This is a genomic window from Mycolicibacterium chlorophenolicum (genome assembly GCF_001044235.1).
In the GTDB taxonomy this organism is placed as follows: Bacteria; Actinomycetota; Actinomycetes; order Mycobacteriales; family Mycobacteriaceae; genus Mycobacterium; species Mycobacterium chlorophenolicum.
In genome coordinates this window covers 222,851-279,331 of record NZ_JYNL01000064.1, presented here as the reverse complement: position 1 = coordinate 279,331, position 56,481 = coordinate 222,851, and the positions used below count along the sequence as shown (strand labels likewise).

General features: G+C 70.3%; 57 protein-coding genes (2 of these 57 only partly in view). 31 read left to right on the top strand and 26 right to left on the bottom strand.

All coding sequences use genetic code 11. The features are described 5' to 3' along the window. Positions 1-213 carry the start of an EspA/EspE family type VII secretion system effector gene (locus MCHLDSM_RS37845; protein WP_131722684.1) on the bottom strand. The gene continues 972 nt to the left of window position 1, outside the view, so the window shows 213 of its 1,185 coding nt (coding positions 1-213); it begins with the start codon at positions 211-213; the stop codon falls past the left edge of the window. 95 nt (positions 214-308) lie between these two features. Here MCHLDSM_RS37845 and MCHLDSM_RS23630 point away from each other — a divergent pair, with 95 nt between their 5' ends. Further along, a complete protein-coding gene (locus MCHLDSM_RS23630; protein WP_048472255.1) occupies positions 309-1,313 on the top strand; it encodes a PHP domain-containing protein in 1,005 nt (334 codons plus the stop codon). On the opposite strand, the gene dinB is transcribed toward MCHLDSM_RS23630, so the two are convergent. After that, positions 1,314-2,528 (bottom strand): DNA polymerase IV, encoded by a 1,215-nt coding sequence (gene dinB / locus MCHLDSM_RS23625; protein ID WP_048472254.1) that lies wholly within the window; start codon positions 2,526-2,528, stop codon positions 1,314-1,316. Positions 2,529-2,537: 9 nt separating this feature from the next. Further along, a complete protein-coding gene (locus MCHLDSM_RS23620) occupies positions 2,538-3,194 on the bottom strand; it encodes a TetR/AcrR family transcriptional regulator (protein WP_048472253.1) in 657 nt (218 codons plus the stop codon). Between the two features lie 76 nt (positions 3,195-3,270). Here MCHLDSM_RS23620 and MCHLDSM_RS23615 point away from each other — a divergent pair, with 76 nt between their 5' ends. After that, positions 3,271-4,746 (top strand): flavin-containing monooxygenase, encoded by a 1,476-nt coding sequence (locus tag MCHLDSM_RS23615; RefSeq protein WP_048472252.1) that lies wholly within the window; start codon positions 3,271-3,273, stop codon positions 4,744-4,746. Positions 4,747-4,755: 9 nt separating this feature from the next. Here the strand turns inward: MCHLDSM_RS23615 and rraA are convergent, their stop codons facing one another. The 6 genes from rraA to MCHLDSM_RS23585 form a co-directional block, all read right to left on the bottom strand. Further along, a complete protein-coding gene (rraA, locus tag MCHLDSM_RS23610) occupies positions 4,756-5,235 on the bottom strand; it encodes a ribonuclease E activity regulator RraA (RefSeq protein ID WP_048472251.1) in 480 nt (159 codons plus the stop codon). Between the two features lie 42 nt (positions 5,236-5,277). After that, entirely contained in the window at positions 5,278-5,733 is a 456-nt protein-coding gene (locus tag MCHLDSM_RS23605; protein WP_048472250.1) for an MMPL family transporter, read from the bottom strand. Positions 5,734-5,810: 77 nt separating this feature from the next. Next, on the bottom strand, positions 5,811-6,755 hold the full coding sequence (locus MCHLDSM_RS23600) for a CopD family protein (RefSeq protein WP_407661867.1): 945 nt from the start codon (positions 6,753-6,755) through the stop codon (positions 5,811-5,813). Beyond that, positions 6,731-7,264 (bottom strand): copper resistance CopC family protein, encoded by a 534-nt coding sequence (locus MCHLDSM_RS23595; RefSeq protein ID WP_234714171.1) that lies wholly within the window; start codon positions 7,262-7,264, stop codon positions 6,731-6,733. Before MCHLDSM_RS23595 ends, MCHLDSM_RS23600 begins: the two co-directional genes overlap by 25 nt. 70 nt (positions 7,265-7,334) lie before the next feature. Beyond that, a complete protein-coding gene (locus MCHLDSM_RS23590) occupies positions 7,335-7,859 on the bottom strand; it encodes a hypothetical protein (protein WP_234714170.1) in 525 nt (174 codons plus the stop codon). 4 nt (positions 7,860-7,863) lie between these two features. Next, on the bottom strand, positions 7,864-8,520 hold the full coding sequence (locus tag MCHLDSM_RS23585; RefSeq protein WP_048419477.1) for a DUF6474 family protein: 657 nt from the start codon (positions 8,518-8,520) through the stop codon (positions 7,864-7,866). A 207-nt stretch (positions 8,521-8,727) separates the two neighbouring features. Between MCHLDSM_RS23585 and MCHLDSM_RS37840 the strand changes: the two genes are divergently transcribed. The 3 genes from MCHLDSM_RS37840 (at position 8,728) to MCHLDSM_RS23570 (ending at position 11,406) form a co-directional block, all read left to right on the top strand. After that, on the top strand, positions 8,728-9,660 hold the full coding sequence (locus MCHLDSM_RS37840) for a hypothetical protein (protein ID WP_053083070.1): 933 nt from the start codon (positions 8,728-8,730) through the stop codon (positions 9,658-9,660). 91 nt (positions 9,661-9,751) lie between these two features. Then, a complete protein-coding gene (locus MCHLDSM_RS23575) occupies positions 9,752-10,243 on the top strand; it encodes an ImmA/IrrE family metallo-endopeptidase (RefSeq protein WP_048472248.1) in 492 nt (163 codons plus the stop codon). Then, positions 10,240-11,406, top strand: a complete 1,167-nt coding sequence (locus MCHLDSM_RS23570; protein ID WP_048472247.1) for a hypothetical protein — start codon at positions 10,240-10,242, stop codon at positions 11,404-11,406. The genes MCHLDSM_RS23575 and MCHLDSM_RS23570 overlap by 4 nt, the downstream gene beginning before the upstream one ends. Positions 11,407-11,412: 6 nt before the next feature. Here MCHLDSM_RS23570 and MCHLDSM_RS23565 read toward each other — a convergent pair whose 3' ends face one another. The 3 genes from MCHLDSM_RS23565 to sodN form a co-directional block, all read right to left on the bottom strand. Next, positions 11,413-11,811, bottom strand: a complete 399-nt coding sequence (locus tag MCHLDSM_RS23565; protein ID WP_043415751.1) for a helix-turn-helix domain-containing protein — start codon at positions 11,809-11,811, stop codon at positions 11,413-11,415. 455 nt (positions 11,812-12,266) lie between these two features. Beyond that, a complete protein-coding gene (locus tag MCHLDSM_RS23560) occupies positions 12,267-12,800 on the bottom strand; it encodes a hypothetical protein (protein ID WP_048420978.1) in 534 nt (177 codons plus the stop codon). A gap of 175 nt (positions 12,801-12,975) precedes the next feature. Then, positions 12,976-13,398, bottom strand: a complete 423-nt coding sequence (gene sodN, locus MCHLDSM_RS23555; RefSeq protein ID WP_043413591.1) for a superoxide dismutase, Ni — start codon at positions 13,396-13,398, stop codon at positions 12,976-12,978. Positions 13,399-13,421: 23 nt separating this feature from the next. Between sodN and MCHLDSM_RS23550 the strand changes: the two genes are divergently transcribed. Continuing rightward, the gene (locus MCHLDSM_RS23550) at positions 13,422-13,769 is read left to right on the top strand and encodes a S26 family signal peptidase (protein WP_268782041.1); all 348 of its coding nucleotides are present in this window, start codon (positions 13,422-13,424) and stop codon (positions 13,767-13,769) included. A gap of 10 nt (positions 13,770-13,779) precedes the next feature. On the opposite strand, the gene MCHLDSM_RS38585 is transcribed toward MCHLDSM_RS23550, so the two are convergent. Continuing rightward, on the bottom strand, positions 13,780-13,938 hold the full coding sequence (locus MCHLDSM_RS38585) for a hypothetical protein (protein WP_165762024.1): 159 nt from the start codon (positions 13,936-13,938) through the stop codon (positions 13,780-13,782). A 408-nt stretch (positions 13,939-14,346) separates the two neighbouring features. Here MCHLDSM_RS38585 and MCHLDSM_RS23545 point away from each other — a divergent pair, with 408 nt between their 5' ends. Genes MCHLDSM_RS23545 through MCHLDSM_RS23535 form a run of 3 tightly spaced genes read left to right on the top strand, consistent with a single transcriptional unit; the run spans position 14,347 to position 16,589 of the window. Further along, positions 14,347-14,697, top strand: a complete 351-nt coding sequence (locus tag MCHLDSM_RS23545; RefSeq protein WP_048472246.1) for a rhodanese-like domain-containing protein — start codon at positions 14,347-14,349, stop codon at positions 14,695-14,697. Positions 14,698-14,731: 34 nt separating this feature from the next. Beyond that, entirely contained in the window at positions 14,732-15,763 is a 1,032-nt protein-coding gene (locus MCHLDSM_RS23540) for a DUF4328 domain-containing protein (protein ID WP_048472245.1), read from the top strand. 4 nt (positions 15,764-15,767) lie between these two features. Continuing rightward, on the top strand, positions 15,768-16,589 hold the full coding sequence (locus MCHLDSM_RS23535; RefSeq protein ID WP_048420983.1) for a glycerophosphodiester phosphodiesterase: 822 nt from the start codon (positions 15,768-15,770) through the stop codon (positions 16,587-16,589). A gap of 5 nt (positions 16,590-16,594) precedes the next feature. Here the strand turns inward: MCHLDSM_RS23535 and MCHLDSM_RS23530 are convergent, their stop codons facing one another. Genes MCHLDSM_RS23530 through MCHLDSM_RS23520 form a run of 3 tightly spaced genes read right to left on the bottom strand, consistent with a single transcriptional unit; the run spans position 16,595 to position 19,416 of the window. Next, positions 16,595-17,848, bottom strand: coding sequence for an LCP family protein (locus MCHLDSM_RS23530; protein WP_174545702.1), 1,254 nt, complete (start codon positions 17,846-17,848; stop codon positions 16,595-16,597). 9 nt (positions 17,849-17,857) lie between these two features. Further along, positions 17,858-18,625: a CPBP family intramembrane glutamic endopeptidase gene (locus MCHLDSM_RS23525; RefSeq protein WP_048472244.1), complete on the bottom strand. Its 768-nt coding sequence runs from the start codon at positions 18,623-18,625 to the stop codon at positions 17,858-17,860. A 26-nt stretch (positions 18,626-18,651) separates the two neighbouring features. Beyond that, on the bottom strand, positions 18,652-19,416 hold the full coding sequence (locus MCHLDSM_RS23520) for a DUF2470 domain-containing protein (RefSeq protein ID WP_048472243.1): 765 nt from the start codon (positions 19,414-19,416) through the stop codon (positions 18,652-18,654). 112 nt (positions 19,417-19,528) lie between these two features. Between MCHLDSM_RS23520 and pheA the strand changes: the two genes are divergently transcribed. Together pheA and MCHLDSM_RS23510 are read left to right on the top strand one after the other, a co-directional pair. Continuing rightward, positions 19,529-20,449 carry a prephenate dehydratase gene (gene pheA, locus MCHLDSM_RS23515; protein WP_048472242.1) on the top strand — a complete coding sequence of 307 codons (921 nt, stop codon included), beginning with the start codon at positions 19,529-19,531 and terminating at the stop codon, positions 20,447-20,449. Beyond that, the gene (locus MCHLDSM_RS23510; protein WP_048472241.1) at positions 20,446-21,144 is read left to right on the top strand and encodes a histidine phosphatase family protein; all 699 of its coding nucleotides are present in this window, start codon (positions 20,446-20,448) and stop codon (positions 21,142-21,144) included. Before pheA ends, MCHLDSM_RS23510 begins: the two co-directional genes overlap by 4 nt. On the opposite strand, the gene MCHLDSM_RS23505 is transcribed toward MCHLDSM_RS23510, so the two are convergent. From MCHLDSM_RS23505 to MCHLDSM_RS23495, 3 genes are read right to left on the bottom strand one after another with little or no spacing between them, the layout of a single operon-like run. After that, positions 21,124-21,324, bottom strand: a complete 201-nt coding sequence (locus MCHLDSM_RS23505; RefSeq protein WP_048472240.1) for a hypothetical protein — start codon at positions 21,322-21,324, stop codon at positions 21,124-21,126. The two genes, MCHLDSM_RS23510 and MCHLDSM_RS23505, sit on opposite strands and share 21 nt — an antisense overlap. Positions 21,325-21,384: 60 nt before the next feature. Beyond that, positions 21,385-21,735, bottom strand: a complete 351-nt coding sequence (locus MCHLDSM_RS23500) for a metallopeptidase family protein (protein WP_048472239.1) — start codon at positions 21,733-21,735, stop codon at positions 21,385-21,387. Positions 21,736-21,739: 4 nt separating this feature from the next. After that, a complete protein-coding gene (locus tag MCHLDSM_RS23495; protein WP_048472238.1) occupies positions 21,740-23,128 on the bottom strand; it encodes a septum formation family protein in 1,389 nt (462 codons plus the stop codon). Between the two features lie 94 nt (positions 23,129-23,222). Here MCHLDSM_RS23495 and serS point away from each other — a divergent pair, with 94 nt between their 5' ends. Beyond that, complete coding sequence (gene serS / locus MCHLDSM_RS23490; RefSeq protein ID WP_048472237.1) at positions 23,223-24,479, top strand: serine--tRNA ligase; 1,257 nt, start codon at positions 23,223-23,225, stop codon at positions 24,477-24,479. Here serS and MCHLDSM_RS23485 read toward each other — a convergent pair. Genes MCHLDSM_RS23485 through MCHLDSM_RS23475 form a run of 3 tightly spaced genes read right to left on the bottom strand, consistent with a single transcriptional unit; the run spans position 24,476 to position 27,115 of the window. Then, positions 24,476-24,832, bottom strand: coding sequence for a hypothetical protein (locus MCHLDSM_RS23485; RefSeq protein WP_048472904.1), 357 nt, complete (start codon positions 24,830-24,832; stop codon positions 24,476-24,478). The genes serS and MCHLDSM_RS23485 overlap by 4 nt on opposite strands. Continuing rightward, on the bottom strand, positions 24,832-26,382 hold the full coding sequence (locus tag MCHLDSM_RS23480; RefSeq protein WP_048472236.1) for a Rieske 2Fe-2S domain-containing protein: 1,551 nt from the start codon (positions 26,380-26,382) through the stop codon (positions 24,832-24,834). Before MCHLDSM_RS23480 ends, MCHLDSM_RS23485 begins: the two co-directional genes overlap by 1 nt. 37 nt (positions 26,383-26,419) lie before the next feature. Beyond that, positions 26,420-27,115, bottom strand: coding sequence for an aminoglycoside 3'-phosphotransferase (locus MCHLDSM_RS23475; protein WP_048472903.1), 696 nt, complete (start codon positions 27,113-27,115; stop codon positions 26,420-26,422). A gap of 37 nt (positions 27,116-27,152) precedes the next feature. Here MCHLDSM_RS23475 and MCHLDSM_RS23470 point away from each other — a divergent pair, with 37 nt between their 5' ends. The 3 genes from MCHLDSM_RS23470 to MCHLDSM_RS23460 are packed head-to-tail and all read left to right on the top strand — an operon-like array spanning position 27,153 to position 29,479. Next, positions 27,153-27,923 (top strand): lysophospholipid acyltransferase family protein, encoded by a 771-nt coding sequence (locus MCHLDSM_RS23470; protein ID WP_048472235.1) that lies wholly within the window; start codon positions 27,153-27,155, stop codon positions 27,921-27,923. A gap of 3 nt (positions 27,924-27,926) precedes the next feature. Continuing rightward, a complete protein-coding gene (locus MCHLDSM_RS23465; protein WP_048472234.1) occupies positions 27,927-28,670 on the top strand; it encodes a lysophospholipid acyltransferase family protein in 744 nt (247 codons plus the stop codon). Beyond that, positions 28,667-29,479, top strand: a complete 813-nt coding sequence (locus tag MCHLDSM_RS23460; protein WP_048472233.1) for a Cof-type HAD-IIB family hydrolase — start codon at positions 28,667-28,669, stop codon at positions 29,477-29,479. Before MCHLDSM_RS23465 ends, MCHLDSM_RS23460 begins: the two co-directional genes overlap by 4 nt. A gap of 6 nt (positions 29,480-29,485) precedes the next feature. On the opposite strand, the gene MCHLDSM_RS23455 is transcribed toward MCHLDSM_RS23460, so the two are convergent. Then, complete coding sequence (locus tag MCHLDSM_RS23455) at positions 29,486-31,111, bottom strand: N-acetylmuramoyl-L-alanine amidase (RefSeq protein ID WP_048472232.1); 1,626 nt, start codon at positions 31,109-31,111, stop codon at positions 29,486-29,488. 116 nt (positions 31,112-31,227) lie between these two features. Next, the gene (locus tag MCHLDSM_RS23450) at positions 31,228-32,193 is read right to left on the bottom strand and encodes an exported repetitive protein Erp (RefSeq protein WP_048472231.1); all 966 of its coding nucleotides are present in this window, start codon (positions 32,191-32,193) and stop codon (positions 31,228-31,230) included. Between the two features lie 179 nt (positions 32,194-32,372). On the opposite strand from MCHLDSM_RS23450, the gene glf reads away from it, so the two are divergent. The 16 genes from glf to MCHLDSM_RS23370 all read left to right on the top strand — a co-directional run bounded on the left by glf (position 32,373) and on the right by MCHLDSM_RS23370 (position 54,986). Then, complete coding sequence (gene glf, locus MCHLDSM_RS23445) at positions 32,373-33,596, top strand: UDP-galactopyranose mutase (protein ID WP_048472230.1); 1,224 nt, start codon at positions 32,373-32,375, stop codon at positions 33,594-33,596. A gap of 1 nt (position 33,597) precedes the next feature. Then, positions 33,598-35,529: a glycosyltransferase gene (locus MCHLDSM_RS23440; RefSeq protein WP_048472229.1), complete on the top strand. Its 1,932-nt coding sequence runs from the start codon at positions 33,598-33,600 to the stop codon at positions 35,527-35,529. Next, positions 35,522-36,049 (top strand): phosphatase PAP2 family protein, encoded by a 528-nt coding sequence (locus MCHLDSM_RS23435; RefSeq protein ID WP_048472228.1) that lies wholly within the window; start codon positions 35,522-35,524, stop codon positions 36,047-36,049. Before MCHLDSM_RS23440 ends, MCHLDSM_RS23435 begins: the two co-directional genes overlap by 8 nt. Further along, positions 36,046-36,984, top strand: a complete 939-nt coding sequence (locus MCHLDSM_RS23430; protein WP_048421601.1) for a decaprenyl-phosphate phosphoribosyltransferase — start codon at positions 36,046-36,048, stop codon at positions 36,982-36,984. Before MCHLDSM_RS23435 ends, MCHLDSM_RS23430 begins: the two co-directional genes overlap by 4 nt. Further along, entirely contained in the window at positions 36,962-38,968 is a 2,007-nt protein-coding gene (gene zomB / locus MCHLDSM_RS23425) for a terminal beta-(1->2)-arabinofuranosyltransferase (protein WP_082169048.1), read from the top strand. The genes MCHLDSM_RS23430 and zomB overlap by 23 nt, the downstream gene beginning before the upstream one ends. Before the next feature lie 219 nt (positions 38,969-39,187). Next, entirely contained in the window at positions 39,188-40,225 is a 1,038-nt protein-coding gene (locus MCHLDSM_RS23420) for an esterase family protein (protein ID WP_048472227.1), read from the top strand. Between the two features lie 134 nt (positions 40,226-40,359). Further along, positions 40,360-41,244, top strand: a complete 885-nt coding sequence (locus MCHLDSM_RS23415; RefSeq protein ID WP_048472226.1) for an esterase family protein — start codon at positions 40,360-40,362, stop codon at positions 41,242-41,244. Positions 41,245-41,326: 82 nt separating this feature from the next. Then, positions 41,327-41,764, top strand: a complete 438-nt coding sequence (locus MCHLDSM_RS23410; RefSeq protein WP_231507983.1) for a DUF732 domain-containing protein — start codon at positions 41,327-41,329, stop codon at positions 41,762-41,764. Between the two features lie 15 nt (positions 41,765-41,779). Continuing rightward, a complete protein-coding gene (culp6, locus tag MCHLDSM_RS23405) occupies positions 41,780-42,790 on the top strand; it encodes a carboxylesterase Culp6 (RefSeq protein WP_048472225.1) in 1,011 nt (336 codons plus the stop codon). Positions 42,791-42,938: 148 nt separating this feature from the next. Beyond that, complete coding sequence (gene fadD32 / locus MCHLDSM_RS23400) at positions 42,939-44,828, top strand: long-chain-fatty-acid--AMP ligase FadD32 (RefSeq protein WP_048472224.1); 1,890 nt, start codon at positions 42,939-42,941, stop codon at positions 44,826-44,828. A 66-nt stretch (positions 44,829-44,894) separates the two neighbouring features. Beyond that, positions 44,895-50,294 carry a polyketide synthase Pks13 gene (pks13, locus tag MCHLDSM_RS23395; RefSeq protein WP_048472223.1) on the top strand — a complete coding sequence of 1,800 codons (5,400 nt, stop codon included), beginning with the start codon at positions 44,895-44,897 and terminating at the stop codon, positions 50,292-50,294. Then, a complete protein-coding gene (locus MCHLDSM_RS23390) occupies positions 50,291-51,865 on the top strand; it encodes an acyl-CoA carboxylase subunit beta (RefSeq protein ID WP_048421596.1) in 1,575 nt (524 codons plus the stop codon). The genes pks13 and MCHLDSM_RS23390 overlap by 4 nt, the downstream gene beginning before the upstream one ends. A gap of 26 nt (positions 51,866-51,891) precedes the next feature. Beyond that, positions 51,892-52,794 (top strand): DUF4331 family protein, encoded by a 903-nt coding sequence (locus MCHLDSM_RS23385; RefSeq protein WP_048472900.1) that lies wholly within the window; start codon positions 51,892-51,894, stop codon positions 52,792-52,794. A 75-nt stretch (positions 52,795-52,869) separates the two neighbouring features. After that, positions 52,870-53,232 (top strand): hypothetical protein, encoded by a 363-nt coding sequence (locus MCHLDSM_RS23380; protein WP_053083098.1) that lies wholly within the window; start codon positions 52,870-52,872, stop codon positions 53,230-53,232. Then, entirely contained in the window at positions 53,216-53,647 is a 432-nt protein-coding gene (locus MCHLDSM_RS23375; RefSeq protein ID WP_048472221.1) for an RDD family protein, read from the top strand. Before MCHLDSM_RS23380 ends, MCHLDSM_RS23375 begins: the two co-directional genes overlap by 17 nt. Positions 53,648-53,672: 25 nt before the next feature. Then, positions 53,673-54,986 carry a serine/threonine-protein kinase gene (locus tag MCHLDSM_RS23370; RefSeq protein ID WP_048472220.1) on the top strand — a complete coding sequence of 438 codons (1,314 nt, stop codon included), beginning with the start codon at positions 53,673-53,675 and terminating at the stop codon, positions 54,984-54,986. Here MCHLDSM_RS23370 and MCHLDSM_RS23365 read toward each other — a convergent pair. Beyond that, positions 54,983-55,861, bottom strand: a complete 879-nt coding sequence (locus tag MCHLDSM_RS23365; protein ID WP_048472899.1) for an MBL fold metallo-hydrolase — start codon at positions 55,859-55,861, stop codon at positions 54,983-54,985. The genes MCHLDSM_RS23370 and MCHLDSM_RS23365 overlap by 4 nt on opposite strands. Next, positions 55,858-56,481 carry the 3' portion of an arabinosyltransferase domain-containing protein gene (locus MCHLDSM_RS23360; protein ID WP_048472898.1) on the bottom strand. It continues 2,529 nt past the right edge of the window, so 624 of the gene's 3,153 nt are visible here — the last part of the coding sequence; the start codon falls outside the window, past its right edge; it ends in the stop codon at positions 55,858-55,860. Before MCHLDSM_RS23360 ends, MCHLDSM_RS23365 begins: the two co-directional genes overlap by 4 nt.

The window sequence follows — 56,481 nt, the reverse complement described above, 5'->3', positions numbered from 1 at the left end:
GCTCTCGGCGAATCGTCGGGGAACCTGACCCAGACTCGCGCCGAGACCCTCCAGTCCCTGAAGGACGTCGTTGACGTCGCCGATGACTTGCGACCCGTTGGTCACGGCGCCGTGGACGTCCCCGGTCAACACATCGCCGAGGAAACCAGCGGTGTCGGCGACCGTGCTCGCTCCGCCATGGACGACATCGAAAGCGTCGTCGAGGAAACCCACCAGCCCCCCGCCTTTCTTGACTCGAAAAGCCTAACAACCCCGCGAGAGGGGTCTTGACACGAATGTGTGCACCGTTCTAGGGGCACACTGGAGGCATGGATCCGGTCACCGCACTGCGCCAGATCGCCTACTACAAGGACCGCGCCCGGGAGGACCCCCGGCGAGTGATGGCCTACCGCAACGCCGCTGACGTCGTCGAAGCACTCACCGATGCCCAGCGCGAGAAGCACGGCGCCGCCAACAGCTGGCAGTCGCTGCCCAGGGTCGGACCCAAGACCGCCACGGTGATCGCCCAGGCCTGGGCGGGCCGGGAGCCCGACGTCCTGGTCGAGTTACGCGAGTCAGCGCAGGATCTCGGTGGTGGCGAGATCCGCGCGGCCCTGCGCGGCGACCTGCATGTGCACTCCAACTGGTCCGACGGCTCGGCCCCCATCGAGGAGATGATGCTGGCCGCCCGCGACCTCGGCCACGAGTACTGCGCGCTGACCGATCACTCGCCGCGGCTGAGGATCGCCAACGGACTGTCACCCGACCGTCTGCGCGAGCAGCTCGACGTCATCGACGAGATCCGCGAAACGGTCGCTCCCATGCGGGTTCTCACCGGGATCGAGGTCGACATCCTCGAGGACGGCTCACTCGACCAGGAGCCCGAGCTCCTCGACCGTCTCGACGTCGTGGTCGCCAGCGTGCACTCCAAGCTCGCGATGGACGCGCCGGCGATGACACGGCGCATGATCAAGGCCGTCGAGAACCCGCACACCGACATCCTCGGCCACTGCACCGGCCGCCTGGTCACCGGCGGACGGGGCATGCGCCCGGAGTCCCGCTTCGACGCTGAAGCCGTCTTCACCGCGTGCCGCGACGCCGGCACCGCCGTCGAGATCAACTCTCGGCCCGAACGCCGTGATCCGCCGACCCGGCTGCTGACCCTCGCGATGGACATCGGCTGTGTGTTCTCGATCGACACCGACTCGCACGCACCGGGGCAGCTGGACTTCCTCGGCTACGGCGCTCAGCGGGCGCTCGACGCCGGGCTCGCCGCCGAGCGCATCGTCAACACCTGGGACGCCGACACACTGCTCGAGTGGACCCGGTCCTGATCAGTCCGGCAGCATCGGCATCTCCCATCCCGGGTCACGGCCGACCAGCACGCCCCGCATGACCGCCGCGTTGCCGTAGCGTCCACGTACCCGGTCGACGGCCGAGTCGATGCTCGTGGTGTCGGCCGTCAGCGCGGAATGGGTGAACGGCAGCTCCATCTGCTGGGCCCCGTCACGGTCGATGTTGCAGACCGCGAACCCGATCAACGTCAGACCGCGCTCGGCGATCAACGGACCCGCCGCCGCGACCAGAGCCCGCGCCGCCCCGAGGATCACGTCGGTCGACGCGGTGGCCCTCGGCAGCGTGTGGGACCGGGTCACCCGGGCGAAGTCGTCGAACCGCAGGCGCAGCACCACGGTGCGACCCGTTCGCTCGGCCGCACGCATCCGCCGCGTGATCCGATCGACCAGATTGACCACGACCGCGTCGATCTCCGAACCCGACATCGTGTTGCCGGCCCGGCCCAGCGCGCGCTGGGCGCCGACCGAGCGGCGGCGCTGCCCGGTGACCACGCGCCGACGATCGATGTTGTGGGCCAACGCGAACAACTGCCGACCCATCGCCCCGCCCACCATCGAGCTCAGGGTCGCCTCGTTGAGCTCGGCCACGTCGGCGACCGTGTCGATGCCGTGCTCGCGGAGCTTGCCCGCAGTCTTCGCGCCGACACCCCACAGCCGCCGCACCGGCAGCGGGTGCAGGAACGCGAGTTCGCGGTCCGGCGGCACCAGCAGGAGTCCGTCGGGCTTGGCCTCCTGGCTGGCGACCTTGGCGAGGAATTTGGTGCGGGCGATCCCCACGGTGATCGGCAACCCGACGTCGTCGCGGACCCGTTCGCGCAGGCGTGCGCCGATCTGGACAGGGGTGCCCGACACCCGGCGCAGGCCCGAGACGTCGAGGAACGCCTCGTCGACCGAGAGCGGCTCCACGAGCGGTGTGGTGTCCCGGAACACCTCGAACACGGCCTCGCTGGCCTTCGAGTACGCCGACATACGGGGCGGCACGACGACGGCCTGCGGGCACAGCGCGCGGGCCTGCCGACCGCCCATCGCGGTGCGCACGCCGAATGCCTTGGCCTCGTAGCTGGCCGCCAGCACCACACCGGCGCCGACGATCACCGGCTGGCCGCGCAGCGCCGGGTTGTCCCGCTGCTCCACCGATGCGTAGAACGAATCGAGATCAGCGTGGAGGATGCTCGCTTCCCCGGACACGAACATATGTTCGCATCAGGGGCCGACATCCCCCGTCGGATCGCCGTAGATGGCCGATGTCCAGATGTGCACGAGGTTGTCCAGCACGCGGTGATCGGGGATCGAGGGCTGGTGACCGATGAAGGCCGCCGCCATCACCGACTCGTTCATCAGGTTCAGGGCGGTCGACAACTCGAGGGCGGGAACCGTCACCGGCGCGGCGCCGTCGGCACGTTCGGCCTCGATGACAGCGGCGATGTGCTCGATCCAGCGCTGCATCGACCGGGCCCACAGCTCACGGGCCTCCGAGTGCGTGTTCCGCACCCCGACCGTCGCCGCGCACACCGCGCGGTGGGCGCCGAAGGTGCTGACGAAGACGTCGATGCCCCGGCGCCAGATCGCCCGCCGATCCGCGGGCCGGTTGGCGATCAGGTCCTCCAGCGCGGCGTCCGCCTCGGCGATGACGCGCTCCAGCAGCGTCAACAGCACCGCGTCCTTCGACGGGAAGTAGAAGTAGAACGTGGGCCGGGAGATCCCGGCGCCCTTGGCCAGATCGTCGACGGAGATCTCGGCCAGCGGGCGGTCTTCCAGCAGCCGTTCTGCGGTCTCGAGGATCGCGATCTCCCGATCGTCGCCGGACGGACGCGTCGCGCGCCTACTCCGGGTCGATCGGGGGTGGCCGGTGGTCGTCACTTCCCCGACTTTACACCCTGTCGATATTTTCGACGCACTGTTGACTGCGTCGACGCGCCGTTGATAGCGTGGCGCGATGACCGAGTTCGTCGACGTCGTCATCGTGGGAGCCGGCATCTCCGGCATCAGCGCCGCCTGGCATCTGCAGGACCGCTGCCCGGGCAAGAGCTACGTCATCCTGGAACGCCGCGCCAACCTCGGTGGCACGTGGGACCTGTTCCAGTACCCCGGTATCCGCTCCGACTCCGACATGTTCACGCTCGGATTCCGCTTCAAGCCGTGGACGTCGAACAAAGCCATCGCCGACGGGCCCGCGATCATGGCCTATCTCAAGGAGACCGTCGCCGAATCCGGCATCGACAAGCACATCCGTTACGGGCAGAACGTCACCCATGCCGACTGGTCCGACGCGGAGAGCCGCTGGACGGTGACCGTCGAACGCGAGGGCGAGCAGGTCGAGATCTCCGCGCGTTACCTGATGGCGTGCAGCGGCTACTACAACTACGACCAGGGCTACTCCCCGGAATTCCCCGGAGCGCAGGACTTCACCGGCCCGATCGTTCATCCCCAGCACTGGCCCGCGGACCTCGACTACGCCGGCAAGCGAATCGTCGTCATCGGCAGCGGCGCCACCGCCGTCACTCTCATTCCGGCGCTTGCCAATTCGGGAGCGGGCCACCTGACCATGCTGCAGCGCTCCCCGACCTTTATCGCGGCGCTGCCCGACGTCGATCCGTTCACCGTCGCGACCAACAAGCGGCTGCCCGCCAAGGCCGCCTACGTGCTGAACCGGTGGAAGAGCATCCTGGCCCAATCCGCGCAGTACCAGATCGCGCGCCGGTTCCCGGACTTCTTCCGCAAGCAACTGCTGACCATGGCCAAGCACCGGCTGCCCGAGGGCTACGACGTCGAGAAGCACTTCAACCCGCGCTACAACCCGTGGGACGAGCGAGTGTGCCTGGCTCCCAACGGCGATCTGTTCAAGACGATCCGCGCCGGCAAGGCCGACGTCGTCACCGACACGATCGAGCGGTTCACCGCGACCGGCATCCAGCTGGCCTCCGGCCAGCACCTGGACGCCGACATCATCGTCACCGCAACGGGTTTGAATCTGCAGCTGTTCGGCGGTGCATCGATCTCCCGCAACGGCGAGCCGCTGGTGCTCAACGACTCGATGGCCTACAAGGGCATGATGCTGACGAACATGCCGAACATGGCGTTCACGATCGGCTACACCAACGCCAGCTGGACCCTGAAGGCCGACCTGGTGTCCGAGTTCTTCTGCCGCGTCATCAATCACATGGACGCCGGCGGATTCGACGCCGTCGAGCCGCAGCACCCCGGCACCACCGTGGACGAGCGGCCGATGATGGACTTCACCCCGGGCTACGTGCTGCGCGCGCTGGACTACCTGCCCAAGGCGGGCTCGCGGACTCCGTGGCGTCTCAAGCAGAACTACCTGCTCGACCTCCAACTGATCCGGCGCGGCAAGGTCGACGACGCGGCACTGAGGTTCACCAGACACCCAGCGCCGGTGCGGACTTCGGCCTAGAGGGTCCCGTCAGCCCTCGACGACCACGATCCCGTCGTCGTCGCTGTAGGCGATGTCGCCGGGGCTGAACACCACACCGCCGAACTCGACGGCGGCGTCGCGCACGCCCTCACCGGTCTTGGTGCTCTTGCGCGGATTCGTGCCCAGCGCCTTGATGCCGATGTCGAGGGTCCGTAACGTCGAGGCGTCCCGCACCGCCCCGTTGATGATCAGTCCCGACCAGCCGTTGGACCGGCCGAGCTCGGCGATGACGTCGCCCACCAACGCGGTGTGCACCGAGCCGTCGCCGTCGATCACCAATACGCCGCCATCACCCGGCTCGGAGAGCACCGACTTCAGCAGCGCATTGTCCTCGAAGCAGCGCACCGTGGTGATCGGGCCGGCGAACTCGGCGCGCCCGCCGAACTGGCGCATCTGCAGATCACAACTGCGGACGTCTGGTCCGATCTCGTCGACCAGGTCAGCGGTGGGGCGAGGGGTGAAGGTCACCGCGCCATTATGCCGCGACGACGAAACCCGTTGGCGCGACGGTCAGTCGTCGTGGTTGCGCCGCGCAGCGAGCAGCACCACGATGACCGCCAGCACACCGGTGATCACCGCGGCGGCGACGGGCAGGCGCGACGACGCCGGCGTGTCACGCGGCACCGGGGGCGGGCCGGTGACAGCGGTGCTCGCGGTGGCGACAGTGGACTTCGCCTGCGCCGCAGCCTCTTTGGCGGCGGTCGCCAGTGCATCGGCGTCCTTCGGCGGTGCCACCGGGGTGGCCGGGGCCTTCGTCGGCGGCGCCTTCTTGGCCGGGGCCTTCTTCGCAGGCGCAGCAGCCTTCTTCGCGGGTGCCTTCTTGGCCGGAGCCTTCTTCGCAGGCGCGGCCTTCTTCGCCGGAGCTTTCTTGGCGGGTGCCTTCTTCGCGGGGGCCTTGTTCACCGGATCGGGCTCCGGGCGTGCGGGATCGTGCCCGTCCTCGGGCCGATCCGACTGCTCCGCCATGTCGCTGCTCCTTCGACGTCTCTGCACCGGCAGGGTGCCCCAATCATGCCAGGTCACCCGTGACGGCTGTCTCGGTGTCAGCCCGTCACCGCGAGCGTCGCGGCGGCTGCCAGCGCCGCGGCCATCAGCGCCAGTTCGGTGTAGGCCCGCGCACGGGACACCTCGGCGCTGGAGCGGTGCGCCCGGGCCGCGGGCAGCCAGTGCGCGCGGTTGCGCCAGGCGAGCACCGTCAACGCGATCGTCAGGGCGATCTTGGCACTCAGCACCCGGCCCCAGCCTGTGCCGATGAGCTGGCCGGGCGCATCGAGCAGCGCCAGCCCGGCCACCACGCCGCCGCCGAGCAGCACCGCGACGCAGCCCAGCGACAGCTGCGAGAACCGCGGCAATACCCGCGCCCACTGACCGCGGTGGTCGACGGTAAGGACGAGGGCAGCCAGGACACCGCACCACACGGCCGCCGCCAGCGCATGCAATGCGATGGCCACCCCGGCTAACGGCTGATCGGCCAGATGCCCGGTGAGCGGGTGGCCCGCGACGCCGATGGCCGCCGCGCCGGCGGTCGCAGCGGCCACCGCAGGGGTCCGCGGCGCGAAACAGGCCGCGGCACACACTGCGGCCGCCGCCGCGACGGTCACCAGGCCGGCCCTGCCGGGCGCCGTGTGCACCGCGAAGTCCCAGACGGTGTGCGCCCCGACGCGGGCGACGCTGCTGCCCGCGGCCTCGGCGGCGGCCAGCACGAGACGCACCAGTTCGGCCGCCAGCCACACCGCCGACGCGGCGGCCAGCGGCGCGGCGGCCCGGCGCAGCAACTCGCCGCGATAGCGCGGACCGTCGAGCGCCGGCACGGCGGCCAGCCCCACGGCGACCACGGCGGCACAGTCGGCCAACCCCCTGACCAGCGCCACGGTCAGCGACGCACCGGGAAAGGCCAGCGCCCAGGCCAGTACGCCCGCCGCCCCGGCGACGAGCACACCGCCCGCCACCGCCCGGCGGTGCGTCACGACCTGCGCCGGACCGCCCACACCGCGCCCGCCGCCACCACGGCCACCGCCGCCACCGCGAACGGCCACGCCGGCAGCCCTCCGGAGGACGACGGCGCCGCCGCCGGTTCCGGAGCCGCGACAGGGGACGACACCGGCGCCGCCGACGCGGTGGCCGCCGTCGTCACGCGGTAGGACCAGGATCCGGTGACCACGTGACCGTCGGCCGACGTCGCGCGGTAGTTGACGGTGTACGTCCCGGCGGGCGCACCGCCGCGGACGCCGACGCTGATCACCGCTCCGTCGACGGTCGGGGTGCCCTGACCCCACTGCCCGCCGTCGGGACCGACCACCGTCATCGCCGCGAACTCGGGTTGCATCTCCTCGTTGAACGTCGCGCTGACCCGGGGTGGGGACTGCGCCAGTTCGGCGTTGTCGGCGGGATCGCCGGCGATCCGCGCGGCGTGGGCCCAGGCGGGCCCGGCGGAGGTCAGTGCCCCCAGGAACAGACCGCTCGCCAGTGCGGCGGCGGCGAGAACGTGGGTGAGCATGGCTGACCCACGATGAAGTGCCTTCATCGAATGTCGTCTTTCTGTGAGGTGTCCGTCAGTTGTCGCGGGGTCAGGCCGCGACAGGCGGACCCCGGTGCGACAACGAGGAGACGAGCACCAGCGCCGAGAACAGTGGTTGGTCGGCGTCACCGACGGCGGCGGCCGGCGCGGAAGACACCGGCGGCGGGAGGTGCACCAGGGTTCGCCGCACGACACGGCTGAGCGCCCGGCACAACCGATCGCCGGCGCAGATCAGGGCGGCGCCCACGAGCACTGCGGCCAGGTGCGCGCCGGCCATCGCCCACAGCGGCGCTGGGTCTGCGTGCGCGTGATGGGCTGCGGCGCTGAGTATTCCGTGGCCCGCGAGCTGCCCGCCGGCGAGCACCAATGTCATCAGCCGGACATCGCCGGTGCGGGGCAGCGCCGCTGCGGTGGCGCCGACCGTGGCGGCCACCAGCAGCAGCTGCACCATGGCGGGACCCGACGGGAGGCCGCCGCCGCCCAGAGCGTGCGCGGCGAGCGTGAGCGCCGTCGTCAGCAGGGCTGCCGCGCCTCCGCGCAGCAGCGCCCCCTGCCGAACCGACGGGCTGGACAACGGGTCAGGCCACGCCCAGGCGCGCCAGCAGATCGGCGTCGATGCCGTCGAGCTGCTGCGCGATCGCCGCGTGGGCGGGGCGGCGGCGGGCCGGCGGCATGTTCTCCGCGGCGGTGACCGCGGCGGCCAGGTCGGTGAGCCGCTCGCTGATCGCGGCGGCGAACTGCTTGGTCTCGGCGTCCTTGGGCTTCTTGTCGGTCAGCTGGCGCAGGGACTGCTCGGCGCCGGCGATGCGGGCCGACAGCTCGCCGCCATGGCCGGAGAACTGGCCCAGCTGGCTGACCGGGACGCCCAGCCTGTCGGCGCGGCGCTCGTCGATCAGCCCCCGCGCGGAGATCGACGCCCGGTACACCAGCGGCACCACCACCGGTGCCAGCAAACGAGAGACGGTCAGCGCCCTGCGAACCCGGGTGGGGGAGAACAACTTGCCTTCGCGCGCGGCCTTGAGTTGTGTTTCAGCAACTTTGAGCGCAGCCCGGTCGCTGTCTCGCTGGGCGCGCAGCTGCGCGCGCAGGGCGCGCTGGGCGGACTTCTGCTCGGCCTTGAAGCGACGCACCTCGTTCTTGGCCGAGAGCTTGGCTTCCAGCTTGGCTTTGGCTTTGATCGCGCGCGCTTCGGCCCTGCGGGTTGCGCGGGACTTGCGCCGTTTGAACAGACTCATCCCTGCGGCCTCTCCACTCATTCCACCGGCATGTCCCGCCGAAGATGCGGCGGTGACGCTGAACAACACTATCGTTCGGGGTGCGCAGCGGCCCGGGTGTGCCCCGGCATCGGCGGAATTACCGCGGTCAGCAAACTCCTTCCTGTGCAAGAATCGACGCACTCCCGAGCGTTCTCGATTCCAGACCCCTGGAGAGGTGGTGACGACGTGGGTTCGCGAGCGCGTACGACTGCGGCAGCCTGCCTCGTCGCCGGTGGGGTCTGGGCCGGGGCAACGGGGACGCCGACGGCGTACGCCGACCCGGCGGATTCCGGCGGCGCGACGGGTGCCGGCGCCACCGGGGGCGTCGACGGCAGGGCCGACGTGCCCGAGCGAGGCACCGGCGCGGGAGCACAGCCCGACGCCGAACCCGCGGCTCCGGCCGCCGAGGACCCGGACCACGAGGCGGCGCCGGCCCCCGACATCGCCGCCACCGACGAGGATCCGACGGTCAGCGACGCCAAGGTCCGGCGGCCCTGCCGGGACGGCGGCAAGGACTGCGGGCCCGGCTGGCCGTGGCCGTGGCCGTGGCCGGACGACGATCCGGATCCGCCCGGCGCGCCGAACCCGTCGAGCGCGGGCGGCGGCAGTGACCGCCCGGTGGGCGTGCCGCGGCCCGGCGGACCACCGCGCCTCGGCAGCGGGCCGGTCGGCACCCGGCCACCCGTCGAGGTCCCGTTCGACCCCGACGTGATCGACACGATCCCCGGCGTCGGGCTGCCGGCCGCCGGCACCGGCGCGCCGATCAGTGCGCCCCTCCTGACCGTTCCCGTCGCGGCAGGCACCGGCGGTGCAGCGACGCCGGCCGCCGTCGGCGGCGGGGCGCCCGCCGCGCCGCGCAGGGTCGTCGCCGAACCTCCACCCGCGCGGCAGCCGCCGCCGGCGCCCGAGGCGCCGCCCGGAGCGCCGGCGACCCCGTCGGGCCGCATCGGCTACGGCGAGGCGCTGCGCACCGCGGGTACGTCGCAACTCGCGGCGCTCGCGCTGCCCGGTGTCGTCGGAATCGTCGTGCTCACCGCCCTGGGCGGCCTCCTGGGGTACCGCCAGGCCAAGGCCGGCCAGGCGCTGCGGGCGCGCGGCACAGCACGATTCATGAACTGAGGGGTTTCGTTCACTCCGACGGGGTGAGCAGCGCATAGTGGAAACATCGGACTGGGTCCGAACGGGTCGAAAAGGGTTGGAAAGGGGAGCCATGCCTGCGAGCCGACGCGTCACCCGTGCGGTCAGCGAGGTGCTCGACCTGGCCCCGCGCCGGGGCGAAGTCTCGTTGCCCCGCCTGGTCGAGGCGGTCAGCGCCCACCGCGACCGGCCCATCGAGCTCACCTCCGGCGACCTGCCGCCGGGCGTGTGCGGGCAGTGGCGGCAGTACGCCGACCGCGACGTCTTCCTCATCCAGCAGGGCCTGCCCGCGTGGGACCGCACGCTGGCCCATGAACTGGGCCACCTGGTGCTCGGGCACGAGGGCATCCCTGTCACGCAGGCGGCCCGGGAGAACACCGAGGTGGCCAGCTCGGAACTCATCGGCTACATGCTCAACCAGCGCACCGGATGCATGGGACCCAGCGGAGAAGACGCCGAACAGGAAGCCGAGGACTTCGCCGCCCTGCTCATCTACCGGCTGGGCCGGCTGCCGTCGGACCGCTCCTCGATCGTTCAGGTGCGGCTCGGAGAGGCGTTTGGTTGATCGTCTGGGTGATCGCCGGCCTCCTCGGCCTGGCGACCGGACTTCGCATCGGATGGGCGCTGGTCAACAAGCAGTCTCTGGTCAGCACCGCGATGATCCTGGCTCTGGGCAGCCTCGGCGTGGTGGCGGCGCTGAACTGGCAGCCGCTGACGCTGCTGATCGACACGCTGCTGCGCTGGCCGAACATCTCGATGGGCCTCAGCCAGGTCGCGTTGATCGCCTGCGCGGCGGGCAGTTGCGTGATGATCACGACGGTCTCGTCGCTGCGCTCCCCGGCGGCGGCCCGAAAACTGGCGATGGTGCAGTACGGCGTGGCGGCCCTGATCGCGGTGGCGAGCCTGGCGGTGTTCTTCGCCGCGGGTCGGGAGCCGGAGATGGCGCCCGAGGAGTATCTGCGGCGCAGCCTGGGCTCTGACGGCACGTCGATCCCGTGGCTGCTGCCGCTGCTGTACGTCATGCTCGCGCTCAGCCTGGTGGCCTGGGCGGGCCTGCGACACAGCAATCGGACACGACGGGGCCGGGCGCTGTTCGTGTTCACCGTCGGCATCGTGCTGATCGTCGCGGCGCTGGCCTTCTTCCTGTTGCGCGCGGTGGGCACCAGCGGCCTGGTCGGGGTCGGCGCCGCGGCGACGCTGCTGGGCTGCGCGATGTTGATCGTGGCCGCGGGCTCGCTGCTGCCCAGCCTCGAGGACTGGTTCGGTGCGCGCCGCGAGCTGCGCACGATCCAACCGCTGCTGACCGAACTGGGCCGTCGGCACCCGGACGTCGGCATCGGGGTCCGCCCGCGCGGGCCGCTGGTCTTCCGTGTGGCGGAGCGCATGTCACTGATCTCGGATGCGCTGTTCCTGGAGGCGACCGCGGCGTCCGGCGCGCTGCAGCGGGTCGAGGCGAGCGGTGGTGGCGCGAAGGTGGGAGAGGTGGATACGGACGGCGAGGAGGATCTCGCAGACATCGCCGCACCACCCGACGTGGCCCCGGTCGAACAGGCGGCCGCCATCGCGGCGTGGATCGCGCTGGGGGAGGAATTCCCCGGCCTGCCCTGGTTACGGCAGCCGGCGAGCTACTCCGATCGGGAGTGGATTCTCGAAATCGCCCGTCAGTACCGCGCTCTCGACTCCGGCAGGTCGAGGGGCGATCTTCGCCGTCACGACCCGCCGGAGTGACGGAGGCTAATCCTCCAGGTTCTCCTTGCGGCGCAGCTCGTCGACCTTCTGCACGATGTCCTGCTTCGCCTCGGCGGACAGGCCCACCGTGCGTGCCGCGATGCGGCGAACGCCCTCGTCGCGCATTCCGGCGAGCAGCGTCAGCTCCTTGTCGAGCTTCTCGTAGTACTCGTCATCGGTGAAGTAGGCGGGCTTGATCCGGAAGAAGTTGGCAAGCGCGGCCATGGTCGCGACGGACGGGTTGGTGCGGTTGCCGGAACGCAGCTGTGACAGATAGGGAGCCGACATGGTCACCCCCTCGGCCTTGAGTGCCGCGATCACCTCGGCGGAGGTGTGGGGGCCGCGTCCTGGCGGGTAGACGGTGTCGAACAAGCGGTTGAGTCGAGCGGCAAACGTGTTGCTCATGGGATTGACCTCCACATACAGACGAGCGGGTTTTTGGGGCGGCGTATTTGCTGATCATCGTAGCGACAGATGTGTCCACAACCAAGTGCAAACCACAGAAAACTGCTCCCAGGCTCGCGTCGCGTTCCGCCGCTGCTCGTGTGAACGACGTCGACGTGGACACCTCCCACCCCCGCGGCAAGGTGCAGTTAGGCAAATAATAACGCCTCCGTAGCAAGCATACGCGCGGCTTTTCCAGAGGTGGCGGCTTTGGGGAAGCGCGATCCGTTGCCGGCAACCGCTCGCGAAACCCCGGACCCCCGGAGCAACGTTTGCTGGACGTGAGGTGTGTCACCGCGCACACGACGGCGTGACGCGTGCTCCATTCCTCGTCGCGCGCAAACGCCCGCCGCGATGGGGCGCGGCTCAGGCGGGAAAGTTGTCAGTAGCCAGTGGCAGACGACGGAATGGGTGGCTCAGGCGGCCAGAAGCATCGCGAGAATCGCCGTGTCGGGATGGCTGATCGGGTCGACACCGACGCGACTGACCATCGACGTCACGGTGCCGTCCGATTCCGCCTCCACCCACGCCGCGCGATGCTCGAGCCCGAGATGAGGCAGGCCGGGCAGCAGCACGCACCCTGACGCGGCACCGCTGCACTCCGGCAGCGACGGCGTGGTCTCCGACGGCGGATGCAGCATCAGCAGCGCGGGCGGCTGGCGCTCGGCGAAGTGCCCGGGCGCGACCGCGGAGTCGCCCACCACGGTTCCCTCGGCGAGGACGAGACCGACCGTGCCCGGTTCGGGTTCGTCAGGCAGTTCCTCGCGCGCACCGAAGATCGTCGTCGTGGAGAGCAGGCCGGGCAGCGAGGCCACCCGGACCGCGACCATCAACAGCTGCGCCCACTCCTTGGTCGAGTCGGGCCAGCGGCCGGACACCACGAACCCCTTCAGCGACCCGCGCGAATGAAACGGTGCGATCTCGATCGCCCGACCGGACCCGAAATCCATCTCGCCTCCCGGCATCGGTGAGCAAAAGCAGACACGTCTGTGGGTCGATTTGCTCAGGATGCGGCAGATTCCCGGTGACGCGCAAGTGGACACGAGGGCTACGGCCGGACGCGCCGACGAAAACCGGCCCGGTCGACGAACGACCGGGCCGGGTGACGTGGATGTGCGGAAGAGATCAGGCAGGCGGGTACACGCCCATCTGCTTGCCCTTGTCGGTCTGCCAGAAGATGTCGGAGATCTCGTCGATCGTCTTGAGCAGCTTCTCGGCCACGGCGGCGTCCAGCGACTTCTTCACGTCGCCGGCACCGTGCACGCCGTCCCAGAACAGCTGGTGCAGGTTCGGGAACTGCTCGAAGTGGTCCTTGGTGAAGAAGTCGGCCCACAGCACCATCAGGTGGTGCTTGACCTCTTCGGCCTGCCGCTCCTTGATGATGATCGCGCGGGTCTTGAAGTGCTCATCGTCCGAATCGTGGTACTTCTGAATCGTTTTCAGGCAGGACAGCGCCTCGATCTTGGCCTGCGCGGGATCGTAGACGCCGCAGTACAGATCGCAGTGGGCATGGGCAGGGGTGGCGTTGGCGAAAAGTCGATGCAGCATGGTCCTAACTTACCCTCAAGGTCATGAGGCGTAACCAGGGGCGGCGGCTCTTTCCGCACGGCTCACCGGTGCGGCGCTTCGTGGTCGTGGAGGACTCCATGCGCCCGACTCTGGTGCCCGGCGACGGACTGCTCGCAGTGCGGTGCGGCACCCCGAAGACGGGGCAGTTGCGGGTGTTCCCCGACCCGCGGATGTCGACGCGCTATCTGATCAAGCGGGTCGGGGGAGTGCGTCGCTCACCGGAGGGCACGACGTTCGAGGCCGTGTCCGACAACGCGGGCGCGCCGGGGGTGACTGATTCGCGGGTGTTCGGCTGGGTGCCGGCGGCGCAGTCCTACCGGGTGCTGTGGACGGTGCGGTCAGCCCGTTGAGGCGGGTGGGTCAGAACAGGACGAGCACGGCGAGCACACCGAGCAGGACCAGAGCGATCAGTCCCGCCCGCAGGAACGCCATCAACTGGCTGCGGGTGTAGACGCGCGAGGACGTCTGCCACTCCGACGGCGGGTAAGCGGATCCCGAACCCATCGACGACTGCGCCATCAGACGCTCCTCACCTGCACGCTTGATACCTCCCCCAAGTCTTCACCCCAGTGAGATCGGTCACATGTTCAACCCTGTGATCGCGATCATAACCTCATCTGTTCGCCGCGGAAAAATCGACCGGGGCGCTCGCCCGACGCAGATCAATTCGTTAGTCGTACGAGGCATTTCGCTCGGTTCGTTTCCTGTCCTGCCAGAGGGCTGTGAATCGCCGCGGCGTTTCGCGGCCCCGTTATCCACAACCGGAGGCGGTCCACGCGCCGATCGAGCGGCTCATCGCCGGATCGCCGCCGTTGCGGCCTGTGGATGAACCTGTGGAATCTGTGGATAGCGTGCGCCGCGGGGACGATATTGCTGCCGGAGCGGCAATGCTGGTGCCCTGCGTCCGGCGCATGTCAGCATGGCCACATGGACGACACCGGTGTGCCGCAGGCCGCGATCGAACAGGTGCCGTCGGCGTTCGACGACGCCGACGACGCGCGGGTGCTTCTCGACGTGCGCGAAGACGACGAGTGGCGCGCCGGGCACGCGCCCGGCGCCCGCCACATCCCGATGAGCGACGTCCCGGCCCGGATGGCGGAGATCCCGCCCGACGCCGAGCTGTTCGTCGTCTGTCACGCCGGGGGCCGCTCGCAGCGGGTCGCCCAGTATCTGGCGCGCAACGGCTACCGTCCCGTCAACGTCAGCGGGGGCATGCTCGCCTGGGCCGGTGCCGGCCGGCCGGTGGTCACCGACGACGGCGGGACGGGCGCGGTCTGAACCGGCTCCCAGACGCCGACATTAAGCTGGCCGGATGATCCAGGTCTGCTCCCAGTGCGGGACGCGGTGGAACGTGCGCGACCGGCAGCGGGTGTGGTGTCCGCGCTGCCGGGGGACGCTGCTCGCGCCCGGGAGCCCTGCCTCCTCGCCCGAGTGGAGCCGCGGCCAGGCCGGACCTGCGCAGCGCCGGCCCGGATCTGCTCTGCCGTCGGGCTTCCGCTGGGTCGCGGTCCGGCCGGGCACCCCGCCCCCGCCGCGGCGCCCCCGTCGCGCGCTCGGCCCGACACCGCGCTACGCCACGATCCCGCGCTGGGGCCTGGTCGAACACTTCGAGACACCCACCGAGGAGCGCCCGGTCCGCACCGGTCCGTCGCTGAACGCGGTCCGGATGACGCTGGTGACGACGGCAGCGGTGCTCGCGGCGGCCGCGTTCGTCCATCTGATCCGGTACGTGCTGCTCATCATCAACCGCACCGTGCTGCTCAACCCGTGGGTGGCCGGCATCGCCACCTGGGGTGGGGTCGCCATCAGCGTGGTGGCGATCTTCATGGTGGTGGCGAGCGCGCTGCTGCTGTCGAACTGGCTGGTGGCCCGCCGCGCTGCGGCCTACGCCCATCATCACCACGAGGACCCCCGGCCGTCGTGGGCGCTGCGGGCCGGGAGCCTGATTCCGCTGGTCAATCTGGCGTGGGCGCCGGTGTTCGTGCTCGAACTCGCCCACGTCGAGAACCGGCAGCGGTGGATGGGCCGGCCGATCGTGGTGTGGTGGGTGGTGTGGATCGCGAGCACCGCGGTGTCGCTGTTCTCGATCGCCACCAGTTTCACCACGGATCCGCAGGGCATCGCCGACAACACCGTGGTCACGATCGTGGCCTACCTGTTCGCCGCCGCGGCGGTGCTGCTGGTCCTGCAGGTGTTCCTGGGCTTCGAACGCCAGCCCGTGGAGCGGCCGTCCAAGCGCTGGGTGATGGTCGCCGCAGCCGGCCCGAAGGACACCGCCGAGGACACGAAAACCGACGATCCCGCGCGTGCGGTTGAGCCCGAAGGGCAGAACCCGGCAGCATAACGGTATGAGCTCCGGCGGGACGTCCGACGGCCACCCCTTCGTGGTGGCCCACCGCGGCGCCTCCGCCGACCGGCCCGAGCACACCCACGCCGCCTATGAGCGTGCCCTCGACGAGGGCGCCGACGCCGTCGAATGCGACGTCCGGCTGACCCGCGACGGCCATCTGGTGTGCGTGCACGACCGTCGGCTGGATCGGACGTCCACCGGTTCGGGTCTGGTCAGTGAGATGACACTGGCGCAGCTGCGCGAACTCGACTACGGCGCGTGGCACCCCAGTTGGCGCCCGGACGGCAGCCACGGCGACACGGGTCTGCTGACGCTGGACGACCTGGTGTCGCTGGTCCTCGACTGGAACCGGCCGGTGAAGATGTTCATCGAGACCAAGCACCCGGTGCGCTACGGCGCGCTGGTGGAGAGCAAGGTGCTGGCCCTGCTGCACCGGTACGGGATCGCGTCGCCGGCGTCCGCCGATCTGTCCCGTGCGGTGGTGATGTCGTTCTCCGCGGCCGCGGTGTGGCGGATCCGCCGCGCGGCACCGCTGCTGCCGACGGTGTTGCTCGGGGAGACTTCCCGCTATCTCGGCGGGGGCGCGGCGACCACGGTGGGCGCCACCGCGGTCGGTCCGTCGATCGCCACGCTGCGCGCGCATCCGGAATTGGTGGACCGGGCGGCGGCGCAGGGCCGCGCCCTGTACTGCTGGACCGTCGACCACTACGAGGACGTGCAGTACTGCCGCGACCTCGGGGTGGCGTGGATCGCGACGAATCACCCTGGCCGCACCAAGGATTGGCTGCAGAATGGGCTGACCGGCGCGGGCCGCGACTGACGCCGCTACGGGTTCGCGGCGTCGAGTACGTCCTGCGGGATCGGGGCGTCGGAGGCCAGGGCCGAGAACAGCTGCTGGGCGGCGTCGCTGTCCCACACGACGATCGAGCCCGAGCCGTTCTCGGTGAACTCCCCGATCGGCACCGTGATGTTCTGCATGTCGCCGCGCAGCGCCCAGCCCAGCCGGGCCAGGTCCCAGATGTGGTCGCCGTCGTCGACGGTGACGGTGTCGGCCGCGGCGCTCGCCATCGGGTACCACCGCAACGGGTTGAGCAGTACCGACGGGCTGGCGGCCCGGTGCACCAGCGTCGACATGAACGCGCGCTGGTTGGCCATCCGGTCGAGGTCTGCGCGCGGGGTGGCCCGGCTGCGGACGAAGCCGAGGGCCTGCTGCCCGTCGACGTGCTGACAGCCTGCGGGCAGGTCGATACCGGCCAGCGGGTCGCTGATCGGCTCGGTGGGGCAGACGGTGACGCCGCCGACCGCGTCGACGAGGCCGGCGAAGCCGCCGAAGCCGATCTCGGCGTAGTGGTCGATCCGCAGGCCGGTGGCCTCCTCGACCGTCTGGGTCAGCAGCGCGGGACCGCCGAGGGAGAACGCGGCGTTGATCTTGTCGCTGTCGTAGCCGGGGATCGGGACGTAGGAGTCGCGGGGGATCGAGACCATCGTGGCCGGGGTGCTCGATCCCAGGCCCGGCAGGTGCACCAGCAGGATCGTGTCGGTGCGGCTGTTTCCGAGGTCGCCGCCGGTGGCGAGCTCGGCCTGCTGTTCGGGGGTCAGGTCGGAGCGGCTGTCGGAGCCCACCAGCAGCCACGTCGTCCCGGCGCCCTGGGCGGGGCGCTCGGCGTAGTCGGTGAGCGCGGGGATGCGTCGCAGCGACGTGTCGATCCAGACGCCGACGCCCACCAGGGCCAGGCACACCACCAGCAGGACCACCGGCACCAGACGCAGCCACCGCCGGACGCGGCCGCGGGTGCGGCGCGGTGCGGGTGGGGCAGGAGGCGGCACTGGCCGGCGGGCGCGCGGCGGTGGCGGCGGCGGTGGGGGTGTGGGGGGCCGCGACGGCCGGGCCTGCGGGGGCGCCGGGGGCGGGGCGGCGGGCCTGCGCTGCGGCGTGGGCGGATTCGGCGGCCACACCGGTGGCGGGGGCCGGTAGCGCGGATCGCGCCGGAGCGACTGCGGCGGCTCACGCCGGGGCGGATGTCCCCGCGGCGGCGGCGGTGGAACCGGCCCCGGGACAGGCGGCCGCTTGTCGGTCACAGCAAGAACCTACTGCAACCAGCCCAGTCTGCCGGCGAGCAACGAGTATCCGACGAAGGCGACCGCGTCGATCAGCGTGTGCGCGATGATCAGCGGCCACAGTCGGCCGGTGCGCTGCCAGGCGTAGCCGAACACCAGCCCCATCGCGACGTTGCCCAGCCCGGCGCCGAAACCCTGGTACAGGTGGTAGGTCCCGCGCAGCAGGCTCGAGATCACCAGCGCGACCCAGGGATTGACCCGCAGCTGGCGCAACCGGGTGAGCAGGAAGCCCACCACGACGACCTCTTCGGCCCAACCGTTGCCGAACGACAGCAGCAGCAGCACCGGGATGCGCCACCAGGTGTCGTTGAGTTCGGCCGGTTCGACCGAGGCGTTCACCCCGAGCACGCGGGCGATCTGGTAGAGCGCCAGACCGGGAACGCCGATCATCAGCGCGAGCCCGACACCACCGAGAATGTCGGAGCGCCAACGGATTCGGGTCAGGCCGATGCGTGCGGGTCCGTCACCGCCGCGCCACAGCAGGTACAGCGCGAGCCCGCCCCAGGCCAACAGCTGGAACAGCCCGGCCAGGTTGAGGCCGAGGTCGATCAGGCTGAACGGCGAGCGGCGCGGGTTGAGCGCCACGGTCTGCCCGGACAGTCCGAGCAGGACGGCCTCGATCAGCCGCAGCAGCGCGGTGTAGGCGCTGAGCGCGAAGGTCACCGCCAGCACGACGGCGATCTCGATGCGCAGGGCGCGGCGCTGCGCATCGGTCAGCTGGTCGGCGGGCGAGCTCACCGCAGCTACGGTAGCGGTGCGTCCGCTCAGACGCGTCGGGCGCGCAGACCGTTGAGGAACGGGCACCCCATCAGCACCCGGATCGCCTGGCTGAGCCCGGTGACGTCGTCGACCGGCGCGGCGAACGGCAGCCGCACATCGTGGTCGCCCCCGTCGGATTCCACCCGCAGCGCGACCCCGTACCGGTCGAGGCCCAGCGGACGCACCCGTCCGCGCCGCAGAGCGCCGGGCAACCGGTTGGCGAGCCGGTCGACGACGTCGCGGTGGTCGGACTCCAGGTGCTGCAGCCAGCAGGACTCCATCTCGCAGAACGGATCCGGGCGGGCGGCCAGCAGGTCGCCGACGGCGACGGACTCGGCGCCGGTGGAGTCGGCGGCGACCACCGACTCGATCTCCAGTCGCATCAGCACGTACCGGCTCTCGTCGGAATGTACCTGCAGCAGAGCGGGATTCGGGTCCGAGGCGGCGATCAGGTCGAGTAGCTCGCTGACGTCGCGGTCGGCGACATCGCGCAACCGGCCCTGGACCCACACCAGCGAGCGCACCGGTTCGCGTAGTGCGATGGGCGCGTAGTCGGTCATCTCGAGCACCGCCTGCACGCCGGCCGCGCCGGCGGTGGCGACCGACGCGGCGAGCCTGCCCGCCGACGGCACCGTGACCGCGAACGAGCCGTCGCAGAGCAGGTGGTGCACCGGTGTGGCGGTGGGGTCGATGCCGTCGACGGCGATCATCGCGCCGCCGGCCCGTGCGCAGGCGCTGCGGATCCGCTCTGCGGTGGTCGGTGCAGTCATCGTGTCACCCTTTCGTTGGTAAGGTAACCCTAACTTAGGAGCGATCACGGGGATGCGCAAGGCTTTCCCGCAGCGGAACGGGATTACCACTGCGACCCGATAGGCTGTCGCCGTGTCCGGCATCGCCTATCTCGGTCCCGAAGGGACGTTCACCGAGGCGGCCCTGCGCGCGATCGAGTCGAACGGCCTGATCCCCGGCCTCTCCGAGCCGGTCACCCCGATCGCCACCGACAGCACGGCCGCCGCGCTGGCCGCGGTCCGCGCCGGTGAGGCCGCGTTCGCGTGTGTGCCGATCGAGAACTCGATCGAGGGCTCGGTGCTGCCGACACTGGACAGCCTCGCCGCCGGGTCGCCGCTGCAGATCTTCGCCGAACTGACCCTCGACGTGGCGTTCACCATCGCGGTGCGTCCCGGCACGTCCGCCGACGAGATCCGCACGGTCGCCGCGTTCCCGGTGGCGGCCGCCCAGGTGAAGCGCTGGCTGGCCGACCATCTGCCCAAAGCCGTTCTGGTGCCTGCTCATTCGAACGCCGCGGCCGCCACCGAGGTGGCCGACGGCAGGGCCGACGCCGGCGTCAGCACCGCGCTGGCCACTGCGCGTTACGGCCTCGAGGCGCTGGCCGCCGACGTCGTCGACGAGGCCAACGCCCGGACCCGGTTCGTCCTCGTCGGCGTGCCCGCGACACCGCCGAAGCGCACCGGCGCCGACCGCACGTCGGTGGTGCTGCGCCTGGAGAACCTGCCGGGCGCGCTGGTCGCGGCGATGTCGGAGTTGTCGATCCGCGACATCGACCTGACCCGCATCGAGTCGCGGCCCACCCGCGTCGAGCTGGGCACGTACATGTTCTTCCTCGACGTCGTCGGCCACATCGACGACGAACCGGTCGCCGAGGCCCTGCGCGCGCTGCACCGCCGTTGCGCCGACGTGCGCTACCTCGGATCGTGGCCCACCGGCGAGGCCGCGGGCACGCCGCCACCGGCGTTGGACGAGGCGTCGGCGTGGCTCGACGGGCTGCGGAAGGGCACGCCGTGAGCGGCCGGCTCGTCCTGGTCCGGCACGGGCAGTCGCACGGCAACGTCGCGCGCCGCCTGGACACCCGCCCGCCCGGGGCCGAACTGACCGACCTGGGCCGCGAACAGGCCCGTGGCTTCGCCGGCACGCTCGCCGAGCCGCCCGGCATGATCGCCCACTCGATCGCGACGCGGGCGGTGCAGACCGCGAGCGAAATCCATGGCGCGATCCGCAGCACCCCGGACGGTCCGCACGCGTTCGAGGGCCTGCACGAGGTGCAGGTCGGCGAGCTCGAGGACCGCGCCGACGAGGCCGCCCACGACGAGTTCAACGCGATCTACCGGCGCTGGCACGAAGGCGAGCTGAGCGTGGCGCTGCCCGGCGGCGAGAACGGGCACCAGGTGCTGGAGCGCTACGTCCCGGTGCTCGACCAGCTGCGGATGCGTTACCTCGACGACGACGCCTGGAGCGGCGACATCGTGGTGGTCAGCCACGGCGCGGCGATCAGGCTGGTCTCGGCCGTGCTGGCCGGTGTGGAGGCAGGCTTCGCGATCGACCACCACCTCACGAACGCCGAGGCGGTCATCCTCGCGCCGGTCACCGACGGCCGGTGGAGCTGTGTGCAGTGGGGCAGCCTGACCCCGCCGTTCGGGCCGGAAGCCTCGGTGACGACGGCAGGCGACTCGGCGGGCTCGTCAGCCGACCCGATGGGCTGACACCGCACCGACCTCGTCGCACACGCAGCCGACCGCGCTGCAGTCCAGGTGCATGTCGTGCGCCGCGGGCGGGGTGAGACACCCGTCCTCGGTGCATTCGTCCCGACGGTAGGCGTGGTGGATCACCGCACCGTGGCAGTGCTCGAGACCCGCCGCGCAGGCACGGCACTGATCAGTCATGACCCCATTCGTAGCACCGATGCCCGACGAGATCGTGGTGCCGCGCGAGGAAGGCGGCGCTCAGCCCCAGCCGAGTTCGTGCAGCCGGTCGTCGTCGATGCCGAAGTGGTGGGCGATCTCGTGGATGACCGTGATGGCCACCTCGTTGACCACCTCGTCGTCGTTGTGACAGATGTCCAGCAGGGCGTCCCGGTAGATCGTGATGGTGTCCGGCAGGGCGCCGGCGTACCAGGAGTCGCGTTCGGTCAGCGCCACGCCCTCGTAGAGCCCGAGCAGTTCCGGCTCGTCGGCGTTGCGGTCGGCGACGAGGATCACCACGTTGTCGATGGCCGCCGCCAGGTCGGGCGGGATGAGATCCAGCGCGTCGCCGACCAACTCGTCGAACCGTTGCGGACTCATCCGCACGGCCACCGGGTCAGGTCCCCGGCGGCGGTGGCAGCAGCGGTGCGGGCGGCGGCGGTTCGGCCGGCGCCGGCGCGGGCGGGGCAGGCACGTCCGCCGGGGGCGGCGGGCCGTCCAGGGGTGCGCCCGGCGGGGGTGGCGGCGGCCCGTTGAGGAACGTGTTGCCCTGCGGCGGCGCCTGGTCGGTGGCCGGGGCCTGTTCGGTGGGCGTCGGCGCGGCCGTCGTCGCCAGCTGCGGCATGTGCTGGGTCTGCTGCCCGCTGCCGGTGCTCTGGTCCGACGATGACGAAGACGATGACGACGAACCGCTGCTCGAGCTGCTGGACTGCGACGACGAGTCGGGCACCTGCGGCACGTCGATCGGGGGCAGGTTGAGGCGCTCCTCCGGGATGTCCGGCGGCGGCACGGGCGGCTGACCGTTGATCATCAGCGGGCCCTTGGCGCTGTTGAGCAGTGTCGACCACCCGCCGTTGCCGAGCGTGGCGCCGATGCTGCAGGACACCTGGCGGCTGCCCGCCGACCAGCTCGGCAGCGAGATCGTGCTGTAGATCAGCGTCAGCGTGGTGTTCCGCAGCTGGATCGGCGCCAGGTAGGCGTCGGTCATCTTGGTGCAGGTGTCCTTGATGAAGGAGTCCTGGTCGGCTTCGGCCGGCAGCCCGCCGGGGAACTTCTCGGCGAGGTTCACCGCTCCGGTGACCTCCATCGCGTGCGGCGCCGCGCAGTCGACGGGGATGTCGGTCGGCTGGTTGGTCGAGGGGTCGATGCCCAGGCACGTGCCCGCCGTCCACACCTTCGACTGGTCGATGTCGGCGACCTTGCCGGTGAAGGCCAGCTGCTGGTTGTTGGGGCCCGGCAGCTGCAGCCCGCACAGCATGCGGCGCTCACCCGACTGCTTCCAGGCCTTGTCGCCCGACCACAGCATGCTGATCGTGAACCGGCTGTTCGGATCGAACTTCGCGCCCAGGTAGCGCCGGACCGCGGCGGAGCACTGCTCCTGGCTGATCTGCTGGATGCGCGCCGCCGACGGCGGGGCGGCGTCGGGGCCGTACTCGCTGCCCGGGAACGTGCGCATGTCCACCGACTCGGCGACCTCGAAGCGGTGCTCGGTGGTGCAGTCGACGATCTGGGCGGCGTCGGGGGTGCGCTCCGGCCAGTTCAGGCAGTCCCCGCTCTTGGCGTGGTCGAACGTGTCGTTGCCGCGCGGGCCCAGCGAGATCGAGTTCGCCGTCAGCCCCCCGGCCGGATCGGCCTGCGGCAGCGCGGTGATGATGCCCGCGATCAACAGCCCGCCGAGTGCCGTCAGCAGCAGCGCCCGGCGGGTCGACTCAGCCTGCAGGCTGTGCCACCAGCGCGTCGGGCGGGCGGGCGGGTTCTCGGGTCCCGGTCGGGGTGTCGCGGACATCGCGATCCATTGTGACAGGCGTGTCAGGCCCTGTGACAAGTGATGCAGCTGTAACGTTATGCGGCTGACGCCGCGGCCCGTAGGGTTGCCCGATGTGATCGACCTGAAGGTGCTTCGAGAGGACCCCGACGCGGTGCGCGCGTCGCAGCGAGCCCGCGGCGAGGATCCCGCGCTCGTCGACTCCCTGCTGCAGGCCGACGCGGCGCGTCGGGCCGCGATCTCCGAGGGTGACACCCTGCGCGCCGAGCAGAAGACAGCCAGTAGGGCCGTCGGCAAGGCCTCGCCCGAGGAACGCCCCGCGCTGCTGGCCGCGGCCAAGGAACTCTCTGAACGGGTCCGGGCCGCCGAGGTGGCGCAGACCGACGCCGAGCGCGCCTTCACGGCAGCGCACATGGCGATCTCGAACGTCATCATCGACGGCGTGCCCGCCGGCGGGGAGGACGCGTTCGTCGTGCTCGACACCGTCGGCGAACCGCCCGTGATCGAGAACCCGAAGGACCACCTCGAGCTCGGCGAATCCCTCGGGCTGATCGACATGGACCGCGGCGCCAAGGTCTCGGGGTCGCGCTTCTACTTCCTCACCGGGTACGGCGCGCTGCTGCAGCTCGCGCTGTTCCAGCTCGCCGTGCGCACCGCCACCGAGAACGGCTTCACGCTGGTGGTCCCGCCGGTGCTGGTGCGCCCGGAGATCATGGCGGGCACCGGGTTCCTCGGCGCCCACGCCGACGAGGTCTATCACCTCGCCGAGGACGATCTGTACCTCGTCGGCACCTCGGAGGTGCCGCTGGCCGGGTTCCACTCCGACGAGATCCTCGACCTGTCCGGCGGCCCGCGCCGCTACGCCGGCTGGTCGTCGTGCTTCCGGCGCGAAGCAGGCAGCTACGGAAAGGACACCCGCGGCATCATCCGGGTGCACCAGTTCGACAAGGTCGAAGGCTTCGTCTACTGCCGGCCCGACGAGGCCGAGGCCGAGCACGAGCGGCTGCTCGGGTGGCAGCGCCAGATGCTCGCCCACATCGAGGTGCCCTACCGGGTGATCGACATCGCCGCCGGCGACCTGGGTTCCTCGGCGGCGCGCAAGTTCGACTGCGAGGCCTGGGTGCCGACCCAGCAGACCTACCGCGAGCTGACCTCGACGTCGAATTGCACGACGTTCCAGGCCCGCCGGCTGGCGGTCCGCTACCGCGACGAGAACGGCAAGCCGCAGACGGCCGCGACGCTGAACGGGACGCTGGCCACCACGCGCTGGCTGGTCGCGATCCTGGAGAACCATCAGCAGCCCGACGGCAGTGTGCGGGTGCCGCAGGCGCTGGTGCCCTATGTCGGGGTCGAGGTGCTGACGCCGAGCTAGCGGCGGTCCAGAAGCTGTTCGAGGACGTCGACGAACTCGCGGGGATGCACCGGGGTGCAGGCCGGGTCGGGGAAGGCGCCGCGGACGTCGAGGGTGACCAGGGTGGACTTCAGCGGCCGGTTCACGTCCAGCGGCAGCCAGCGCCGGAAGTCGGTGCCCCACAACCGGAACCGCGACAGGAACAGGCCCAGCGGGGCGACCTGGTAACCGCGGATGTCCCGCAGCGGGATGATCTTCGACGTGCCCGACGGGAAGTGGTAGCGACGCAACGTCAGCGCCTCCCGGTCGAGCTGGATCAGCCCGTCGTCGTAGTACAGGTTCGAGATGCCCACGGTCGGTTCCGGTTCTGCCATCACAGCTTCGCCGACCGCAACTCGTGGCCCCGGGTGGTCAGGCACCGGCCGTTCGTCAGATTCCACTGCCAGCCGTGCAGGTTGCAGGTGAGCGTCGAGCCCTCGATCACCCCGAACTTCGACAGGTCGGCCTTCAGGTGCGGGCAGCGGCGCTGGATCTCCCAGCCGTCCAGCGTGATCGAGGCACTGTCGTCGTGGGCCTCGGCGAACCAGCCGTCGGCGTAGGCGATGCGCTCGTCGGTCAGGCACTTGAAGAAGGTGTAGAGGTACTCGTTGTAGCCGCCCACCCGCCACGCCCGGAACCGGGTGGACAGGAAGATGGTGTTGACCCAGTCGGGTTCGCGGTCGCGGACCACCGTGCGGACCAGCTCGGGTGCGATCGCGAAGCCGTACCGGAATTTCTCCTCCGAGATCGGTTCGCGCACAGCGCGTTTCGGGAAGTCCAGCACCACCGTTTCGGGACCGAGGCGCAACTCCACCGGATAACCGATGCCGTCGCAGATCTGGTCGGAGGCCAGCATCACCGGCTCGAACAACTCCCGCAGCGGCTCGAGCAGCGGCTCCCCGCTCGCCGGCGCCCACGAGGCCTTCTCGGCGGCCAGCACGGGCGCCATCCGCTCGGCGTAGGCGGCGATGTAGTCGGCCTTGCCGGTGGTGAAGATCGCCCGCACCTCGTCGTCGGGGACCGGATGGGTCAGCGAATCCAGTTGCGCGCCGGTGAAATCGGCGGTCGAGCCGGGAATCATGAGCAGGCCGCCGTCGTGGCCGTGCGCGGCCATCTGGTCGAGGAACACCACCTGGTCGGGGAAGATGTTCGCCGGGTCGCCGTGGTCGTCGTTGAGGTCGCGCAGCTCCGGGTCCAGGAAGCAGGGCGGGCCCGCCGACGGGATCACCCAGGTGGCGCCGACCTGTGCGATGTACTGCCGGCACCGGTCCATCTGGCGCTGCCGCTTCTGGACGCCGAAGGCCTCCTTGGCGCGGGCGGGCATGTCGTAGACCATCGGGTACCAGATCGCGCCGGAGTACTGCAGCATGTGCACGTCGATCTGCCCGAAGTCGGCGGCGAGCACGTCGAGGTCGACCGGCCGTGCGTCGTTCATGTTGAACGCGACGGTCTCACCGTCGTCGACCACCAGGCCCGAGTCGCCGATGGGGCCGTCGGCAGGCGCCCGCAGCGCGATGATCATCACGTCGAGATCGCCCTTGGGCCCGCTGACACGGTGCTTGACAGAATCGGTGGTCTCGAAGAAGCGGTGGAAGCCAAGCTTCTCCAGTTCGCGGCGCAGGTCGGGCACCGGGAAGTCGGGCAGCAGCACCACGGCGTCCTTGTTGACGTGGGCGCGCAGGTTCGCGGGGTCGAAGTGGTCCTTGTGCAGGTGCGAGACGTACAGGTAGTCGACGTCGCCGAGCGCCGCCCAGTCCAGACCGCTGTTGTCGGGGAACGGGAACCACGACGCGAAGTAGGCCGGGTTGACCCACGGGTCGCACAGGATGCTCCCGGCGGCGGTGTCGATGCGGAAGCCGGCGTGCCCGACACTGGTGACCTGCACGAATACCCCTCTACTGGCTGCTTGCTCGCCTGTCAGCTTAGCCCGGCGGCGTGGGCTCGTCGTTCCACCGGCGCCGGTAGAACGCGATGCGTTCCGGGTCCGCACGTACCCCGTAGGCGTCGAGCAACACGGTCTCCCAGCGGCCCTCCGGAAAGTTCCAGTCCAGCGACATCGTGGCGATCGCGAGGTCGGCCCACCGGTCGGCGACGCCGAGGTCGCCGAGGTCGACGTGGCCCGCACACGATCCGTCGTCGGCCATCAGCGTGTTGGGCGCGCACGCATCGCCGTGGCACACCACGAGCAGGTCCGGTGCAGGGGTGCGTTCGCCGACCCAGGACGGCGGGCCGAACGGGCAATCCGCGACGGGCAGCGCGTCGTGCAGGCGGCGCAGGCCGGCGCCGATGGCCCGCGCCGCGGTCTCGGGCCGCCCGGCCCACCGCGGATCCACCGCGGAGCGGCCCGGGAGCGCGGCGGTGCGCAACCAGCCCGGCCCGTTGTCGAGCACCTCCGGCACGGTGGCGTACCGGTGCGCCCACCGCAGCCGCACCACCTCGTCGTCGAGCAGGTGCGCCTCCGCGTCGGGGTAGGTCTTGACGTACTCCGCGGGGGCGGGCCCGCCGACGCGGAACGTGACTCCGCCGAGCTCGTTGACCCAGACCGCGCTGACCGGCCGGTTGCCGGCGATCTCGGCGACGACCCTCGGCACGGGAAGCGGTCGGCTCGGCGTACTCACGGCAGTGGCCACCCCCTCACGCACTACGCTTGCGGCTGTGGAACCGGTATACGGCACAGTCATCCAGCTCGCCCGCCTGGTCTGGCGCGCGCAGGGCCTGAGATTCACCGTCACCGGCGTCGAGAACCTGCCGCGCACCGGCGGCGCGGTCATCGCGATCAACCACACCAGCTACTTCGACTTCACCTTCGCCGGGCTGCCGGCCTACCAACAGCACCTGGGCCGCAAGGTCCGGTTCATGGCCAAGAAAGAGGTCTTCGACCACAAGGTCACCGGCCCGATCATGCGCAGCCTGCGGCACATCGAGGTGGACCGCGACAGCGGGGCCGCGTCATTCGCCGAGGCGGTCCGGATGCTGAAAGAGGGCGAGTTCGTCGGCGTCTATCCCGAGGCCACGATCAGCCGCAGCTTCGAGATCAAGGACTTCAAGTCGGGCGCGGCCCGGATGGCGATCGCCGCCGACGTGCCGATCGTTCCGCACATCGTGTGGGGCGCCCAGCGGATCTGGACCAAGGGTCACCCGAAGAAGATGTGGCGGCCCAAGGTGCCGATCTCCATCGCCGTCGGTGCGCCGATCGAGCCCACGCTGCCCGCCGCGGAGCTGACCGCGCTGCTGCACTCACGCATGCAGCATCTGCTCGCCGAGGTGCAGGACGCCTACGGGCCGTATCCGCCGGGTGAGTTCTGGGTGCCGCATCGTCTCGGCGGTGGCGCGCCGACGCTGGCCGAGGCAAACCGGATGGATGCCGACGAGGCGGCCGCCAAGGCCGCCCGCCGCGCCGGACCGTCCACTGAGGCGCCGGGGTAAGCCGTGGAACCGGTCTTCCGCTCGCTCGAGATCGTGGCGATGCTGGCGGTACGGGCCACCGGAACGACGATCACCTTTCACGGGCTCGAGCATCTGCCCACCTCCGGAGGCGCTGTCATCGCGATCAACCACACCGGCTATGTCGACTGGTTGCCGGCGGCGCTGGCCGCCATGCACCGGAAGCGGCGCATGCGTTTCATGATCAAGGCCGAGATGAACGAGGTGAAGACCGTCGCCTATCTGATCAAGCACACCAAGACAATTCCGGTGGACCGCAGGGCCGGAGCCGGCGCGTACGCCCGCGCCGTCGAGGCGCTGCGCGACGGCGAGATCGTCGGTGTCTACCCGGAGGCCACCATCAGCCGCAGCTTCGAGCTCAAGGAGTTCAAGACGGGTGCGGCGCGGATGGCGCTGGAGGCCGACGTGCCCATCGTCCCGCTGATCGTCTGGGGCGCTCAGCGCATCTGGACCAAGGATCAGCCCAAGGCGTTGGGCCGCAAGAAGATTCCGGTCACCGTCGCGGTCGGGGCGCCGATCCCGCCACGCGGCACCGTCGACGAGTTGAGCCACGCGATGCGGGAGGCGATGACGAGCGTGCTGTACGAGACCCAGCAGGGCTATCCGCAACCGCCGGGAGCGCCGTGGCTGCCGCGGCGGCTGGGCGGCACCGCGCCCACGCCGGCGCAGGCCCGGCTGCTCGACGAGGCCGAGCTCGCCGAGCGGGCGCGCAGACGGGGCGAGTCATGACACCGGAACTCGTCGCGACCGACGTCGACGGAACGCTGCTCGACGACGACGAGACCGTCAGCCCGCGCACCCGCGCGGCGGTGCACGCCGTCGTCGACTCCGGCGCCCGGTTCGTCCTCGCCACCGGCCGGCCACCGCGCTGGGTGACCCCGGTCGTCGACCAGCTCGGCTTCGCCCCGATGGCGGTGTGCGCCAACGGCGCGGTCATCTACGACCCCGCGGTCGACCGCATCGTCAGCGCCCGCACGCTGTCGATCGAAGCCCTCGGGGAGCTCGCCGAGATCGCCGGGCGGGTGATCCCGGGCGCGGGTCTCGCGGTGGAGCGGGTGGGCGCCAGCGCGCACGACGCCGCCACCCCGCAGTTCGTCAGTTCCCCGGGCTACGAGCACGCCTGGCTGAATCCGGACAACACCGAGGTGTCGGTCGAGGACCTGCTCAGCGCACCCGCGGTTAAGCTGCTGATCCGCAAGGCCGGCGCGCGCAGTGCGGACATGGCCGCCGCCCTGGCCGCGCACGTCGGCCTCGCGGGGGACATCACCTATTCGACGAACAACGGGCTGATCGAGATCGTGCCGCTCGGCGTGAGCAAGGCCACCGGCATCGAGGAACTGATCCGGCCGCTGGAGATCGACGTGGCCCAGGTGGTGACGTTCGGGGACATGCCCAACGACGTGCCGATGCTCGCCTGGGCGGGACTGGGCGTGGCGATGGGCAACGCGCATCCGGAGGCGGTGGCCGCGGCCGACGAGGTGACGGCGACCAATGCCGAGGACGGCGTGGCCCGCGTCCTCGAGCGGTGGTGGGGCTAGGGGCGCTCAGGCCGGGTTGATCGGCGGGGTGAAGCGTTCGAGCTGAACCGGAGCGGGGCCGTCGGTCTGGTGCGGCAGTTCCACGGGGACACCGTCGACCACCCGGGTGACCGTGCCCTTCTCGCGGTCGAAGTTGAGCGTGCCGTGCTGGAAGTTCTGCACGATCCACAGTGGCTCGGCGATCTCGGAGCTGGTCGGCAGTCCGAGCGCACCGCGCTCGAATCCCAGTGCGCCCCAGGCCTTGTACAGCTCACCGGTGACGGGTTCGGCGCCGCTCTCCGGAGACCAGTACACCGCACCGCGTTCGAACGTGACGTACCGCGCCGAGCCCGCGCCCGATGCCTCGGGCGAGGTGGGCTTGCCCAGATAGCTGTTCATCCCGCCCAGCGAGTCCCATTTGGCGAAGATCGCACCGCCGCGCAGCTGTTCGGCGAGCTGCTCGGGCCCGGGCGGATCGTTGAATCGCGCTGCGATGTCGCGGATCTGGTCCATCACCGCGTAGGCCGCGTTGCCAGGGCACTCGGTGTTGCCGACGTCGCGGTGGGTGAAGATCGTCGGCAGGGTGGGCGACGAGCCGAACGGGAACTTCGTGAACGACCCGCCTTCGGACGGCAGCACCACCGTGCCGCGGGGGTCGACGCCGGCCTGACCCAGTACCCAGCCGAGAAGTCTTGCGGTGGTGCGCAGTTGGATCGGGGTCGGGGGGACGTCGGTGAAGTTACCGAGCATCGCCACCCCCCACGTGTTGTGGTTGAACCCGCCGGTGTGGGAGCCCTCGACGGGCCGGGTCATCCCGCCGGCCCGGCCCTCGAACACCTGGCCGTACTTGTCCACCAGGGCGTTGTACGCGATGTCGCACCAGCCCAGCGTGCGGGTGTGGTACTCGTAGATCGACCGGACGATCCCCGCCGAATCCTGCGGCGTGTAGTCGTTGCTGCCCGCGGAGTGGTGCACAACGGCGGCCTGGATCCTGGTGTCGTAGCGCGGTTCTCCGCAGCGCATCGATTCGTCGGCGCCCCACTCGGCGCGGTTGATGATGTGCGGTGGCTGGCCCGGCGGGGTGGCCGCGTTGGGCAGCGGAGCGAGGTCGGCCGGCGTCTCCGGCGGGCTGATCAGCACGGCGTTGATGTTCTCGCCGAAGGGCTGTTCGACGGTGGCGGGCATGTAGCCCAGCGCGGGCCGTGTCCCGGGTGCCGGGGTGGAGGGCCCGGTGGTCGGGGCGTCGGGAGGCCGGGTGACCGCGATCTGCACGGTGGTGGTGCGTCCGACGAAGAGCGGCTCGGTGCCGCGCGGAGCACTGTTACCGGTGGGGCCGACGCCCTCGAGCGTCTCGGCGTCGTACCACGGACCCCACGAGCCGTCGGGCTTCTTCGCCCGCACCCGCGCGGTGGTACCGGTCAGATCACCGGAGGTCAGCGCGACCATCGAGAACGGGGTGTCCTGGTGGATCTCCCGGATGGTCTCACCGCCGCCGAGCGCGGCGAGCGGCTGCGACACGACCTGCGGCGCGGCGATGGCGGGCGACGGACCGGGGCCCGGCGCGACGGCGATGCCGCGCACGAGCAGCGCCATCAGCAACACCGTCCCCGCGAGCGCGGCGATCAGCGTCGACCTCCGGCGACGACACAGCACGGACTGATGTTACGTATGCGTCAGGTGTTACTGGTGTTCCGACACGCGCGGAACGCGCGCCGACGGCACCGCACAGCGCTGGGCGTCTGCGGTGCCGTCGTCGTGGGTGGATTGGGTCAGGCGCCGGATTCCACCGCCGCTTCGGCGGCGCCGAGGCCGGCTTGCACCGGAGCCGCAGCGGCGCCCGCGGCGTCGGCCGCCGCAGCAGGTGCGGCGGCGGCTGCCGCGGCAGGCGGCTTGACCGCCGACATGATCGCGGGCATCAGCACACCCTTTAGCAGGTCGATGGCCTCACCGGCGCCCAGTGAGTTGGCCGCACTGGTCAGATCGCCGAGCAGTCCGCCGCTGCTGGACGCCACCGGCTGGGTGGCGGCGAGCGACGGATCGCCGAGGATCGGGTAGGCGCCCAGCGCGGGATCCAGGCCGACCGGCGCCGAGATCGGCACCTCACCGGCGGCCGGCAGCCCGGCCGTCGAGATCGGCGCGGCACCCAGGACCGGGTCGGTCAGCGCGGCCGGCGTGCTGAGGCCCGGCGTGGTGAGGCTCGGGGTGGTCAGGCCGGGCGTGGTGAGGCTCGGGGTGGTCAGGCTCGGGGTGGTCAGGCCGGGCGTGGTGAGGCTGGGTGTGGTCAGCCCGGGCGTGGTGAGGCTCGGCGTGGTCAGGCCGGGGGCCGTCAGCGCCGGGTCGGTGAGCGACGGGGTCGCGCCGACGGGGCTGGTCAGCGCGGGGTTGGCCAGGCCGGGGTCGGTCAGCGACGGCGTGCCCAGACCGGTGCCGCCCAGGCCGGTGGCACCCAGGCCGGGGGACAGGGTGGTCGGCGACGACGCGCCGGTCCCGGTGAGCAGGCCGGTCGGCAACGGCGGCAGATTGATCCCGAACTGCGAAAGACCCTGCGACAGGGCGTTGATCAGTTCGCCGGGGAGGTCGGTGATGGTGGCGGCCTGCCGGAACTCGCGGTGCTGCGGCTCCTGGGACGGGCCGGTCAGCTGGGAGGCGGCGACAACTGCAACGGGACCCGCGACGGCCAGAGCGGCGACTGTGCTCAGGGCTGTCGAGAGCCGGCGGCGACGTCGGTTCGGCACGGAAGTCTCCTCAATACATGGACTACAGGCGGTAGAGCGCGGATATAGGTCGTACGCGTTTGATGGTACTGATGTGACTGGTGAGACTAGAGTGACGATATGGAATCGTGAGCTAATCGCGACCTGCGCCGCTGCGCCAACTCGGGGTCGGCACCTGCCGTCGGATACCCTTGCTGCCGATGTTCTCCTCTGATTCCCGCCCGTCGACCGGTCCTTTCGACCTCTACGTCGTCGGCTCCGGGTTCTTCGGTCTGACGATCGCCGAACGGGTGGCCACCCAGCTGAACAAGCGGGTGCTGGTCCTCGAGCGGCGCTCACACCTGGGCGGCAACGCCTACTCCGAACCGGAACCGCAGACCGGCATAGAGGTGCACCGCTACGGCGCGCACCTGTTCCACACCAGCAACCAGCGGGTGTGGGACTACGTGCGGCAGTTCACCGAGTTCACCGGCTACCAGCACCGCGTCTTCGCACTGCACAACGGCCAGGCCTATCAGTTCCCGATGGGGTTGGGCCTGGTCAGCCAGTTCTTCGGGCGGTACTTCACCCCCGACGAGGCGCGCGCGCTGATCGCCGACCAGTCGGCCGAAATCGACACCGCCGAGGCTCAGAACCTCGAGGAGAAGGCGATCTCGCTGATCGGCCGCCCGCTCTACGAGGCGTTCGTCAAGGACTACACGGCCAAGCAGTGGCAGACCGATCCCAAGGAGCTGCCCGCCTCGACCATCAGCCGGCTGCCGGTCCGCTACACCTTCGACAACCGCTACTTCAACGACACCTACGAGGGCCTGCCCGTCGACGGGTACACCGCGTGGCTGCAGAACATGGCCGCCGACGAGCGCATCGAGGTGCGTCTGGACACCGACTGGTTCGACGTCCGCGACGAACTGCGGGCGGCCAACCCCGATGCGCCGGTGGTCTACACCGGCCCGCTGGACCGCTACTTCGACTACGCCGAGGGCCGGCTGGGCTGGCGCACGCTGGACTTCGAACTCGAGGTCCTGCCGACGGGAGACTTCCAGGGCACGCCCGTCATGAACTACAACGACGCCGATGTGCCGTTCACCCGCATCCACGAGTTCCGGCATTTCCACCCGGAGCGGTCCTATCCGGACGACAAGACCGTCATCATGCGGGAGTACTCCCGCTTCGCCGCCGACGACGACGAGCCGTACTACCCGATCAACACCGAGTCCGACCGCGCCCTGCTGGCGACCTACCGGACGCGCGCCAGGGCCGAGACGGCCGCGGCGAAGGTGCTGTTCGGCGGCCGGCTCGGCACCTACCAGTACCTCGACATGCACATGGCGATCGCCAGCGCGCTGAACATGTACGACAACACGCTGGCTCCGCACCTTAGCGACGGTGCGCCGCTGGTCGACCCCGACACAGAAAGCAATTGATATGAGTGACATCCCGTCCGGCGCGCTCGAGGCCGGGCAGTCACAGGCGGTGAGCCCCCTGGCCCGCATCATCCTGCCGCGGCCGGGTGAACCGCTCGACGTCCGCCAGCTCTACATCTCCGAATCCGAGACCAACGCCCGGCGCGCCCACGCCCCCACCCGCACCACGCTGGAGATCGGCGCGGAGTCGGAGGTGTCGTTCGCGACCTACTTCAACGCGTTCCCGGCCAGCTACTGGCGGCGCTGGTCGATCCTGGAGAGCGTCGTGCTGCGGGTGGAGCTCACCGGCAGCGCCCGCGTCGACGTCTACCGCTCCAAGGCCACCGGCGCCCGGATCACCGTCGGCGGGGCACCGATCGCCAGCACCGGCGACGAGCCGGCCGTGCTGGAGTTCGAGGTCGACCTGACCCCGTTCGAGGACGGCGGCTGGATCTGGTTCGACATCACCACCGACGCCCGTTCGACGCTGCACCACGCCGGCTGGTACGCCCCGATCCCCGCCCCGGGACGCGCCAACGTCGCCGTGGGGATCCCGACGTTCAACCGGCCCTCGGACTGCGTCAACGCACTGGCCGCCCTGACCTCCGACCCGTTGGTCGACGAGGTGATCAGCGCGGTGATCGTCTCCGACCAGGGCACCCAGAAGGCCAAGGACCATCCGGGCTTCGACGCCGCCGCCGCGGCGCTGGGCAACCGGCTCTCGGTGCACGACCAGCCGAACCTCGGCGGCTCCGGCGGCTACAGCCGGGTGATGTACGAGGCGCTGAAGAACACCGACTGCGAACAGATCCTGTTCATGGACGACGACATCCGCATCGAGCCGGACTCGATCCTGCGGGCCCTGGCGATGAACCGCTTCGCCAAGGTGCCCACGCTCGTCGGCGGCCAGATGCTCAACCTGCAGGAGCCGAGCCATCTTCACGTGATGGGCGAGATGGTCGACTCGGAGAACTTCATGTGGACCGGGGCGGTCAACACCGAGTACGACCACAACTTCGCCAAGTACCCGCTCAACGACGAGGACGAGTACCGCAGCCGGCTGCTGCACCGCCGCATCGACGTCGACTACAACGGCTGGTGGATGTGCATGATCCCGCGGCAGGTGGCCGAGGAGCTCGGTCAGCCGCTGCCGCTGTTCATCAAGTGGGACGACGCCGACTACGGTCTGCGGGCCGGCGAGCACGGCTATCCCACGGTGACGTTGCCGGGCGCGGCGATCTGGCACATGGCCTGGAGCGACAAGGACGACGCGATCGACTGGCAGGCGTACTTCCACCTGCGCAACCGACTGATCGTGGCGGCGCTGCACTGGGACGGCAACGTCAAGGGACTGCTTCGCAGCCACCTCAAGGCCACCCTGAAACACCTTCTCTGCCTTGAGTATTCGACGGTCGCGATCCAGAACAAGGCGATGGACGACTTCCTCGCCGGGCCCGAGAACCTGTTCTCGATCCTGGAGTCGTCGCTGCCCGACGTGCGCGCGATGCGCGCGCAGTACCCCGACGCCGTCGTGCTGCCCAGCGCCACCACGCTGCCGACGCCGTCGGACAAGCGCTGGCGCAAGAAGGTGGAGATCCCCACCAACCCGCTGTCCATCTCGCTGCGCCTGGGCCGCGGCGTCGTGCATCAGCTCAAGGCGCACGATCCCGAGCACCACCGCCGCCCGCAGGTCAACGTCGCGACCCAGGACGCCCGCTGGTTCTCGCTGTGCAACGTCGACGGTGTCACGGTGACCACCGCCGACGGACGCGGCGTGGTCTACCGCCAGCGTGACCGCGACAAGATGTTCGAGCTGCTGCGCGAGTCGCTGAAGCGCCAGGCGCTGCTCGCCCGCAAGTTCAACCGGATGCGCAAGACGTACCGCGCCGCGCTGCCGATGCTGACGAGCACGCAGAAGTGGGAGACCGTCTTGCTCGAGAGTTCCCATGCCTGACACGCCGCGCGGCGAGGACGCCGTGTTGGTGTCCGTGCAGTCGGCGGTGGCCGACCGGCCCGGCGTGCTGCCGCTGGCCCGCGCGCTGTCGCACTTCGGCGAGCACAGTCTGGGCTGGCTCGCCGTCGCCGCGCTCGGAGCCTGGCTGGCGCCGGCCCGGCGCCGCGAGTACCTGACCGCCGGGGTGGGCGCGTTCGCCGCCCACGCCGCCGCGGTGATCATCAAACGGATGGTGCGCCGCGAACGCCCGCACCATCCGGCCATCGCGGTCAACGTCGGCACCCCGAGCCGGCTGAGCTTCCCGTCGGCGCACGCGACGTCCACCACCGCGGCGGCCGTGCTGCTGGCCCGGCCCACCGGGCTGCCGCTGCCGGCGCTGCTGGTGCCCCCGATGGCGTTGTCGCGCATGGTGCTCGGTGTGCACTACCCCAGCGACGTGCTCACCGGGGTGGCCGTCGGGGCGATCGTTGCCAACGTGGTCGGCAGGGTGGCCGACGGGGTCGAAGGAGCGACACGATGAGCGCATCCCAGGTGGGTCAGCAGACGGGCTCGTCGTCGGCCGGGCCGCCCAAGAGCCTTCCCGCCGGTCTCGTCAAGGCGCTGCGCCCGCGTCAGTGGGTCAAGAACGTCCTGGTGTTCGCGGCGCCGCTGGCCGCCCTCGGCGACGACCGCTACGCCTACGACTACCGCGACGTCCTCATCCGGGTGTCGATCGCGTTCGTCGTGTTCAGCTTGGCGGCGTCGTCGGTGTACCTGGTCAACGACGCCCGCGACGTGGAGGCCGACCGGGCACATCCCACCAAGCGCTTCCGGCCGATCGCCGCCGGGGTGGTGCCCGAGTGGCTGGCCTACACGCTGGCCGTGGTGCTCGGCGTTGCGTCCCTGGCGATCTCGTGGATGGTCACCCCGAACCTGGCGCTGGTGATGGCGGTCTACATCGGCATCCAGCTGGCCTACTGCTTCGGCCTCAAGCACCAGGCCGTCATCGACATCTGCATCGTGTCGTCGGGCTTCCTGATCCGGGCGATCGCCGGTGGCGTCGCCGCCAATGTGCCGCTGTCGCAATGGTTCCTGTTGATGATGGCGTTCGGCTCGCTGTTCATGGCGGCCGGCAAGCGCTACGCCGAACTGCAACTGGCCGAACGGACCGGCGCCAAGATCCGCAAATCCCTGGAGAGCTACACCAGCTCGTACCTGCGCTTCGTGTGGACGCTCTCGGCGACCGCGCTGGTGCTCTGCTACGGGCTGTGGGCCTTCGAACGCGACGCCATGGGCGACACCTCCTGGTTCGTGGTGTCGATGGTGCCGTTCGTGATCGCGATCCTGCGCTACGCGGTCGACGTCGACGGCGGCCTCGCCGGCGAGCCCGAGGAGATCGCGTTGAAGGACCGGGTGCTGCAGCTGCTCGCGGTGGCGTGGATCGGAACCGTCGGTGCCGCAATCTTCCTCAGCTGACCGGCTGAGCCGCCCGTTCACGGAGGCGGCGGCCACCCGGCTGAACCGGTGGCCCGCCTTCCCGTATCACGTGTGGGTGCGGATCAGCCTGTGGGTGAGCGTGGTGACGGTGGCCGCGCTGTTCGGCTGGGGCGCCTGGCAGCGCCGCTGGATCGCCGACGACGGCCTGATCGTGCTCCGCACGGTGCGAAACCTGTTGGCGGGCAACGGCCCGGTGTTCAACGCCGGCGAGCGGGTGGAGGCGAACACCTCGACGGTGTGGTCCTACCTGGTCACCCTCGGCGGATTCGTGGCGGGCTCGGCCCGGCTCGAGTACGTCGCGCTGGTGCTCGCGCTGACCCTCAGCGTGCTCGGTGTGGTGCTGGTGATGTTCGGCACCGCCCGGCTGTACGCCCCCGGCCTGACCGGGCGGCGCGCGGTCTTCCTGCCCGCGGGCGCCCTGGTCTACATCGCGATCCCGCCGGCGCGCGACTTCGCCACCTCCGGCCTCGAAAACGGTTTGGTGCTGGCCTATCTGGGCCTGCTGTGGTGGATGATGGTGTGCTGGTCGCAGGGCCTGCGCCGGCCCGACGGCGAACGCACCTCACGCGGATTCGACGCGGCGCTGGCGGTGGTCGCCGGGATGTCGGTGCTGGTGCGCCCCGAGCTCGCGCTGATCGGCGGCCTCGCGTTGGTGATGATGCTCGTCGCGGCGCCCACATGGCGCCGGCGGCTGGCGCTCGTCGTCGTGGGCGGCCTGATCCCGGTGGCCTACCAGATCTTCCGGATGGGCTACTACGGGCTGCTGGTGCCCGGCACCGCGCTGGCCAAGGACGCGTCCGGCGCCAAGTGGGACCAGGGTCTGGTCTATCTCGCCAACTTCAATCAGCCGTACCTGCTGTGGGCGCCCGCGGTCCTGCTGATCGGGCTCGGCCTGATGGTGCTGTTGCTGCGCGGGCGACCCTCCTGGGGCGACCGGGGCGCCCGGAAGGAGTCCGGCTGGATCGCCCGCACGGTGCAGAGCCCGCCCGCGGTCGTGGCGTTCATGCTGATCTCCGGTCTGCTGCAGGCGGTGTACTGGATCCGGCAGGGCGGCGATTTCATGCACGGCCGGGTGTTGCTGACCCCGCTGTTCTGCCTGCTGGCCCCGGTGGCGGTGATCCCGCTGATGCTGCCGGACCGGTCCCGGATGGCGCGCGGCGCCGGGTACCTCTACGCCGGGGCCACCGCGGTGCTGTGGCTGGCCGTGGCGGGATGGGCGCTGTGGGCGGCCAATTCGCCGGGGATGGGCGCCGACGCCACCCGCGTCACCTACAGCGGCATCGTCGACGAGCGCCGGTTCTACTCCCAGGCGACCGGTCACGCGCACCCGTTGACCGCGGCCGACTATCTGGACTATCCGCGGATGCGGGCGGTGCTCACCGCCATCGAGAACACCCCTGACGGGGCGTTGCTGCTGCCGTCGGGCGACTACGACCGGTGGGACGTGGTGCCGGCGCTGCCTCCGCCGCCGGACGTGCGCGCCGCTGCCGTCGGCGGGTACGTCGGCCCGCACACGGTGTTCTTCACCAACCTCGGCATGCTCGGCATGAACGTCGGGCTGGACGTGCGGGTGATCGATCAGATCGGGCTGGCGAACCCGCTGGCCGCGCACACCGCGCGGCTCACCGACGGCCGGATCGGTCACGACAAGAACCTGTTCCCCGACTGGGCGGTGGCCGAGGGGCCGTTCCTCAAGGAACCGCCGTGGATTCCGCAGTATCTGGACGAGGACTGGATCCGGCAGGCCGAGGCCGCGCTGAAGTGTCCCGAGACCGACAAGGTGCTCGACGCGATCCGCGCGCCGATGAGTGTCCGGCGCTTTCTGTCGAACGTGATGCACGCCGCGGAGTACACCCGCTACCGCATCGACAGGGTGCCGCTGTACGAGCTTGCGCGGTGCGGCCTTCCGGTCCCCGAGTCGGTCGATCCGCCGTACACCGGGCTGCCCCCGACGGGGCCGTGACTGATCGGAATCTGTACCGGATTTGGCCAGGCGGAGGGTTTTCTGCTTTCGTAACGTAGCGGACACGTCCGTCGGATAAGGCATGTGACGGGGACCGCGGGCGAGGCTCGCGGCGAGAAGAGATGACCACAAAGGTGTGGTTGACTACACGGGCACGATGCCGGGTCGGGGATCGGCGGCTCGTTGCTGCTGTACGAAACAGATGGGACAGAAACAAGCATGAAGTTCGTTGCAAGGCTGCGCGCCAATGCGCGCCGGCTCACGATCGCGGCCCTGGTGGCCGCCGTGTTGCCGGCCGTGATCGGGGCCGTCGGCGGCTCCGCGACGGCGGGAGCTTTCTCCCGTCCGGGTCTGCCGGTGGAATACCTGATGGTGCCGTCGGCCGGTATGGGCCGCGACATCAAGGTCCAGTTCCAGAGCGGCGGGCCGAACGCGCCCGGCCTCTATCTGCTCGACGGCCTGCGTGCGCAGGACGACTTCAACGGCTGGGACATCAACACCCAGGCATTCGAGTGGTACCTGGACTCCGGTCTGGCCACGATCATGCCGGTGGGTGGCCAGTCCAGCTTCTACAGCGACTGGTACAAGCCGGCATGCGGCAAGGCCGGCTGCTCCACCTACAAGTGGGAGACCTTCCTCACCCAGGAGCTCCCCGCCTACCTCGCCGCCAACAAGGGTGTGAACCCCAACCGCAATGCGGCCGTCGGCCTGTCGATGGCGGGATCGGCCGCGCTGACGCTGGCGATCTACCACCCGCAGCAGTTCCAGTACGCCGGTTCGCTGTCGGGCTTCCTGAACCTCTCCGAGGGCTGGTGGCCGGCGCTGGTCAACATCTCCATGGGTGACGCCGGCGGCTACAAGGCCAACGACATGTGGGGCCCCACCGAGGACCCCAACAGCGCGTGGAAGCGCAACGACCCGCTGGTCAACATCGGCAAGCTCGTTGCCAACAACACCCGCATCTGGATCTACTGCGGCAACGGCAAGCCGTCGGAGCTGGGCGGCAACAACCTGCCCGCCAAGTTCCTCGAGGGCCTCACGATCCGCACCAACCGGACCTTCCAAGAGGAGTACCTCAAGGCCGGCGGCACCAACGGGGTCTTCAACTTCCCGTCCTCCGGTGCCCACGACTGGGGCTACTGGGGCCAGCAGCTCCAGCAGATGAAGCCCGACGTCCAGCGGGTGCTCGGCGCGGTGCCGCAGCCTTCGGCTCCGGCCGCCCCGGCGGACGCTCCGGCGCCCGCTCCGGCCGGCTGAGCCTGCGCCCAGCGAGACCGATTCTGACGGCGGTGACCCCCCACGGGTCACCGCCGTCAGTCGCTTGCGCCCCGCCGCGTCGGGGTGATGTGGTTCACTACGTTGCGGTCGGGCGATAGGAGAGGTGGGGGTCGATGCGTGCGCTGATCCGGACAATCATGGCGACGGTGCTGGCTGCGGCGGCAGTCTTCGCCGGAGGGGCGGGCACCGGCCACGCGCAGGGCGTCGAGATGCTGATGGTGCCCTCGGCGGCGATGGGTCGCGCGATCCCGGTCGCGTTCCAGGGCGGCGGCCCGCACGCGGTGGTGCTCCTCGACGCGTTCAACGGCGCGCCCGATGTCAGCAACTGGGTGACCGCCGGCAATGCGATGAACACCCTGGCCGGCAAGGGCATCTCGGTGGTCGCCCCGGCCGGTGGCGCGTGGAGCATGTACACCAACTGGGAGCAGGACGGCTCCAAGCAGTGGGAGACCTTCCTGGCTGACGAGCTGCCGAACTGGCTGGCCGCCAACAAGGGGCTGGCCCCCGGTGGGCACGGCATCGTCGGGGCTTCGATGGGCGGCACCGGCGCGCTGACGATGGCGACCTTCCATCCCGACCGCTACCGGTTCGCCGGCTCCCTGTCGGGCTTCCTGACCCCGTCCAACACCTACATGAACGGCGCCATCACCGCCGGGCTGGCACAGTTCGGCGGCGTGGACACCCGGAACATGTGGGGTCTGCCACAGCTGGGCCGCTGGAAGTGGCACGACCCGGACGTGCACGCACAGTTGCTGGTGGACAACAACACCCGGCTATGGGTCTTCAGCCCGTCGACCACGACGTGCACCGACGTGCCGGCGATGATCGGCTACTGCGACCAGGCCCAGGGCAGCAATCGCACCTTCTACCAGCACTACCGCTCGATCGGCGGCGGCAACGGCCACTTCGACTTCCCGACCTCGGGCAATCACGACTGGGGCACGTGGAGCGGGCAGTTGGCCGCCATGTCCGGCGAGCTGGTCACGACCATCCGGTAGGTCCCGGGCACCCGCTGTTGCCCCCGGTACCTTGGAGGACGTGCAACACGGGTCACGGTCCGCGCGAGCGGGAGCAGCAGGAGTGTGCCTGCTCGTCGCCTCGTCGGCGTGGCTGACCGGATGCTCGGCCGGCGACGACGTGATCTCGGGGATGAACTCCGAGATCGAGCCGGCGCCGACGCACGGACAGGCCGGGGCGCAGCCGCCCGGGCCCCCTGCGCCGGGCGGGCAGTCCAACGCGCTGATGGTGACGCCGCGCCAGCGTGCCTATCTCGACGCACTCCGCTCGGAAGGGGTGCGGCCCACCAGCGATCTGTCGGCGCTGAGCATCGGCTCCTACGTCTGCCAGGCGCGCGCGGCCAAGCAGCCCGATCAGGCGGTCTGGGAGTTCGTCGCGCCGCTGGTGCGCAACGACGCCAGCGATCCGCGCTCCGACGGCCACACGGGCAAGCCCTCGGCGAGTGAACTCCACGACGAGACCGCCGACTACATTCGCATCGCGACAGACCGACTCTGCTAGGAGCCTGAAGAATCCATGGCCAAGACCAATCGGCGGAAACGCCACCGCCTGCTGGCGCTGTTCGCCGCCGGGGCGGTCGGCCTCGTCGTCGTCCTGATCGTGGCGGTCGTCATCGTCGTGCTGCGCCGGCCCGAGAGCCCGCCGACGGCGGTTCCGCCCTCGGCCGTGCCGCCGACCGGGGCGCCGTCATCGCCGAGTAAGCCGCGTCCGGAGTTCCAGGACGCCAGCTGCCCGGACGTGCAGCTGATCTCGATCCCGGGCACCTGGGAGTCCTCGCCGGTGCTGGATCCGCTCAACCCGATGCAGTTCCCGGCGGCGCTGCTGCTCAACGTCACGAACCCGATCCGGGCCCAGTTCGGCACCGACCGCGTCGAGGTGTTCACGGTTCCCTACACCGCGCAGTTCCACAATCCGCTCTCGGCGGACACGCAGATGTCGTACAACGACAGCCGCGCGGAAGGCACCCGGGCCGCGGTGCAGGCGATGACCGACATGAACAACCGCTGCCCGCTGACCAGCTACGTGCTGGTCGGGTTCTCCCAGGGCGCGGTGATCGCCGGTGACATCGCCAGCGACATCGGCAACGGGCGCGGCCCCGTCGACCAGGACCTGGTGCTCGGGGTGACGCTGGTGGCCGACGGCCGCAGGCAGGACGGCGTCGGGCAGGACATCGGTCCCAACCCGGACGGTCAGGGCGCGGAGATCACGCTGCACGAGGTGCCGACGCTCTCGGCGCTGGGTCTGACGATGACAGGCCCGCGGCCGGGTGGTTTCGGGGCGCTCAACGACCGCACCAACGAGATCTGCGCGCGCGGTGACCTGATCTGCGCGGCGCCGACGTCGGCGTTCAACATCACCCAGCTGCCCAGGACGATCGAGGTGCTCAGCGGCGGCGCGGGCCAGCCGGTGCACGCGCTGTATGCCACCCCGCAGTTCTGGAACATCGACGGCCAACCGGCCACCGCGTGGACGCTGAACTGGGCGCAGGGCCTGATCGATAACGCTCCGCGTCCGAAACATGGCTGACACGTGACCGAGGGGATTTGGCCCGCGTGTGGCCGTCCCCTAACATTAAGGGAAATCTAAGAGCGTTCGACGCGGCTGAAGGGCGGGGAGCCGTTGCCCCGGTACGATCTTCGGGGCTTGGGATCTATCCCATGTGATTGGAGTTGAGATGGCCTTCCATAACCCGTTCATCAAGGACGGACTGATCAAGTTCCCCGACAACGGGAACCTGGTCAAGCACGTCGAACGATGGGCGAAGGTTCGTGGAGACAAGCTCGCCTACCGGTTCGTCGACTTCTCGACCGAACGCGACGGCGTCAACCGCGACCTGCACTGGGCCGACTTCGGTGCGCGCAACAAGGCCGTCGGCGCCCGCCTGCAGCAGGTGACCCAGCCCGGTGACCGGGTCGCGATCCTGTGCCCGCAGAACCTCGACTATCTCGTCGCCTTCTTCGGAACCCTGTACGCCGGCCGCATCGCGGTGCCCCTGTTCGATCCGAACGAGCCCGGCCATGTGGGCCGCCTGCACGCCGTGCTCGACGACTGCCACCCGACGGCGATCCTGACCACGACGGCGGCCGCCGAGGGCGTCCGCAAGTTCTTCCGCACCCGCCCGGCCAATCAGCGCCCGCGCGTGATCGCCGTCGACGCCGTGCCCGACGAGGTCGGCGCGACGTGGGAACCGGTCGAGGTCACGCACGACACGATCGCCTACCTGCAGTACACGTCGGGTTCGACCCGCATCCCGACCGGCGTGCAGATCACCCACCTCAATCTCGCCACCAACGTCGTGCAGGTGATCGAGGCGCTCGACGGCCAGGAGGGCGACCGCGGCGTCTCGTGGCTGCCGTTCTTCCACGACATGGGCCTCATCACGGTGCTGCTGTCCCCGATGCTCGGGCACTACATCACGTTCATGACGCCCGCCGCATTCGTCCGCCGCCCCGGCCGGTGGATCCGCGAGATGGCGCGCAAAGAGGGCGACACCGGTGGCACCATCTCGGTGGCGCCGAACTTCGCGTTCGACCACGCGGCGGCGCGCGGCGTGCCCAAGGACGGCGAAGAGCCGCTGGACATGTCCAACATCAAGTGCATCCTCAACGGCAGCGAGCCGATCTCGGCGGCCACGGTGAACCGGTTCAACGAGGCGTTCAGCCCGTTCGGGTTCAAGCCGCAGGCGATCAAGCCGTCCTACGGCCTGGCCGAGGCCACGCTGTTCGTGTCGACCACCCCGATGAACGCCGAGCCGCGGATCATCCACGTCGACCGCGACGAGCTCAACAGCCACCGCTTCGTCGAGGTGCCGGCGGATTCGCCCAAGGCGGTCGCACAGGCCGGCGCCGGCAAGATCGGCGTCGCGGAGTGGGCGGTCATCGTCGACGCCGACAGTGCCACCGAGCTGCCCGACGGTCAGATCGGTGAAGTGTGGATCAGCGGCCAGAACATGGGCACCGGCTACTGGGGCAAGCCCGACGAAACCGCCGCCACTTTCCACAACATCCTCAAGTCGCGCACCGAACCGTCGCACGCCGAAGGCGCCGCCGACGACGCCACCTGGGTCCGGACCGGCGACCTCGGCGCCTACCACGACGGTGAGCTGTTCATCACCGGCCGCACCAAGGACCTGGTGATCATCGACGGCCGCAACCACTACCCGCAGGACCTGGAGTACTCCGCCCAGGAGGCCACCAAGGCGCTGCGCACCGGGTTCGTCGCGGCGTTCTCCGTGCCGGCCAACCAGCTGCCCGACGAGGTGTTCGCCGACGCCCACTCCGGGCTCAAGCGGGACCCCAACGACACGTCCGAGCAGCTGGTGATCGTCGGCGAGCGGGCGCCCGGCGCGCACAAGCTCGAGATGGGACCGATCGCCGACGACATCCGCGCCGCGATCGCGGTGCGGCACGGCGTGACCGTGCGCGACGTGCTGCTCACGCCCGCCGGGGCCATCCCGCGGACGTCGAGCGGCAAGATCGGCCGCCGGGCCTGCCGGTCGGCGTATCTCGACGGCAGCCTGCGCAGCGGCAAGGTGGCCAACGCCTTCCCGGACGAGACGGACTGACGCTCAACTACAGCAACGGCAACGGCGGCCCGTGCGGGCCGCCTGTCGATCGTGAGGTTATGGAACATGGCTGAGTCGCAAGACAATCCGGGCGGTCAGGACATGACCGTCAACGAGATGCGGGAGTGGCTGCGCAACTGGATCGGCAACGCGACCGGCCAGTCGCCCGACTCCATCAGCGAGTCCACGCCGATGGTGGAGCTGGGGCTGTCCTCCCGGGACGCGGTCGCGATGGCCAGCGACATCGAGGACCTGACCGGTGTGACGCTGACCGCGACGATCGCGTTCCGGCATCCCACGATCGAGTCCCTGGCCACGGTGATCATCGAGGGCGAGCCCGAGGACGATCTGTCGGACATCGACAGCGAGGACTGGTCGCGCGACGGCGACGAGGGCCGGCTGAACATCGCGATCGTCGGCGTCGGCACCCGTTTCCCCGGTGACATGAACACCCCCGACGAGATGTGGTCGGCGCTGCTCGACGGCCGTGACGCGATCACCGACCTGCCCGAGGGCCGGTGGTCGGAGTTCCTGTCCGAGCCGCGCATCGCCGAGCGGGTCGCCAAGGCCCGCACCCGCGGCGGATACCTCACCGACATCAAGGGTTTCGACGCCGAGTTCTTCGCGCTGTCGAAGATGGAAGCCGACAACATCGACCCGCAGCAGCGCATGGCGCTGGAGCTGACGTGGGAAGCGTTGGAGCACGCCCGGATTCCGGCGTCGAGCCTGCGCGGTGAGAACGTCGGCGTGTTCGTCGGCAGCTCGGTCAACGACTACATGTTCATGTCGGTGGCCGATCCGACCGTCGCGCACCCGTACGCGATCACCGGTAACTCGAGCGCGGTCATCGCCAACCGGGTGTCCTACTTCTACGACTTCCGCGGCCCGTCGATGGCCATCGACACCGCGTGCTCGTCGGCGCTGGTCGCCGTCCACGAGGGGATGAAGGCGCTGCGCGCCGGGGATGCCGACGTGGTGATCGCCGGCGGCGTCAACGCGTTGATCACCCCGCTGGTCACGTTGGGCTTCGACGAGGTCGGCGGCGTGCTGGCGCCCGACGGCCGGATCAAGTCGTTCTCCCAGGACGCCGACGGCTACGCCCGCTCCGAGGGCGGCGGCATGGTGGTGCTCAAGCGGCTCGCCGACGCGCGCCGCGACGGCGACGACATCCTGGCCGTGATCGCCGGCGGCGCCGTCAACCACGACGGCCGCTCCAACGGCATGCTCGCGCCGAACCCGGACGCTCAGGAAGCGGTGCTGCGCAAGGCGTACAAGGACGCCGGCATCGACCCGCGCGCCGTCGACTACGTCGAGGCACACGGCACCGGCACGATCCTCGGCGATCCGATCGAGGCCGACGCGCTGGGCCGCGTCATCGGCCGCGGTCGCGCCGCCGACAAGCCCGCGCTGCTGGGCGCGGTGAAATCCAATGTGGGACACCTCGAGTCGGCCGCCGGTGCGGCGAGCCTGGCGAAGGTCGCGCTGGCGCTGCGCAACGACAAGATCCCGCCGTCGATCAACTACACCGGCCCGAACCCCTACATCGACTTCGACAAGGAACACCTCAAGGTCGCCGACACGGTGACCGACTGGCCGCGCTACAGCGGCCGCGCCATCGCCGGCGTGTCCGGGTTCGGCTTCGGCGGCGCCAACGCCCACCTGGTGGTGCGCGAGGTGCTGGCCAGCGATCTGGTCGAGCCGGCCGCCGAGCCCGACGTCGCGGTGGCGGCCCCCGCCAACGACGACGCCAAGGCCGTGTACGTGGGCGGCGTGCGGATGGACGAGTACGGCGAGTTCCTCGACGGCGACGACGACGGTGACGACGACGCACTCGACGTGCCCGCCGCGGCCGCCGGCGACGACTACGAGCTGCCCGGCCTGACCGACGAGGCGCTGCGCCTGCTGGAGGTGGCCCGCGAGGAGCTGGCGGCCATCGAAAATGATCCAGCGGCGGAGTCGAAAACGCCTGTTGTGCCGCTCGCTGTTTCGGGGTTCCTCACCTCACGCAAGAAGGCGGCCGCCGCCGAACTCGCTGACTGGATCGACAGCGCCGAGGGGCGCGCCTCGTCGCTGGAGTCGATCGGCCGCTCGCTGTCGCGGCGCAACCACGGCCGCTCCCGCGCGGTGGTGCTCGCCCACGACCACGACGAGGCGATCAAGGGCCTGCGCGCGCTGGCCGAGGGCAAGCCCAACCCGATCGTGCTGAGCGCCGACGGACCCGTCACCAACGGGCCGGTGTGGGTGCTCGCCGGTTTCGGTGCGCAGCACCGCAAGATGGCCAAGAGCCTCTACCTGCGGGACGAGATCTTCGCCGAGTGGATAAACAAGGTGGACAGCCTCATCCAGGACGAGCGCGGGCACTCCATCCTCGAGCTCATCCTCGACGACGCGATCGACTACACCGACGAGACCACCGAGCTCCCGATCGAGAAGGTGCAGCTGGTCATCTTCGCGATCCAGGTCGCGCTCGGTGAGCTGCTCAAGGCGCACGGCGCGAAACCCGGTGCGCTGATCGGACAGTCACTCGGCGAGGCCGCCGCGGCCTACTTCGCCGGCGGTCTGTCGCTGGAGGACGCCACCCGCACCATCTGCTCGCGCAGCCACCTGATGGGTGAGGGCGAGGCGATGCTGTTCGGCGAGTACATCCGGCTGATGGCGCTGGTGGAGTACTCCGCCGACGAGATCGAGACCGTGTTCTCGGACTTCAAGGACCTCGAGGTGTGCGTCTACGCCGCCCCGACGCAGACCGTCATCGGCGGCCCGCCCGATCAGGTGGACGCGATCATCGCCCGCGCCGAGTCGGAGGGCAAGTTCGCCCGCAAGTTCCAGACAAAGGGCGCCAGCCACACCTCGCAGATGGATCCGCTGCTCGGTGAGCTCGCCGCGGAACTGCAAGGCATCGAAGCGCATCCGGTGCAGGTCCCGTACTACTCGACCGTGCACGAGGGCAGCCTGGTCCGGGCCGGCGCGGAGCCCATCCACGACGTGGACTACTGGAAGAAGGGGCTGCGGCACAGCGTCTACTTCACGCACGGCATCCGCAACGCCGTCGACAACGGCCACACCACGTTCCTCGAGTTGGCGCCGAACCCGGTCGCCCTGATGCAGGTCGGGTTGACCACCGCCGACGCGGGTCTGCATGACGCGCAACTGATTCCGACGCTCGCCCGCAAGCAGGACGAGGTCGACTCGATGACCGCGGCCATGGCGCACCTGTTCGTGCACGGCCACGACCTCGACTTCCGCACGCTGTTCCCGCGGAAGTCGCGAGGCCTCGGTGGGGCGCTGGACTTCGCGGCCATCCCGCCGACCCGGTTCAAGCGCAAGCCGCACTGGCTGGACGCGCACTTCACCGGCGACAGCTCGGGGGTCATGCCCGGCAGCCACGTGGCCACCCCGGACGGCCGGCACGTGTGGGAGTACAGCCCGCGCGGCGAGACCGATCTGGCGGCGCTGGTGAAATCTGCTGCGGCAGCGGTACTTCCGGATGCCAAGCTGGTCGCCTCGGAGCAGCGCGCCGTGCCCGGCGAGGGGTCGAAGCTGGTGACCACGCTGAGCCGTCATCCCGGCGGGGCGGCGGTGCAGGTGCACGCCCGCATCGACGAATCGTTCACGCTGGTCTACGACGCGATCGTGAGCCGCGGGGGTGCGCAGACCGTGCTGCCCACCGCGGTCGGTGCCGGCACCGTCGCCGAGATCGCCTCGGTGGCAACGCCGGAACCCGAGCCCGAGGACGACGCGGCCATCCTGCAGGACAACCTCGCCGCCGGCGCCGGTCTCGCAGCCGGCTTCGCCAAGTGGTCGCCGGAGTCCGGTGAGACCATCGGCGATCGGCTGGGCACGATCGTCGGCGCGGCGATGGGCTACGAGCCCGAGGACCTGCCGTGGGAGGTGCCGCTGATCGAGCTCGGTCTCGACTCGCTGATGGCGGTGCGCATCAAGAACCGCGTCGAGTACGACTTCGACCTGCCGCCGATCCAGCTGACCGCGGTGCGGGATGCGAACCTCTACGCCGTCGAGAAGCTCATCGCCTACGCCATCGAGCACCGCGACGAGGTGGACCAGCTCGCCGAGTCGCAGAAGGGACAGTCGCCCGAGGAGATCGCGGCCGCGCAGGCCGAGCTGATGGGCGGCGCCAGCACGGTCGCCGAGCTCGAGGCGAAACTCGCCGAGGCCGGTCACCCGATCGCCACCGACGCCGTCGAGAAGATCGCCACCGACTCCGTGGAGGCCCAGAAGGATCTGACGGTCCCGCCTCCGCCGACCGACCCGTCGGGTCCTGGCATCCCCGCTCCGCCGACCAACCCCGCGGGGCCCGACAAGCCCAGCGCCGCAAGCATGGCCGCGAAGGTGCTGACCCAGGAGGCGGTCACCGAGGCGCTCGGCGCCGACGTGCCGCCCCGCGACGCCGCCGAGCGCGTCACGTTCGCGACCTGGGCGATCGTCACCGGCAAGTCGCCGGGCGGCATCTTCAACGACCTGCCCTCGATCGACGACGCCACCGCGCAGAAGATGGCCGACCGGCTCTCCGAGCGCGCCGACGGCGTCGTCACCGCCGAGCAGGTCAAGGCCGCGGGCACCATCCAGGACCTGTCCACCGTGGTGCGCGACCTGATGGACGCCGGTGAGGTGGACGGCTTCGTGCGCACCATCCGGGCCCGCCCCGAAGGGTCCACACGGATCCCGGTGTTCGTCTTCCACCCGGCCGGCGGGTCCACCGTCGTCTACGAGCCGCTGCTCAAGCGACTGCCCCCCGACACCCCGATGTACGGGTTCGAGCGGGTCGAGGGCTCGGTCGAGGAGCGTGCCGCCGAGTATCTGCCGAAGCTGCGGGAGATCCAGGGCGACGGCCCCTACATCCTGGTCGGCTGGTCGCTGGGCGGGGCGCTGGCCTATGCCTGCGCGATCGGGCTGAAGCGGGAAGGCGCCGACGTGCGGTTCGTCGGACTCATCGACATGGTGCGTCCCGGCGAGGAGATCCCGCAGACCAAGGAGGAGACGCGGGCCCGGTGGGATCGCTACGCGCTGTTCGCGCAGCGCACCTTCAACGTCGAGATCCCCGAGATCCCCTACGAGGAACTCGAGGCGCTCGACGACGAGGGTCAGGTCCGCTACGTCCTCGACGCCGTGCAGCAGGCGGGCGTGGCGATCCCGGGCGGCATCATCGAGCACCAACGGACGTCGTACCTGGACAACCGGCTGCTCGAGACCGCGGAGATCCAGCCCTACGACGGCCACGTCACGCTGTACATGGCCGACCGCTACCACGACGACGCGATCTTCTTCGAACCGCGCTACGCCGTCCGGCAGCCCGACGGCGGCTGGGGCGAATTCGTCGAGGATCTGGAGATCGTGCCGGTCGGGGGCGAACACATCCAGGTCATCGACGAGCCGTACATTGCGAAGGTCGGAGCGCACCTGAGCGAGGCGATCCACGTGATCGAGGCGGAGAGCGAGAGCAAGTGACGACGGAGATTTCTCCCACCCACCACCCGAAGACGAGCGCCGAACTGCTCGCCGAACTCCGCGAGAAGCTGGAGCTGGCCAAGGAGCCCGGCGGCGAGAAGGCCGTCGCCAAGCGCGAGAAGAAGGGCATCCCGTCCGCGCGAGCCCGGATCCACGCGCTGCTGGACCCCGGCAGCTTCCTGGAGATCGGTGCGCTGGCCAAGACTCCGGGTGATCCCGACGCGCTCTACGGCGACGGCGTGGTCACCGGGCACGGCACCATCAACGGCCGGCCGGTCGGCGTGTTCAGCCACGACCAGACGGTGTTCCAGGGCTCGGTCGGCGAGATGTTCGGCCGCAAGGTCGCCCGGCTGATGGAGTGGGTGGCGATGGTCGGCTGCCCGATCATCGGCATCAACGACTCCGCGGGCGCCCGCATCCAGGACACCGCGACGTCGCTGGCCTGGTACGCCGAGCTGGGCCGCCGGCACGAACTGCTGCGCGGTCTGGTGCCCGAGATCTCGCTGATCTTCGGCAAGTGCGCCGGTGGTGCCGTGTACTCGCCGATCCAGACCGACCTCGTCGTCGCGGTGCGCGACCAGGGCTACATGTTCGTCACCGGCCCCGACGTCATCAAGGACGTCACGGGCGAGGACGTCACGCTCGACGAACTCGGCGGCGCCGACGCGCAGGCCCGCTACGGCAACATCCACCAGGTGGTGGAGTCCGAGGCCGCCGCGTTCCAGTACGTGCGCGACTACCTGAGCTTCCTGCCCGGCAACACCTTCGACGACCCGCCGATCGTCAACCCGGGCCTCGAGCCCGAGGTGACCCCGCACGACCTGGAGCTCGACGCGATCGTGCCGGACGCGGACAACCAGGCCTACGACATGATGGAGATCCTGCTGCGGATCTTCGACGACGGCGACGTGTTCCAGGTCGGCGAGCAGTCCGGCCCGGCGATCATCACCGCGTTCGCCCGCGTCGACGGCCGGCCCGTCGGGGTCATCGCCAACCAGCCGATGTACATGTCGGGCGCGATCGACAACGAGGCCTCCGACAAGGCGGCCCGCTTCGTCCGGTTCTGCGACTCGTTCAACACCCCGCTGGTGTTCGTCGTGGACACCCCCGGCTTCATGCCGGGCGTGGAGCAGGAGAAGGGCGGCATCATCAAGCGCGGTGGCCGCTTCCTCAACGCCGTCGTCGAGGCGGACATCCCGAAGGTCACGATCACGATCCGCAAGTCCTACGGCGGGGCCTACGCGGTGATGGGCTCCAAGCAGCTGACATCGGACTTCAACTTCGCGTGGCCGACCGCCCGCATCGCCGTGATCGGCGCCGAGGGCGCGGCCCAGCTGCTCGTGAAGCGGTTCCCGGATCCGACGGCCCCCGAGGTGCAGAAGATCAGGGCCGATTTCATCGAGGGCTACAACACGAGCCTGGCCACCCCGTGGATCGCGGCCGAACGCGGCTTCATCGACGGCGTCATCGAGCCGCACCAGACCCGGCTGTTGCTGCGCAACTGCATGCGTCTGCTGAGGGACAAGCAGATCAACCGGGTCCAGCGTAAGCATGGCCTGACGCCCATCTAGATCGCCGGTGCGGTTGGATGGACAGCGTGTCGACTGACTTCACCGGGCTGCGTCGTGGCGCGCCGCTGGGCGATCCGCGCCTGGACCTGTGCGATCTGTACGTGTTCCCGTCCCCGAAGGACCCCGGGCGCACCGCGCTGATCCTGACCGCCAACCCGAAGGCGGACGCGATGCACCCCGACGCGGTGTACCGGATCGCGATCGACAACGACGGCGATCTGCGCAACGACATCGCGTTCAACTTCGTGTTTACCGAGCCGTACAACGGGCGCCAGAAGGTCGACGTCCGCCTCGGCCTGCAGGCCGAGGCCCGGGTCGACGCCGCCGCCGGGTCGGAGATCTTCGGCGGGCTCGACGTGTCGTTCGACGACGAACCGCACCTGTGGCGGTCGCGGTCGGGGTCGTTCTCGTTCTTCGCCGGGGCGCGCGCCGACGCATCGTTCGCCAACGCCAACGTGATCGCCATGGCGATCGAACTGCCCACCGACTATCTCGGCGCCGCCCCCGACGTGCGGATCTGGGGCCGCGCGAGTGTGGTGCGCGACGGGAAGTGGGTGCACGCCGACCGGGCCGGGCATCCGTGGGTCAGCGGGTTCTTCCCCGACGACGAGCAGCTCGCCGAGTTCAACGCCGGCGAGCCCAACCGCGATCAGGGCCGCTGGATGGGGCACCTGATCGAGTTGATGGTCGAGACCGGCGGCTACACCCGCGCCGAGGCGATCGACGCGATCACCGCCGAGGGCACCCTGCCGGACGTGCTGACCTACAACCCCCGCAAGCCTGCCGCGTACCCGAACGGGCGCACGCTGACCGACGACGTCGCCGACTACCGGTCGCGGTTCCTCACCAACGGACGCACCCCGCTCACCGACGTCGCACCCCGCCAGGACTTCCTTCCCGATTTCCCCTACCTCTGCGCCCCGCACTAGAGCCATGCCGTGACGTCGTCCGACCCGGCACCGACGCCGGCTCCCGCGCACTCCGCCCTGGTGGACGCCTACCGGATGTGCGAGACACTGCCCCTGGTCGGGGGGCTGTTCTCCCGCGGCAGGCGCGAGGCGCAGGCGGTGCTCTCGCTGCTGGTGACGGCGGTGATCGACGAACTCGACCTGACCGCGATCGTGCGCGACCGGTTGTCCAAGGAGGCGATCGACGCGGTGATCGCGCGCATCGACCTGGTGGGGCTGGCCGAGCAGGTGATCGACGGCGTGAACCTGCCGGCCATCATCCGCGAGTCGACGAGCACCGTGACGGCCGACGTGATGACCGATGTCCGCACGCAGGGTGAGCGTGCCGACGACGCGGTGTCCGGTTTCGTCGACCGGGTGCTGGGCCGCAGGCAGGGGTTCCGTGACCGTCCACGATGAGCGGGCCGCCGGAGTGGTCAGCCGGGGCGTGGCGGCCGTGGTCGACCTGGTGGTGGTCGGTGTCCTGCTGGCGATGCTGTACCTCGGGCTGATCCTGACCCGGCTGGCGCTGCACCCGGGCGCGTTCCGTTTCCCGGCGCTGAACCTGGTGTTCTCGGGGACCGTGGCGTTCGGTGCCGCGGTGCTCTACCTGGCCGGCTGCTGGTCGGTGTCGGGCTGCACCGCCGGCGCGGTCGTGATGGGGTTGCGGGTGGTGGGCCGCCGGGGGCGGCGGCTGGCGCCGGTGGTGGCGCTGCTGCGCGCCGCCGCGTGCGTCGTGTTCCCGTTGGGGCTGGCCTGGGTGGCGCTGGACGCGCGCCGAAGGTCGCTGCAGGACATCGCGTTCGGCAGCCGGGTCGTCTACGCGCGCCCATGACGACACGCACCGATAGGATCCGCGCATGCCGCTGACCGAGGGGGACGTGATCGCGGGCTACACGATCGTGCGGTTGCTGGGCGCCGGCGGCATGGGTGAGGTGTACCTCGGGCAGCATCCACGGCTGCCCCGGTACGACGCCCTGAAGGTGCTCTCGCCGACAGTGTGTGCCGACAGCGAGTACCGGGAGCGGTTCAGCCGCGAAGCCGACATGGCGGCCACGCTGTGGCATCCGCACATCGTCGCGGTGCACGACCGCGGCGAGTTCGACGGCCGGCTGTGGATCTCCATGGACCACGTCGAGGGCACCGACGCCGCGAAGCTGCTCGCCGAGCGGTATCCCGGCGGCATGCCGCCCGATCTGGTGGTCCGCATCGTCACCGCGGTCGGCGAGGCTCTCGACTATGCCCACGCCCGCGGGCTGCTGCACCGCGACGTGAAGCCCGCCAACATCCTGATCGCCGACCCCGAGACCGCCGACGAGCGGATCATGCTCGCCGACTTCGGGATCGCCCGCCGGGTCGGCGAAGTCAGCAGTCTCACCGGCACCGACATGACGGTCGGCACGGTCGCGTACTCGGCGCCCGAGCAGCTCACCGCCGACAAGCACATCGACGGCCGGGCCGACCAGTACGCGCTGGCGGCCACCGCCTATCAGCTGCTGACCGGGTCCCCGCCGTTCCAGCACTCCAATCCGGCGATCGTGATCAGCTCGCACCTGTCGGCGCGGCCGCCGTCGATCGCGGAGGCCCGGCCCGATCTGTCCGGCCTCGGCGGGGCGCTGGAGAAGGCGCTGGCCAAGTCGCCGGCGGATCGGTTCGAACGCTGTGTCGACTTCGCCCGCGCGCTGGCGAATCGCACCGGCCCGGTGGCGCTTCCGCGCACCGCCGACCCGGAGGCGACGATGCCGGCGCAGGCGGCCGGCCGGCCGCGGCACGCCCGCCCGGGCCGGCGCGCGCCGCGGTCACGCGGCCGGATGTTCGCCGTCCTCGCGCTGCTGCTCTCGCTGCTGGCGGTGGCGGCCGCACTGTTCGTGGTGCTGCACGACGAGCCGGCGCGCGGCCCCGACAAGGTCGCGGTGCCGGTCGTCGTGGTCGGGGCGGACTGCGCGATGCTGGGTGCGGCCGGGGTGACCGAGTCCGGATCGCAGGCGTACTGCGCACGGGTGAGCGGCTCGGATCAGTCGCTGTGGTCGCTGTATTCGGCGGACATCCCCAAACCCACCGGCACCGGGGACATCCCGGTGCAGGTGTGCGTGCAGCAGACCAGCCAATCGCAGGACGACTGCCGCGGCGACATCGCCCGCGAGAACGCCGATCCGACCGCCAACGACGGCTAGATCGCGGGCAGGTCGAGCCAGTCGTCGACGGCGAACGCGTCGTCATCGGCGGTGATTCGCGCGCCGCCGCGGCCCGGGTAGTGCGCGGGGATGACGGCGGCGCGCCTGCGGGCGGCCTCGGTCAGCACGCGGTGCCGGGTGCGTGCCGCAGCGGCGGGATCCTCGTCGAACGCGCAGGGGTCGTCGGGACGCACCAGCTGGATGGGGCAGTGGGTCAGATCGCCGACGAACACGGCGGGCGCCTCGGCGTCCAGCCACACCACCGAGGAGCCCGGCGTGTGGCCTGCGGCGGGCAGCAGCCACAGCGACTCGCTGAGCTGGTGGTCCCCGGAGTAGAGCTCGGTCTGGTCAGCCACCGGTAACACGCTGTCGGAGAACACGATCCGCATGCCCTCGTTGGTGCTGTCGCCGTCGGGCGCGAAATGCCGGTAGTCCTGCTCGGGCATCAGGTAGCGCGCGTTGGGGAACGTCGGGACCCACTCCCCATCGACCAGCCGGGTGTTCCACCCGACGTGGTCGGTGTGCAGGTGGGTGTTGATCACCACGTCCACCGCCTCGGGTGCCACGCCCGCGTCGGCCAGCGCGTCGAGGTAGCCGGTCTGCAGCTGGTGCAGCGGGGCGAAGTGCGGCCGGTGGCGATCGTTGCCGACGCCGGTGTCGACGAGCACGGTCAGCCCGTCCACCCGCAGCACCCAGGTCTGCATGGCGATCTTCCACTGGTCGGCGGCGCGGTCCCAGAACAGCGGCTCCAGCAGGTCGGCGTGGTCGGCCCAGGCCTGCGCGGGGGTCTGACCGAACAGCGACGTCGTCATCTGTACCCGCAGTTCGACCACCCGCGTGAGCGAGGCCCGGCCGAGCGCGGTCGTGCCGGTCACGGCTCGATGCGCATGGGCCCGGGTGTCCACAGACCCGAGTGGGTGCTCTCCCCGAGGTCGATCTGCGCGGGTTGCGCGTCGACGATGGTGTCGAAGCGGCGCAGCGATCCCCAGTCCTGGCCCCAGTCGTGTGACAGGTAGGTCGACATCACCGAGGCGCGCAACAGAAGATCCGTGATCCCGAGCAGGCCACCGTTCTTGCCGTCCTGCCAGGTGTCGGTGCTCTGCAGCTTGGCGTAGTAATCCGGCGAGATGCGGAACTTCGGGATGTCGGTGACGCCGTTGGCGTGCAGCATCGGCTGCTGGCACGGGAACGCGAGGCCGACCGCCCAGTCCATCAGCACCGGCTGGCTGGAGCCGACGTACTCCTGCACCGAGCGCACCTCGGGCACCCGGGGCGGGGTGACCGCGACCCAGTCGCCCTGGCCCAGCGACAGGTCCTCCGCGATCACCCGGACCGCGACCGCGTCGGCGGGAATCTGCTCGCGCGGGTAGCGCAGGTTGCGCCACGACGGCGTGGGGCCGATGTCGTAGGGCTGGACCCGGCCGGCAGGTACGGGCGCACCGTCGGGACCGCGGGTGGCGTACTCGAGTTCCACGGTCTGACCCGACGAGAGGCC

Bases quoted from the DNA above. Each gene is read 5' to 3' on its own strand.
- MCHLDSM_RS23370 (WP_048472220.1), top strand. From the start codon at position 53,673: ATGCCGCTGACCGAGGGGGACGTGATCGCGGGCTACACGATCGTGCGG.
- MCHLDSM_RS23575 (WP_048472248.1), top strand. From the start codon at position 9,752: ATGCCTGCGAGCCGACGCGTCACCCGTGCGGTCAGCGAGGTGCTCGAC.
- MCHLDSM_RS23380 (WP_053083098.1), top strand. From the start codon at position 52,870: ATGTGCGAGACACTGCCCCTGGTCGGGGGGCTGTTCTCCCGCGGCAGG.
- MCHLDSM_RS23520 (WP_048472243.1), bottom strand. From the start codon at position 19,416: ATGACTGCACCGACCACCGCAGAGCGGATCCGCAGCGCCTGCGCACGG.
- MCHLDSM_RS23595 (WP_234714171.1), bottom strand. From the start codon at position 7,264: ATGCTCACCCACGTTCTCGCCGCCGCCGCACTGGCGAGCGGTCTGTTC.
- pks13 (WP_048472223.1), top strand. From the start codon at position 44,895: ATGGCTGAGTCGCAAGACAATCCGGGCGGTCAGGACATGACCGTCAAC.
- MCHLDSM_RS23550 (WP_268782041.1), top strand. From the start codon at position 13,422: ATGAGGCGTAACCAGGGGCGGCGGCTCTTTCCGCACGGCTCACCGGTG.
- MCHLDSM_RS23420 (WP_048472227.1), top strand. From the start codon at position 39,188: ATGAAGTTCGTTGCAAGGCTGCGCGCCAATGCGCGCCGGCTCACGATC.
- MCHLDSM_RS23430 (WP_048421601.1), top strand. From the start codon at position 36,046: ATGAGCGCATCCCAGGTGGGTCAGCAGACGGGCTCGTCGTCGGCCGGG.
- MCHLDSM_RS23545 (WP_048472246.1), top strand. From the start codon at position 14,347: ATGGACGACACCGGTGTGCCGCAGGCCGCGATCGAACAGGTGCCGTCG.
- MCHLDSM_RS23560 (WP_048420978.1), bottom strand. From the start codon at position 12,800: ATGGATTTCGGGTCCGGTCGGGCGATCGAGATCGCACCGTTTCATTCG.
- MCHLDSM_RS23630 (WP_048472255.1), top strand. From the start codon at position 309: ATGGATCCGGTCACCGCACTGCGCCAGATCGCCTACTACAAGGACCGC.
- dinB (WP_048472254.1), bottom strand. From the start codon at position 2,528: ATGTTCGTGTCCGGGGAAGCGAGCATCCTCCACGCTGATCTCGATTCG.
- MCHLDSM_RS23485 (WP_048472904.1), bottom strand. From the start codon at position 24,832: ATGGCAGAACCGGAACCGACCGTGGGCATCTCGAACCTGTACTACGAC.
- glf (WP_048472230.1), top strand. From the start codon at position 32,373: ATGTTCTCCTCTGATTCCCGCCCGTCGACCGGTCCTTTCGACCTCTAC.
- MCHLDSM_RS23495 (WP_048472238.1), bottom strand. From the start codon at position 23,128: ATGTCCGCGACACCCCGACCGGGACCCGAGAACCCGCCCGCCCGCCCG.
- MCHLDSM_RS23435 (WP_048472228.1), top strand. From the start codon at position 35,522: ATGCCTGACACGCCGCGCGGCGAGGACGCCGTGTTGGTGTCCGTGCAG.
- MCHLDSM_RS23615 (WP_048472252.1), top strand. From the start codon at position 3,271: ATGACCGAGTTCGTCGACGTCGTCATCGTGGGAGCCGGCATCTCCGGC.
- MCHLDSM_RS23535 (WP_048420983.1), top strand. From the start codon at position 15,768: ATGAGCTCCGGCGGGACGTCCGACGGCCACCCCTTCGTGGTGGCCCAC.
- MCHLDSM_RS23540 (WP_048472245.1), top strand. From the start codon at position 14,732: ATGATCCAGGTCTGCTCCCAGTGCGGGACGCGGTGGAACGTGCGCGAC.
- MCHLDSM_RS23505 (WP_048472240.1), bottom strand. From the start codon at position 21,324: ATGACTGATCAGTGCCGTGCCTGCGCGGCGGGTCTCGAGCACTGCCAC.
- sodN (WP_043413591.1), bottom strand. From the start codon at position 13,398: ATGCTGCATCGACTTTTCGCCAACGCCACCCCTGCCCATGCCCACTGC.
- MCHLDSM_RS23605 (WP_048472250.1), bottom strand. From the start codon at position 5,733: ATGGCGGAGCAGTCGGATCGGCCCGAGGACGGGCACGATCCCGCACGC.
- fadD32 (WP_048472224.1), top strand. From the start codon at position 42,939: ATGGCCTTCCATAACCCGTTCATCAAGGACGGACTGATCAAGTTCCCC.
- culp6 (WP_048472225.1), top strand. From the start codon at position 41,780: ATGGCCAAGACCAATCGGCGGAAACGCCACCGCCTGCTGGCGCTGTTC.
- MCHLDSM_RS23565 (WP_043415751.1), bottom strand. From the start codon at position 11,811: ATGAGCAACACGTTTGCCGCTCGACTCAACCGCTTGTTCGACACCGTC.
- MCHLDSM_RS23460 (WP_048472233.1), top strand. From the start codon at position 28,667: ATGACACCGGAACTCGTCGCGACCGACGTCGACGGAACGCTGCTCGAC.
- MCHLDSM_RS23440 (WP_048472229.1), top strand. From the start codon at position 33,598: ATGAGTGACATCCCGTCCGGCGCGCTCGAGGCCGGGCAGTCACAGGCG.
- MCHLDSM_RS23585 (WP_048419477.1), bottom strand. From the start codon at position 8,520: ATGAGTCTGTTCAAACGGCGCAAGTCCCGCGCAACCCGCAGGGCCGAA.
- MCHLDSM_RS38585 (WP_165762024.1), bottom strand. From the start codon at position 13,938: ATGGCGCAGTCGTCGATGGGTTCGGGATCCGCTTACCCGCCGTCGGAG.
- MCHLDSM_RS23415 (WP_048472226.1), top strand. From the start codon at position 40,360: ATGCGTGCGCTGATCCGGACAATCATGGCGACGGTGCTGGCTGCGGCG.